Consider the following 57,671-nt stretch of genomic DNA (forward strand, 5'->3'; position numbering starts at 1 on the left):
GAAATGAACCAATTTATGTACCAAGTGGTGGTCAATAACCGAGTGCGGAAACCTAATTTGGCACAAGGGAAGGAATCCATTTGGTTGGGGCATTCTATTTGGGCCTACTTGGTTAAAACCTATGGCAAGCAGCCAGTTAGCAATATTTTGAATTTGACTCGTATTATTCGGAATGAGCAATCCAGTATATCCAGTACCATCAAAAAGCCTTTTAGTAAGTTTTTACGCGAATGGTTTGAGTATTACATGAATCAATCAAAACAGGAAGAGGTCAATACCGTTGCCTTAAATGGATTGAAAAATTTGACTTCTGTAGATATGCTGAACGATCAACTACTTGGTGATTTTAAAGTAAGTCCGGATGGAAAATGGCTAGCCTATGTAATGGGTGAATCAGGAAAATTTCAGGTGAATTTGATGAATTTAGGTAATCAAAAATCACAAAGTATTTTTCAGACAGGTTTAAAAGATTCAGAACGAATTTCTTCGAACCGTGGTCCTCTGCTGTCCTGGGGGAAGTCAAATGTATTATCCATTCTTTATAGTGCGGAGGGAAATTCCTATTTACAAACCTATTCTGCCTTGAATGCGAATAAGTTCAACCTTCGAGTGGAAAGCAAAAAGAAGTTATTGGATTTAAATTGCCTAGATTTTGAGATGGCTTCAAATGGTCAGCGGATGTTGGTTAGGGCATTAAAAAATGGACAAGTTGATGTGGGGATTTATGATTTGAGACGAAATCGATACACCGCTGTGACACAGGATGCCCATGATGAAATAGAAGCGCATTGGTGGAATAATGGGAATGATGTAGCCTATATCACGGAGAAATACGTGGATTCAACTTGGAAAGCTAACATTTCGAAGGATGGTATTTATTCTTTGTACCATTGGAAGGCAGATGATCCATCCAATCCGAACCGCATCTTTGCACATCGAGGATATATTCACAATATTAGACAAGTCTCAGATACTGTTTGGAACTTTTTAAGCGAAGAAACATCCGGGACAAATTTGATTAGTTTGCGCTGGGCTGATACTACTTTTTATCAAAATGGCGCACGTTCAGGTCCATGGAGATCGGCTGAATGGACCAAAGACCAATTAGTAGTTCGGCAAAATGAAATGCTAACTCAAATGATTAGTACCTATCCGCTTAGCTCATTAGCCAGTGCGGGACAAAGCCGGTGGTATCCCCAAGTGAATGAAATTTCTTCGGTAGACCCAGCTACCTTAGCTACGAAAGATAGTCTTGAGAAACCATTGCTTCGTCGGGCAGATCAACGCAGAGCTAGGATAGAATTGAGGCAACAAAGTCAACGATTACGAAAAGATCCAGGTAAATTAATGGGTCCAGTGGATTATCAAAATTCATTTGTGGTCAACAAATCAGAGGGGAATTTCATGGTGGATCCTATCCGAGGTTTGGGGTATTCTTTTGAAGTGAAGATGAATGATCTCTTGGAGAACCATTTAGTTCGGACAGGTATATTTGTGACTTCTAATTTACGAAATGCTGACTTATGGGCTGAATACGGCTATTTGGCGAATAAAGTAGATTGGTTTGTCCGTTTCGACAGAAAGGTTTTGGATCAAGAAAATGAGAATTTTTCTCAAAAAGTTCGATACAACCGCATCGAAGTAAAAGGTGTTTATCCATTTAATTTATTAAGTAAATTAAGTCTTTCCGGATCTTTTAGTTCTAATCGAGCCATTGATCAGTACAGTCTAGCCACACCTGAAAACTTGGCCACCTATGCGGGTGCCAAATTGGAATATACTTTTGATAATACGGTGCATCTGGGCGAAAACCAACGTACAGGTTTCAGGATGAATCTTTCTGCGGAATACCAAACAGGTTTAGCTTTAGCTCAAAATTTCAGTCGTATCCGTTTGGATATGCGTCGTTACTTGAAGCTTTCCAATAGTTTCTTATTGGCGGCTCGTTTATCAGCTTCCAATGCCCTTGGTTCAGCCGCCCCTCAAACCATGTTAGGTGGGGTGGACAATTGGTTGTTTATTCAGCGCGAAGGAAGAAATAAAGAGAATCCAATGGGGACTGGAGGTATAGCACAGCGGGATGTATTCATGAGTGATGTGGCTAGTCCTTTGCGTGGTTTTAATGTCAATAAATTGTCGGGTCAAAGTCATATTTTATTGAATTTAGAATTACGTGTTCCTTTGAAATCTTTGATGGGGCCCGATTTTTCCAAATCTAGGTTCATGAACTCTTTTCAATTTGCGGGCTTTACCGATATAGGAAGTGCTTGGACGGGATCAAATCCATTTGCCAGAACCAATGGATTCAATACCAATACCTACGGAGGAAATACCAACCCATTTTTAGCGACAGTTACGGATTTCAGGAATCCATTCTTGGTTGGATATGGTTTGGGAGCTAGAGCATACTTATTAGGCTATTTCATCAAATTGGATTATGCCTTTGGTATGGATAATAAAGAAATTAAAGCACCAGTAACCTATTTGTCATTCGGTTACGATTTTTAGCCTACATTAATTCATGGAAAATACTAGTGAACTTTTGGCTTCTTTAGCTGCTACCCGACATGCCGCCATCTCGCTGGCCATGGCAAGTAGTGAACAGAAAAATGCCATTTTATCTGATTTGGCATTATTGTTGGAAGAAAATAAATTGGGAGTTATTCAAGCGAATGCCCAAGATTTAGCTCATTATGATGCTAATAATCCCATGCGCGATCGTTTGTTGTTGACAGAAGAGCGCGTCCAGTCCTTGGCTGATAGTTTACGTGATATCATGTTGTTGCCTGATCCTTCTGGACAGGTTATTTTGGAAAAAGAGTTAAAGAACGGTTTACATTTACGGAAGCTGGCCGTGCCTTTGGGTGTGGTGGGAGTTATTTATGAATCTAGGCCCAATGTGACCATTGATGTAGCGGCTTTATGTATTCGCTCAGGAAATGCTGCCGTATTGCGAGGAGGAACGGATGCTTGGAATAGTAATTCTTTTTTGGTTTCCTTGATTCACCAAGCCTTGGAAAAAAATGGGTTTTCGAAGGATTTAGTACGCTTATTGCCTACGGATCGTGCTCATGTGAGTACCTTATTGACCGCAACTAAGTACATTGATGTCATCATACCACGTGGCTCTGATGCTTTAATTCAGCGTGTGCGTAGAGAATCGTTGGTTCCAACGATTGAGACAGGTGCGGGAGTTTGCCATACTTATGTGGCCGAGACAGCAGATTTGGCTAAAGCGGTACCGATAGTGGTTAATGCCAAGGTAACCCGACCATCCGTTTGTAATTCATTGGATACCATTGTCATACATGCGAGTAAATTATCTCGTTTTTTGAGTTTGATTCAGGATGATTTTATTCAATACCATGTCAAGATTCATGCCGATCCTCGTTCTTATGCCTTGTTAAAGGCACAGGCATATCCTTTTTTATTCGAAGCTAGCGAGGAAGATTTCGGTCGTGAGTTTTTAGATTTTGCTTGTTCCATTAAAGTAGTGGATAGCACCGAAGAGGCTATTTTACATATATCCAATTATTCTTCTCGTCATTCGGAAGCTATTATTTCAGAAGATGCAGCAGAGGCCAATTATTTTTTACAGGCCATTGATGCGGCAGCTGTTTATTGGAATGCATCCACCCGATTTACCGATGGGAGTGTATTTGAATTAGGGGCAGAGATTGGTATTTCAACACAGAAATTGCATGCAAGAGGTCCTTTTGCCTTGGAGAAATTAGTGACCGAAAAGTGGGTATTGGTAGGGAATGGGCAGGTGAGGTAGAAGCTTGAAAGTGTCAATTAATTAATTTTTAATTCTATAAAGTTTAGACTACTTTAATTTAGATATAAATGGTAATTCTTCGAAAATACATTCCACTTTTAAACTTCAAGGAAATACGAAATTTGATTTTGGATAATAATCTAACTTCAAGTCATATTATTAGGCTTAGTTATCAAAATTTCGACAATTTGATTATTGAATATAGAGACACATATAACGAAAGTTTTGATCAACCAATCAACATATTAGAAGTAAAGATTTTAGAAGATAAAAATTTACCTTTAAACATATTGTTAGTTGAATTTAATGAATAGCAATAATGGATTTTAGCCAAAATCAAAAGGAGAAAAAAACTATTTATTCACCTCCATACGACAGTCCAATTGAAGATGAACTAATTTGGCATTTAACGAAATATATTAATCCTGTTATAGAAGTAGTACCTCAATTTGAAATAGTTACAACTAGAGCTAATTATCGATTAGATTTTGCATTGGAGATAGAAGGAAAACTTATTGGTATTGAGTGCGATGGAAAAGATTATCATAATTTAAGAAGAGATATTTGGCGAGATGTAGAAATAATAAATAATAGTCAAATTGAAGAAATCTTTAGATTTCGTGGATGTGATATTTATTACCATATCAATGAATGTTTATATGTATTGGGTTGGCTACATAAGGGACTTTTTGATAACAGAGGATTTGATAACTTGAAAAGATTAGTTGAAGGAGAAGTATTTCAGGATTCTTTTTTAGAAGAGATTTATGGGTTGACTTATATAGATTTAGATTTTAAAGGATTTAATGGAGAATTTAATTTAATCAAGGTAGTTAAGTCGAGTAGAAAATTCAGTCAATTTAATTACTATTCAAATGTTTTATTAGACAACCCTTTATCTTCAATTGATTTCATATTTGAAAAATATAATACTTAAATTTCTCATTAAAAGAATTTTAGAATACCTCTATGAAAAGTTTACTTTTAGTATCTATTTGTCTCCTATTTTTTGTGTCATGCCAAAGTGCTTCACCTAGCATGGAGGAAAAGAATAAGGAGCTGATTAATCAATATTTTACTTTGTTTAATCAGCATGATTGGAAAGCATTATCGGAAATGTATGCCGACTCTGCCGAGTTTAAAGATCCAACATCGGGGATGAAGGTGATTAAAAAGTCGAAAGCCCAATTTGTGGAAGAATATTCGGGCTTACAACAGCAGTTTCCTAATGTCCATGATCAGGTGGTGAATGTCTACCCCTCAGGGGATAAGCACGTGACCGTGGAGTTTGTTTCTACAGGTACAGGAGCCGATCAAAAGAAATTTGAATTACCTATAGCTGTTATTTTCCGCATTGAAAATGGGAAGATTGATCAGGATTTTACGTATTATGATAATTTTTAATTTATTCGATTTCCTTAGTAAAGTAATAAAATACGAGTGTCATGAAATAGGTAAAAAGGCCACTAATTACTCCTAATAGAATCGAATTGGTAATATTCCATTTGAATATTATTAAAGGCACATAGGAAGTTATGTAAAAGCTTATTCCTATCAACATACTTGCCACAGCAGATAGTTTTTTGGGAGTAATTTCCTTGTTACAATTGGGGCATTCCCATTTTATTACCTTATGAATGAATAATAAATACTTTAAATTTTGAGGCTTTTGACAATGTGGACAGTTGAATTTGCTTTTCATTTCAATATAGTGGTTGGTTATAGGATAATTAATGGAGAGTCAAATTAGCAATATTATTTATTTTTTTGTGGATATCTAATTCAATTTTAATGGCTACTTATATCTCCTTGCTTCGTGGAATTAATGTGTCTGGTCAGAAGATGATCAAAATGGTGGAGCTAAAAGCCATGTTTGAATCGCTAGGATTTGAAGCTGTTCAGACCTATATACAAAGTGGGAATGTTTTGTTTCAAGACCAATATTTTACGGAACTTGAACTAGTTGAAAAGATTACCTCAGCCATTCTTGAAAGATTTGGTTTTGACGTCCAAGTTCAAGTCTTTAGTGCTCCAATTTGGAATCAAGTGATTGCCAATAATCCCTTTATAGCTTATGACAATCTGGATGAAGCCAAATTGTATGTGAGTTTATTAGCGACCTTACCATTGCCCGAAAACGTGGAAAAACTAGCTAGTTTCGCTTTTCAAGAGGAGACCTATCAACTCATTGATCGAGCAGTTTATTTGTATGTTCCTAAAGGGTATGGTAATGCGAAATTGAGCAATAATTTCTTAGAGAATAAACTTAAGGTCTCCGCTACCACTCGGAATTGGAAGACGATGTTGACTTTGCGTGATATGCTTTAATTAACTTAGAAAACTTTTCTTTTCTTACGTTTTAAAATTATCAGTTTATTGGTAATTATTGTGCTTATTAAATCTTTGCAATGAGTTGACATACTATTTTCTTTCTTTTGTTGAATCGTTCACTTTCAAGTGAGATCAAATAAAATGAAGAATATATGAAGACGAAAAAGAGTGAATTTATTAACTTAAATCAATGTGTAGAATTGAATTTTGGAAAAACTGGCGACAAATTAAGAAATGATTTCGATGTTGGTTTTCAATATTTCAAATTAGAAATTTTGCTTAAGGAAGCAAGAAAGAAAAAAGGCCTAAGCCAAGGAGAACTAGCCATGAAAGTAGGCACGACTAAATCGTATATTTCTAAAATTGAAAATGATGTGAAAGAAGTCCGATTATCTACCTTGAAGAAAATAGTAGAAGTAGGTCTAGGTGGTCAACTTCATATATCCATTGATTTTTAAAATTCATAATCCAAGCCCATCCTTTGTTTCATTTCTACTAGAATGGGATGTTTCTCGGAGAGGTATTCATACTTATCAGATTGGGTATAAAGCACTTTTTTGTCGCTTTTTTCTTGAACAAGGATGTCTAGCTCAATGTCAATATCAAAATTATGCAGCGAAGAGCGCAGTTGGTTTAATACCTCCATCCGAATGGCTTCATTAAACTGCTGAATCTGTAACTCGTTTTCTACTTTTAGATGTAAAACCGTACCTATTAGTTCAATGGGTCGATTCATCATGACAAATTTATTGATGTCCTGATTGGCTTCATAGGCCTTAGCGATTCGAACCCATTCTCGGCTTATATCTGCTAAAGTAAAGGCTTTATTTTCTGCTCCTGTGGCACTTCCTGTCAGTAAAGTAGCTTCTTTTTGCTCGGCTTGTTTGGTTTCAACCAATTTTTTGGCACTTCGCAAACCAGAAGACTGAATGCTTGGTCGGCTAGGAACTGGACTAGGACTAGCTTGGGTATTTTCAGGAACAGCTGTTTTCTCTTCTCTGATGGCTAAGGATGGGGTAGGTGCTTCCTGAACTACAGGTACATTTAATTCTTGTGTAGCACTGTTTTCAACCGGTATATTGGCCGAGGCCTCAAGCTTTTTTCCAGCGCTGTCCTCCACCACAGGTGTTTGCTTAGGCTTGAATACTGAATTTAAGTAGTTGATTTTTAATAAACTTAAATCCAAATGCAATCTTGGATTTTTGGCGCTTTTGTAATTTACTTCACATTGCGCACAAATATTCATGGCTGAGAGTAAAAATGAAGTCGAGGTTAATTCTGCTTGTTTCTTAAACTTGCCTTTGGTCTCTTCACTCATTTCCATTAAAGCTAAGGTCTTAGGATCTTTGGCATACAATAACAAACGCAAATGCTCCATAAGACCTGAAATAAACTGCATGCCATCAAAACCTTTACGCATGATTTCTTCAATGAGTAAAAGAACGGCTGTATGGTTTTGCTCTACTAAGTGATCTGTCAGACTGAAATAATAGTCGCTATCAAGAATATGTAAATTTTCTAAAACTGCTTTATGCCGTAGCGTGTTATCCGTTGAGAAGGTAACATTTAAATCAAACATCGACAAGGCATCACGTAAACCTCCATCGGCTTTGATGGAAATCAATTCCAAAGCAGCTGGTTCGGCAGTTATGTTTTCCTTTTCCGCTATAGATGCCAGGTGCATGGCCATATCCTGCCATTTGATGCGGTTAAAATCAAAGATTTGGCAACGGGATAAAATGGTAGGTAAGATTTTATGCTTTTCCGTGGTAGCCAAGATAAAAATGGCATAGGAGGGAGGTTCTTCCAATGTTTTCAAAAAGGCATTGAAAGCCTGAGCAGAAAGCATGTGAACCTCATCTATGATGTAGACCTTGTAGCGCCCACTTTGTGGAGGATAACGAACTTGGTCTATTAAGCTTCTGATATCATCTACTGAGTTATTTGATGCAGCATCAAGTTCATGAATGGTCAGCGAAGTGTTTTCTTGGAAAGATTGGCAGGAAGAACAAGTACCACAGGCCTCACCCTCAGCACTTTGATTTTCACAATTGATTGTTTTGGCTAAAATACGCGCACAAGTGGTTTTTCCTACCCCTCTAGGACCACAAAATAAGAAAGCCTGAGCCAGGTGATTTGACTTAATGGCATTCTTTAGTGTGGTCGTAATGTGGCTTTGACCTACCACAGAATCAAACTGGGTAGGGCGGTATTTTCGCGCAGAAACAATAAAATTTTCCATACTGCAAGTTACAATTTGAGGTCATAAAACCCAAATCGATTTAAGGGATTTGGAGGGTGGCGCTTACTGGAAAATGGTCTGTTGGATAACGGTTTGACCAGGTCTCCGAATGGGTGGCATGTTGCTCACAACTTACGCCATTTTTCACAAATATATAATCGATTTGACTATTTTCTCTTTCCTCTTTGAAGGCGTTGAAGGTATTCTTAGGACCATAATGGCCTAACTTACTAATGCTTTCTGAATTAGTTAATCGGTCTGAATTCTTAGGGTCTACCAAAATTTGAATCGGTTCGTCATCTGGCTTGGCATTAAAATCTCCTAATAAAATGACTGGACTGTTTTTTGCAATTTCTTTAATTTTAGCTAACACTAATTTGGCACTTTCTCGACGGGCCACCTTACCCAAATGATCAAAGTGTGTATTGAAAACATAGAACTTCTTTTTTGTTTTCAGGTCTTGAAAATGTCCCCAGGTAACGACACGTCTGCAGGCCGCATCCCAGCCAAAACCCACTTTATCACATGAATCGGATAACCAAAATGTCTTTTGTTCCAAGACCTTGAATTTCTTCGTATTGTAAAACAAGGGAGAAAATTCACCTTCTTCTTTTCCATCGTCACGTCCACGGCCAAACCAAGCAAAGCCAGGTAATCTTTCTGCAAAATCTTTGATTTGATGAATAAATGCTTCCTGCATGCCAATAATATCAGCTTGGTGATATTTGACTAATTCAGCACAGTGATCCTTGCGATTGGCCCATTGATTAATGCCATCTGACTTCGTATCCATGCGGATATTAAAGGTCATGGCTTTGATCTGCCCCATACTTGTTTGACTGAAAAGTAGTAGGGTAATTAAAATGATGGAAAGGCGCTTGAAAATGGCCTCTACTTGTGGCCAAACGCGGTCATTTTTACCATTTTGTATAATCAAATTGACACCTTCGGTGTATTGTTCTGAGCTGGGTTGGTTTTGTAACAGTTTCATGTTGTCTTCAAAGGTTAAATGGTTTCGTTTTTGTAATCGTTCCATGCGCTCATTCATGGGGCATTCTATAGCAATTAATTCGCGTATGTATTCAGGTTTGTTTTTATTCGTCAAGAGAGCAGCTTCATACAATTTAAAAGGAGCAGGACTAGGAATTTGAGCCCATTGCTGTAATGCTTCACGTACAGCTGGGTGAATGATGTGGTTTAAAGCCGCCAATAAATCTGGGTTGTCTTTCACTCGACTACGAATATAGCCACGGTTGTAAATACCTTGATTATCAAAGCTTTCTGGACCAAAAATGCCTATGATTTTTTGTTGAATGGCAGGATCGCTATTTACCAATTGGTGGGCAACCTTGTCGGCTTCAAAAATCGGAATGCCTAGACAAGCAAAAATCCGACAAATGATTGATTTGCCGGATCCCATACCGCCTGTGATACCTAAAAGAGGTCGAAGGCTTTTTTCCATCGGTTTACTCTTCTGTTAAGCGAGAAGAAGCATCTTTTGAAATAGCTGATTTTTCGAAAACCACGCGAACACCTTTGCTAGAGTCAATCTCTACTACCAATGTTTTTTCACGAATAGAAACCACTGTTCCGTGTACTCCGCCAATAGTGACTACTTTATCACCAGTTTTTAATTCATCAATGAATTTTTTCGCGTCTTTCGCCTTTTTTTGTTGTGGACGAATCATGAAAAAATAAAACACGACAAAGATTCCACCAAAAAGGAGGATTTGCATAATTTGAGGATTGTTAGCCATAGTTGTTCGTTTATTAATTATTTTTTTCTTCTTTCAATTTCTACTTTGAATGCTACCATATTATCGGATGGCATCGTATTAGCGTAGGCAGTAACGGTTTTTTGTACTTTCCCTTCTTTGCCTTTGGAATCAAAACTTACTTTAATGAAGCCTTTTTTACCAGGCTGTACCAACTCTTTGCTCCATTTTGGGGTAGTGCAACCACAAGATGCATTAACAGTTAAAATTTTCAAAGGCATATTTCCTTCATTTTTGAAATGAAAGGTATAGGATATGCTATCACCTTCGGTAATTTTCCCTAAGTAAACCACGGGTTGGTCAAATTTCATGACAGGATGCTTTTCAACGGAAGGTCTCAGATCCATAGGAATCGATTCTTCGGTTGAGTTTCTGGCTTCTTTCTGTTTGTTCGTGCAGGATAGAAGACATAAAAAGCATAAGGCAATGAAATACTTCATGTTAAGGCTTTGCTTTGATCTGACTCATCATTTTCTCAACATCCTCCAACAATTTTTCAGCTTTAACTTTGGTATCATTGACCACTTTTTTGCCTTCTGATTTCGCCATTGTTTCAGGGATTTCCTTGCCTTCCACAATATCATTGAGTAATTGTTTCAATTGCTCTCTGTATTTGTTCAACTGAAAATACAATTTGTTGCGGGTATTCTCACCTTTATCTGGGGCATATAAAATTCCGATAATTGCACCTGTGGCAGCTCCTACGACAAATGCCCAAAAGGATTTTGATGATCTACTCATATTATTTGCTGGCTATGTCGATTAATCCTCGACCTGATTTAGTAATTATTTTTTCGTGTATCAATCTCAGAGAAATAACATCTAGGATACCGTTGATGAATTGCCCTGATTTTGGTGTAGAGTAATTTTTTGCTAATTCAATGTACTCGTTAATACTTACTTTAACGGGTATGCTGGAAAATTTTATCATTTCAGTCAAAGCCATTTTTAACAAAATAAAATCAGCCATGGCCAAACGGTCAGACTCCCAGTTTTTTGTTTGATCTCCAATCCAAAGAACTAAATCTTTGTCGTTTTGAATCGTACTTTCAAACAACTCTTCGAAGAATAATTGATCATCTTCCCACTGAAGCGCTAAAGGTTGTAGGCTCAAATCTTCTAAGGCATCTACCTTAAATGTTTTGGTCGACAAACTTTTAACTACATCCTTATTAAGGTGCCAATTTAAATCTTTTTCTTCAAAATACTCGGTCATACTCGAGTGTTTTAGAATAAATGTTTTTAAAATATATCGAATCATTTCAATGTCATCTTCAAAGCTTTTTCCAGCCTGAGGAAGGTAGTCGACAAATGTTTGGTCCAATAGGATTACTTCTAAAAACAATTTTTTAATTCGGTTCTCCTCGTCTTCTGACCAGCCAATGTGTTGATCTTCAAAAGCTTGTTGCAAAGCTTTCCATTTGGGCATGATGGCCAATACTTTATTTTTGCTCAGCTGAGAAGTCTTGATGGGATTCTCTAATAAACGGCGATTTTCATCCCAAACGGCAATATTCGATAGATGTTGTAAGTAAAAAAGGATTTTCAGGTATTGCTTGTAGATGGACTCCACTTCCTTCACCATGTCCTTTTTTAACTTCTCTGCAATTTTTTTGGTATTGTTTTGATAAGTGCGATAAACCGACTTAGCTGCAGCCAAAGATTCTGGTGGGATACTCTCTTCAGTTGGGATTTCTTGGAAAAACTCGTTTAATTGAATCTCTGCTAATTTTTTTAAGCCTTCTAGTCGAGGAGCTTGTTCCTCCTTTGCGACCATAAGTGATAAATCAGGCTGAAAAATGACTGCTAATTCGTCAAATGCCAATTGATATTGGGCGCGTTCTTGCGTGTTGTAAGCATACAATTGCTGAAATGCTTTTACGCGAAGTAATCTTCTGTTTACCATCCGAAAATAAAGAGCGTTCTTGTTGTTTGAAACACAAAATTAAGGATTTTAATTGATAAAGATTCTATCTTTGTTGGAAGTAAATTAAGTATGGGCGCACTAAGTCACCTCAATAAATATTTTTGGAAGTATAAATGGCTGCTTTTCTTGGGCATCCTCTTTACCTTTTGTTCCAATTTTTTTGGTGTTGTGCCTGCCCAACTCGTGCGCTATGCCTTAGACTTGGTGACAGAAACCATACACGTTTATTTTTTATTCAAACAGTTTTCTCTTCAAGGCGCATTTTATGAGGTCTTTGCAGCTACTTTATTTTTCTATGGGGGTTTAATTATCTTGATGGCCCTCATCAAAGGGGTCTTTTTGTTTATGGTCCGCCAAACGCTCATTGTGATGTCGCGACATATCGAATACGATATGAAAAATGAGATTTATGAGCATTACCAAACCTTGCCTTTATCATTTTACAGAAAGCAGAATACGGGGGATTTAATGGCCCGCATTTCAGAAGACGTCAGTAAAGTTCGGATGTATGTTGGACCCAGTATGATGTATGGTCTAAACCTAATTTGCGTCTTTGTATTGGTTATTTACTATATGTGGCATGTCAATCAAACCTTGATGTGGTATGTCTTATTGCCGCTGCCCATACTTTCAGTTAGTATTTATTATGTGAATTCCCTCGTTTTGCGGAAGTCGGAAGAGATACAGGCGGGGCTTTCTACCATTTCGACCTTCGCCCAAGAAGCTTTTTCGGGTATTCGTGTGTTAAAATCTTTTGTTCGCGAAAAGGAATCCGTACAGGCTTTTGCAGATGCATCGGCACATTACCGAAAAAAATCACTGGATTTGGTGAAAGTAGATTCTTTGTTCACTCCTTTGATCTCATTGCTAGTTGGTTTCTCCACACTCTCTGTGGTGTATGTTGGATCTCAAGAAGTGATGGCAGGAAGAATCTCCATTGGTAATATTACGGAGTTTATCATGTATGTATTCATGCTTACTTGGCCAGTGACGGCTTTGGGTTGGACTAGTTCTCAGATACAGCGTGCTGCAGCTTCTCAAGGAAGAATCAATGAGTTTTTGCAAGTAAAATCCGAGTTATTGACGGGTAAACAAATCCGCCAAAAGATTCATGGACGTTGGACATTTGAACATGTTGATTTTACTTATCCAGGTACAGATCGCCCCGTTTTGCGTGATATACATATGGAAATTGAGCCAGGAGAATCGGTCGCATTATTAGGAACGACGGGTTCAGGTAAAAGTACGATTGCCGCTTTAATGGCTCGATTTTATGATCCTTCGGCAGGCAAAATCTTATTGGATGGGATAGAATTGAAAGATTGGGACATGGAATTGGTTCGTTCTAATCTGGGTTTTGTACCTCAGGATGTCTTTTTGTTTTCTACCAGCATAGCCGAAAATATTCGCTTTGGTCAAGCTGATTTGAATCAAAAAGATTTAGAGCAAGCTGCCAAATATGCCGACGTGTATGAAAATATCATGGATTTCCCAGATCGTTTTGAAACCATTTTGGGAGAAAGAGGAGTAACCTTATCGGGTGGACAAAAACAACGCGTATCCTTGGCTAGAGCCTTGGCCAAAAATCCGGGAATGTTGGTTTTAGATGATTGTTTATCAGCGGTTGACACGCATACCGAACATAAGATCTTAAATCATTTGAAACATATCATGGAAGGTAAAACCTGTGTGATTATTTCACACCGAGTATCCTCGGCCAAATTAGCGAAGAGGATATTTGTCTTGCATGAAGGACGCGTCGTGGAGCAAGGTACTCATACTACACTCATGAAAAAGAAGGGTAGTTATTATGATTTGTACCAGCAACAATTAAATCAAGAAAAGCAAGATTTAGAGCAGGTTTCCACTCAAACGAATTAACTCGATCTCAGCTGTTTTCGCTGCAAATTTAGCTTCTATCAGTCTAGTCTCAGCGGCTACTGCGTTTCTTTGAACTTCTCTTAATTCATAGGAAGTAGCAATTCCGACTTTAAATCGGTCAAAAGCAATGTCAATGTTTTGCTTGGCTATTCCATAATTTTCCGTTTCCAGATTGATTAAATTTAAGGCGTTTTCGTAATTAACGTAGGCTTTTTCTATGTTAGAAACCAAGGTATTTTTTAGGTCTGCTACCTGTATATCCGCAATTTCAGCATTGATTTTGGCATTTTGAATTCGACGCTTTTGGTTACTTCCATCAAAAATATTGATGGAGGCTCGGATACCATAGTTCATCACATCACTACTACCTTTAGACACACCAAAACCTGCTCCGTTATTAACTGTATTGTAGTTATAACCTGCTACTAGATCGATGACAGGTTGTTGTTGACTCTGTAAATTTTTGATATCTAAATCAGCTACTTTTTTGTTTAATAAAGCGGAAATCAAATTGGGATTCTGCTGCAAAGCTTGGTTTTTTAATTCTTCCAATTTCAATTTGGGCAATAATTCAATGGATGAAACCACATCAAAATCAAGCATGTGATCTCTAACCAGCAGTGTGTTGAAATTGATTTTAGTACTTAAAAAAGATTGTTCTTGAGCTAACAAAAGGGCCTTATCTTCATTATAATCAACCTGAGCGGAATAAAAATCCACTTTTGAACCTTGTCCAACTTCAAAACGATCTTTAGCTAATTTTAAGCGGTCATTAGAAATTTCTAATCCTTTTTTGAAGTTATTGACACGCAAATCTTGACGAATAATATCATAATAGGAAGCGCTGATTAAGGCTATTAAGTTCTCAATGGTAGCTTCTGTTTGCTTAGCTCCTAAATTTTGTAATTCTTTGAATCGATCTCTTAAGACAAACATGCCTTTTCCATCGTACAAAGTCCAAACCATAGCAACTCCCGTATTAGAGGAATTTGAGTTTACACCTGACTGAACTAATGGGGCGCGCAAACCTCCAAAAAACTCCTGATCTAAGCCAGAAATGGTATAGTTTTTGTTGAAATTCCCTGTAATGGTAGGTAGAAATCCAGCATTCCCTAGCGTATTGTCATTCAGAGCTTGTTTTTCTCTTTTCTTCGCAACTTGTATTGAATAGTGGTTTTGTAATCCTTGTTGAATCGCATCTTCTAAATTCAAGCTTTTCTGCGCTTGAGAAGGAAATATACTGACTGATAATGCAACTAGAAGGCTAATGCTTAGGCCTGATATCTTCATAAGGTAATCTATTTGGCATATATAATTAACAAACATAGTGATTTTGATGCATTTTTCGATACTCTTACCACACAAGTACCCATAGCTAATTTGATATGTTTTTAGCTATTTTTGTTTTATGCCTGCTTTAAAAATAACTCAACTCTATATTTATCCCATAAAATCTTTAGGAGCATTGGCTCTACCTGAAGCTCACATGGACATTCAAGGCTTAGCTGGAGATCGCCGGTATATGTTGGTGGATGAGCATGGAAAGTTCATTACGCAGCGTAGCCGTCCAGATTTAACCCGTTTTCAGTTACGAGCACATTCAGATGGTTTTTTGGTGGAAGATAGGAAAACGGGTCAGACCAAATGTTTACATACATCGGTAAAACTGGGGGAATCAATGCCCGTGGAACTATGGGAAGATCATTTGGAGGCCCGCTTAGTTTTAGAAGACTGGTCTCCATGGTTTAGTCAATTGTTGAACGAAAGAGTGTTTTTGGTGCATTTAACAGATGCTTCACCTCGTTTCATTCAGGATAAATATCAAACTCCATTATCGAAAGAAAGTTCATTTGCCGACGCTCTACCTATTTTACTTTGTTCAGAAGCTTCTTATGAAGCTTTGGAAATACAATTGGGAGCTCAGGTAGATCGGTTACGTTTTCGGCCTAACATCATAGTTTCAGGGGCAAATGCATTTGCGGAAGATGGGTGGAAGCAAATTCAAGTGGGGACTGTTCAATTAATGGGAGCTAAGCCCTGTGCTCGTTGTCAATTGATTACGGTACATCCACATCAAGGAACAATCCAAAAAGAAGTGTTACAAGCCCTTTCTCAAATACGGAAAATCGGCAATAAGGTATATTTTGGGCAACAATTTGTGCCACAAATTTTGGGTAAACTGGTTGTTGGAGATCGAATTCGTGTTCAAGTAGAACAAGATGCGGTATATTAGAATTGCCCATTTACTCAGTTTAGATGTTGTTTGGGGCACATTAGCCTTTCAGGCTCTCTTCCATGTAATTTTTTTGCATGAATTACCCAGTTTTCCTGAACAGATATCCATGACCTGTGCTGTTTGGAGTATTTATTTGCTTGACCGAATGATCGATCGTAAAAAGGGATTACATCAAGATGAGCGGCATTTGTATCAATCGAAGCATGTTTTTGTCTTGCAGTTAATCTTATTGGTTTTATTGGTCTTGGGAGGATTAAGTATGCTTTACTTGGCCCCACGCTTGATATTATTCGGTGTTGGATTAAGTGCTATCATGCTGATTTATTGGGCATTATGGTTTGGTGGTTTATTGAGTCGTATTCCCTTCATGAAAGAATTCATGACGGCTATTATTTATACTTTAGGGGTCGGGGCTAGTACTTGGTATCGAATACCTTGGTCATTCTTTGCCTTGCTAATGGCCACGATGATGTTTCTATTGGTTTTACAAAATCTAGGTTTATACACTTTATGGGAAAGAGAAGAGGTAGGATCAATGAAATCAATTCCTAGCTCAAAACGCATTCTACTAGGAGTGGAGGTGCTTTTTTTGGTACTTTATTTAGGTATGTTATTTTACTTTGATGAAAAAATCGCTTTTATGCCATTTGCCATTACATTTGCCATACAAAGTTGGATTCATTACTTTTCAAAAAACAAGTTAGCATCCCGCATTTGGGGAGAACTAGCTTATTGTAGCCCCATTCTGTATTTCGCCTATGAGTTTTTTTCAAAATAAGGACGCTTACAGCGCATTAAAATTTCCTGAGTTCAGGGCCTTTATACTAGGTAATACCTTATTTACTATGGCCCTTTTGATTCAAGAGGTGATTGTATCCTATGAAATTTACAAGATTACCCACAATCCATTGGCCTTGGGTTTAATCGGTTTAGCGGAAGTGATTCCATACATCTCTTTGGCACTTTTTGGTGGACATTATGCCGACAATCGTGATAAGCGCAAGATCATGCAAATTTCTTTGTCGGTCATCATATTTAGCTCTTTTTTATTACTCTATTCTAGCTTACAATTAGATTCACAAAGTCCTGATTTTCATATATATACTATTTATTTTGTCATTTTTCTAATTGGATTGGCCAAAGGTTTTTTTAGTCCAGCCGCTTCTTCCTTAAATCCATTTTTAGTACCTAAAGAGGTTTTTGCCAATGCGGCCACTTGGAACAGCTCTTTTTGGCAATTAGGGGCAATTTTAGGCCCAGGAATGGCCGGTTTTTTATATGCTTACTTGGGTTTATCGGGTTCTTTAGAAACGGTGATTGTGTTTTTATTTGGGGTGATGACATGTTTGTTTTTTATTAAGAAAAGGCCTGTTCCTCCCAAAGCAGTTAGCCATGAATCCATTTGGCAAAGCTTAAAGGAAGGCATCGTTTATGTATTTAAAACCAAGATAATCTTATACGCCATTTCATTGGATTTGTTTTCCGTTTTATTTGGCGGTGTCATCGCCATTTTACCCATTTTTGCGGAAGATATATTGAAAGTTGGTGCCGAAGGATTGGGTATTTTACGTGCAGCACCTTCTATTGGGGCCTTGTTATCCATGGCCTTCATGATTTATTTCCCACCTTTGGATAAGGCTTGGAGAAATTTGTTGATGGCTATTGCTGGATTTGGAATTGCTACTTTAGTATTTGGTATTTCGACCAATTTTTGGATATCCGTAATAGCTTTATTTTTTACTGGGGCTTTTGATTCAGTCAGTGTGGTCATTCGACAAACTGTTTTGCGCTTTTATACTCCTGATGAGATGCGTGGTAGAGTTTCTTCCGTCAATGGGATTTTCGTTAGTTCATCCAATGAACTAGGCGCATTTGAATCGGGAGTGATGGCCAAATTGATGGGAACTGTTCCATCGGTTTTGGTAGGAGCCACTGCCACCTTGGTCATCGTTAGCTTGGTCGCCTTGAATTCGAAAGATTTGCTCAAATTAAAAGTGGCGAAGAAGGTTGAATCGGCTGATTAATCAATGTGGGCCTCTTGGACTAGTCTAGCTTTTTCTTCAGCTTCTTCTTTGTCTTTTCTGGCTTTGATGTGTTCAGGCCAATGTTTCAAGACTTCCGCAATGTTTTTTTTGCTTTCTTGTGCCCACTGAATATCCTCAATTTTACGAATAGGTTCAGCATTTTCGCCCAATAAGGCAGGCATAATTTTAAGAAAATAATCTTTAAGTTTTAAGTCACCCTTTTTGTTTTTGGAAACTACGAGGCTAGCCTCACAATTGAATAAGGAAACGAGCCCATCTGAGGTATTGCCTTCCGAAAAATAGAAGTGATCCAAATTGTGAATATCTATGAATTCAGAAGCAATGAGGCTAGAACCTTTAAAATGAAGTGTTTTTAAGGAGTCTTCATGGACAACCACAAATGAAATTCGTTTGTTACCAGATTTCTCAGCAAAAAAATCACCAATGGATTGGAAGAAATTCCGTTTTGGTAATTGAATTACACCAAGTCCAACCCAATGGGAGGGAAGCTCGGGACGAAGAAAAGATAATGACGCTGGTAGTGAATGATTCATAGGATGGGCAATTTGAAAACGAAATTAAGGAAAGATTGGCTTATGTCAAACCTAATTTAAAGTCGGATTTTAGGCTTCGGCAATTCGAAAAATAAAGTAAAGGGCTGAAACCAAGCATGTATGGATTCGAAGCCCGACTTATTGAGGGTATAGACTAAGAATTGCCCCTTTTTACTGAAGTCGACCAGCTGAGCCTGTTTCAATAAATCCAAGTGATGAGAAATACTTGGCTTGCTCATGTTAAATTGCTGGGCGATAGTTCCGGCATTTTGTGGGCCATGAGTCAAAAAGCGAAGTATTTCTCTCCTTGTTGGATCATTGATAGCTTTGAATACAATATCCATAATATCTTAAATAGTTAAACAAATATTTAAATATAAAGGTGGTATTCCAAATGATCTATGGAATTATCCTTTGTCTTCCTTTCGATAAGCTTCAATTAATTTCACTTCACCTTCTTTTCCTGGATAGAAATTACCATGTTCCATGCCCAATACGCCTGTATATCCTTTCTTTCTTAGGTGTTTGAAAATATTAGCATGATTTACCTCTCCTGTAGTAGGTTCTTTTCTACCTGGATTATCCCCAATTTGCATGTAAGCAATTTCCTCCCAGCATAAATCCATATTCGCTATCATGTTACCTTCATTGCGCTGCATGTGGTACATGTCAAACAAGATTTTACATGCGGAGCTTCCTACGGCCCGACAAATCATATAAGTTTGATCTGAATAGCGAAGGAATAAATCTGGATTATCACTTAAAGGTTCCAACACCATGGTTAAATTATGGGGTTCGAAAATCTCAGCACCACGTTTAAGGTTATCAATTACATGGCCTGTCTGAAGACCTAGAGGCAGTTTACGGTTGAAGTTACCAGGTACTACGGTCATCCATTTGGCATTGCAACGTTTGGCTGTTTCAACGGCTGTTTTGCAAGCCTTAACGAACATGTCCGTAGCTTCTTTTTTACCAGTAGTCATGTGCTGGGTATCAAAAAAACCATCAAATTTCACCACAAAGACTCCCATGGTCATACCTAATTTGGTCAGCGTCTCTCCGATTTTTGCTTGTAGCTCTGGACTTTTCCCCATCATGTCATTGTCTTCCAAAGCACGGAAACCCATCTCATGCATGAATTTCAATTGGTCTATCTCATCTGGACCAGCATGATTTTTAAACATACCAAAATGGGGAGCATATTTTAAGCTAAAAGGAGGCTCCGCAGCAAGGCTATGTACTTGACTTGATGAAGCAGCTAAAGTAGGTTGGCTACTTGTAATACCTGCTCCTAATAAGCTTCCGCCCATCATTTGGGCAAAGGAACGACGATCCATGTTTATTTCTTTTTTAAGGTAGTTAAATATTCGACTAAGTTGACTAAATCCGAGGTGCTCATGGCATCTGCCAATCCTTCAGGCATCATGGAATTAGGTAATTGCTTGACTGATTTTAAAGCGGATGTTTTAAAGTTTTGTATCATCCCTCCCGGTAATTTCAAAATGATATCGGTCTCATTTTTGGAACTTATGATTCCTTGGTACGTTTCTCCAGACTTGGTTAAGATTTCATAGGTTTCAAAACCAAAATTTATCCCGGCATTGGGGTGCATGATGGATACAAACATGCCGTCTTTGGATAATTTAGAGCCAATTTCCGTTAATTTTGGCCCAAAATCGATACCTTCTTGGTACACTTGGTGGCACATAGAACATTGATCGACAAATACCTTGATACCTGCTTGCGCGTTTCCTTTTTGTCCTAAAAGGCTATTCAAATCAGGATGTTTGGTTTTGGTATTTAGATTACTACCACCCAAATAGGAATTGGCTTCCATCCTTACGGCTTTTCTCCAAGTTCTACTGACACCTTCCACTACAGATGGAATGAATTCGGTCATTACTTTTTTGTTTTTCAAGATATCCAACACATAGTTTTCTCCATTGGCAGAGTTACCTAAACTTCTAGCAGCCTCTTTTCTAATGCTCATGGATAGGTTTTTCTGATTCATCGCATCAAATAAGAGCGACAAGGTACTTGGCTGACCAATCCAGCGAATGGATTCAATGATGGCTTTTTGTTGGTCTTCCTTGCCAGCATGGAAGGTTTTGGCAATCAGGTCTGCACCTCCATTCAATTTGTATATGACAGAACCCGCTTTTCTACTTTGTTTGCCCGACAAAATCATCTGTAAAACCTTCTCTTTTTCTTCAGCAAGTTCATATTTTTCCACCAACTCCAGATATTCCATTTCGGAGGTTTTAGGTAACAAACTACGTAATACTTTTTTTGCATCGGCATTGGATGCAATGAAGGTAGGATTGATATGTCTTAATCCAATTAACTGAGCCTCGGTTTGTCCTTGGAAATTGTTAGAAATCAAATCAATTAACATCCCTGATTTTTTTTCACTAGGAATGAAGTCTAGCGCTCTAAAATAACGAAGTTTTTGGGCCAAAGCTTGATTGCTTTTTAATTCAGTAAAGATATAGGGAAGGGCATTTTCTGTTCTGGATCTCCACACCACATCTTGGAATGCTGCAGAAGAGGGATTAATTGAAAGTGCCAAATAAGCATTGAGACGGCTGTTCCAAAGGCCATCTGCCCCTATACCTAGGGCTTCTAAATACCAACGGTCTTGCCCTATATGTTGCTGGGCTAATTGAGCCCAAAGGGCATCCACTTGTGGGTCTTGAATATGTCTCAAAGCAATGGCTAATTCTCTACGCACTTGTGGATTTTCATCCTTTACCCAAGCAGCAGCAAGTTCTTTCCATTGATTGAAAGGAGTTCTTTTTGCCTGCCGAATGGCCATCATGCGAATATCAGCCATTCCATCATTTGCTGCCAAACGTAAGTAATGCTGAGCTTGACTAGTTTTCATCAATGCCCAGAAAGCTCGTGCTTTCATGCGGGGATTTGTATTATTTTGGTAGGATTTTTCTAAGGCAGCTTCTGCTGATTTACCCCAAGTCATTAATTTTTTGAATGCCAAATACCTTTGAGCCAAATTAGCATTCTCCAAAGCCAGAATCGCATTTTCTGGAGTATTGAGTGGCATGGCTTTAACTTGATATGCATGACCTTTAGGTGCAACTCGATAAATTCTACCTTTTGTTTGGTCACCTGCTTGATGTCCTCCCACACCTGGATCATACCAGTCGGCAATAAATAGTGAGCCATCGGGTGCAGCTGTAACGTCAGCCGGCCTAAACCATTGGTCATTGACCCCTTCTACTAAAGGTAAAATACTGGCTTCAAAACCGGCACCTTGGGCTTTAACGGGATAGCTACGAACTACATTCGGACCTGCGTCGCAGTGTATCATTTGGTTTTGGAAAGCCTTAGGTAACAAACTACCCTCATATAAAATCAATCCTGTAGGAGACCCAGAACCCGTTTGCAATAAATTGGGAACAACGCCAGGGTCATTCAAATGCCAATGCCTTCTTGGAATTTCTGGTTCAATATTTGTACGATTGGCAGACCAACCGGCATCACTCATTTCATCACGGTAACCATAATTTCCATGTTCCATCACAAAATTGATGCGCACCCCCTTATTACCATCATCATCATTGTCTGATTGCCATAAACCGCCATATGAATCAACGGCTACTTCGTAATTATTTCTGAAATTATGACCTAACACTTCCACTTGAGATCCGTCAATGTTACATCGGAAAGCCATGCCTTGCTTGTATTTTTTCGGGCCAATCGGGTCCCCATCTTGATCTAAAACCGCTTTTCCTTGAGCATCCAATAATTGTCCCCCTTCATTACCAAAGTTGAAATACAATTTGCCATCTGGACCAAAAGTAAAGGCGTGAGCGCCATGATCATGTTGCTCACCTCCAATTCCTTGAAACATCACTTCCTTACGATCTGCTTTTCCATCCCGGTTGTCGTCAAACATTTTCCAGATATAAGGACTTTGAGAAACGATGACCATGGAATCAAGTACGGCAATGCCCAGCGGGGCATTTAATTCGGGAGATTGGTAAAATATTTTTCTTGAATCCGCTTTTCCATCCCCATTCGTATCCTCTAGAATCAAGACTTTGTCGCCTTGTGGGTTAGTTGGATTTCCATTGATATTGGGACGGTAGTTATAAGCCTCTACGACCCAAACGCGACCTTGGGCATCTACATCAATGTTGGTAGGATTTTGGAGCATCGGCTCCGATGCAAAGAGGGTAATTTCTAATTCAGGATGTATTTTTAATCCTTTTAAGGCATTTTCAGTTTGTCTTTTTTGTGATTCAGTTAAGGAATCCAATAAAACTTGACCCCATCGGGACGACTGATTTTTATAAAACGAGGATGCGAATAATAAGGCAAAGAGAGACAATGCCGACAATAAAAAAGGCTTTTTAGAAGATGTCCAATTCATAAGTAGTTTTTTTCAACGTAGAATACTTATAAATTTCAATTAAAACCCTGTAAAATCCTAATGGGTTTACCCTGATTTATGACCTAATTCCAAAAAAACGATTCATTTTTTTCCGAAAGGTTAAATAGGCTAAAAAGGATTCAGCCGTAAATACATATTCTTTAAACAGTCTTTTCCAATCTTCCAGCTGGAGTTTTTGAGGGGAATGTGCTGATGCTTTCCATAAATAAAAGCATCTTTTTAGAAATGAATTTTCATTTTCAGTGATCCTTGTTAAAAGTAAATGGTATTCAAAAAGGATGGGCTTGATTAAATCTTGGTATTTGGTACGGGTATACTCATTGATTTTGGAATACATGAATATACGATTTTGAATGAATGCAGCAGATTTGTTACTATCCGTATAACTCATGCCACCTTCGTTTTTTCGATAAACAGACATGGTTTCTGGTAAGTAGGCGATAGGTCCCTCTTCGGCTAGAATAACGTAGAGAGGAATATCTCCGCTTTTGGAATGAAAAAACCAATCGGGTAAGGTCTTCACTAGCTTTTTTCGCATCATGACACTGGCAGTTGCCATAAACCACGCTTCTCGTTCTTTTAATAGATCTGTTGATTGAACCCAAGGTGCTTGATCCAAGGGATTAATGAGGGATGGTTCTCTTCCTGTGCCATCTTCATAAATGATTTGGGCATTATGAAAACAGGCAGATGCCTCTGGGTGGCTATCTAAAAAATCCACTTGTTTTTGAAGTTTATCAGGGGAAGTCCAATAGTCATCTCCTTCAATATGCACAATATATTCCCCTTGGCAATCAAAAAAACAATGTAGGAAATTTACTTTTGCCCCTACGTTTTCTGGTCGGATATAAGCTTTTATTTTATCAGGATATCGGTCTGCATAGGTTTGGATGATGGAAGCCGTTTGATCAGGGGAGTGATCTTCTCCGATGATGATTTCAAATTCAAAATCTGTTTTTTGGTGCAGAATATTGTCTAAACAAGTTTGGATATAATTTTCATGTTTATAGGTAATCAGGCAAACGGATACCTTGGGTAGTTTGGCCGTTTGAGGATTACCATAAAGCTGATGATTCAGGTAGCTAAAATCCATTATTTTTCTTCTAAAATAGCATAACCTACACCGCTTTGACCGAAATGATTACCATTGTAAAACAGGATGGTTTTATCTTGATGGCGGATAACCAAGGGATATTCAATCATTTCATAATCCCAATCTTGCTCATTGCCACTCACATCGATACCAGCTAATCCATCTTGTCTATTCCAATGGATACCATCCTTTGATTCAGCATAATAGATACGGTAAGAACGAGAGCGATTCGTGCGATAATCCGTACATGCTCTTGCTGAAAACCACATTTTATAGATGCCATTTTCAATTAAAACGGTAGGTCTTGATATTCCTCCTTCTATTTCATCTCGGTAATCGATGGCTACTTGTCCTTTTCTGTCCCAGTTGATGCCATCCACAGATTCTGCGTATTTAATGTGGTAGCATGGCTCCATTAAATTGCCATCTGGAAGCCAGTGGGTACAATTTAAATACCACACTTTATAAATTCCTTGGTCAAAAAGAAAGCAAGCCGAGCCATTGAAAAATGGTTCAGTGGCCGTGGTGCTGATGATGGGTCCTTGGAATTTTTTAGTAAAATTTATCCCATCCTTAGAGGTGGCTAGACCTAGTGCATTGTGGTAAGGAATGGTATTTCTAACGGTCCAACCAATGTAGTAAAGCCATTTTTCTTCACCGTTTTGTAAGAACCAAGTGGGCATGATACCACAATCATCAAAGGTTCCAGGAGCCCCTAAGCTTAAAATAGGCTCAGGATGAACGTATAATATGGTGGATAAATTATTGGAATCTAATTCAATGAAGGAGGCTTGACAGCGCCCTTTAGAATCGCGAGCGGAATAATATAAACGGATTCGATCCGTGTAATGGGTGTCAGCACAGACAACGTGTGCATATTTTTTTTGATTCCATTCAGATTGACCGTCTGGACAAAAGAGTAATCCTTGCTTATTCCAACGCATAATTTTTCTTTGTTGTCCCGAAATTTCGGGACAACAAAGATACAAAGCTTTATCGGATAGTTGAAAATGTCGTAGGATGCATGTAGATAGATTCTACTTTGTCGACAATTTTTCCATTCTTTTCTGATTCGTCGCGTGCTTTAATCCAATTGGGATCTTTTCTGAATTCGTCGAAAGAAGCTTTTCCGGCAGCTTCACTGTTGTGAGCTAGAAGATATACTAAACGAGGTTGTACAGAAGGATCTTTTTCAATCGTCTTAAAATAGGCAATGTTCGTCATACCATGTTTTTTGAACAATTTGGTGGTATGATTTCTGAAACGAGCCAAGATGTTGTCGATATTATTAGGAGTTGCCGTATAGGTTCTTAATTCGATGGCACGGTCAACACTTTTAGATGAAGGCTTGATTTTTGGACTAAAATCGGTGGCCATCATGAATGTGCTTTCTACTTTCGCAACAATTTTACCTGATTCTTCAGATTTTCTAGCAACTTCTCGCCATTCTGGATCGCGACCAAAACGCTTCCAAGAACTATCACGTTCTACTTGATTTGGGTAGGATAAAATGTAGTAAAGAGCATTTTTTTCATTGTTATTAGGAATCCAATAACCCACATTGGTCATACCATGTTTTTCAAAAATTTTGGTGGTATGGTTGGTGAATCGTTGGATTAAAGCGTCTAATCGGCCAGGGTGGCAATAGTAAACGCGTAATTCGTAATAACGGCTGTCTGGTTTTTTTGCTATCATCTGAATGGAGATGAATAAAAGTAGGAGTGTAAATAATTTTTTCATAGGTTAATTTGGGGGTAAATGGTTGTCATGTGATGGTAATATGCTTAATCGGCTTTGTGATTGAGCTAAGATTTGTCAATTGTGCTAAGATTTGTCAATTGTGCTAAGATTTGTAACCTGTGCTAAGATTTGTCAACTCTTCAAGAGTTGACAAATCTAATCTTCAAGAGTTGACAAATCTAATCTTCAAGAGTTGACAAATCTAATCTTCAAGAGTTGACAAATCTAATCTTCAAGAGTTGACAAATCTAAGACAAAAGTATGAGTTGAGATAAGATTCTTGTCCTGCTTTCTGATTATTTTAATCAACTCTTTGATTTTTAGTTACCTAGGCGATTTGAAAGGATCTTATGAACTACCATAAAAAGCATTTCAGGTTTGGCTGTACGCCAATTGGGGATTTGTAAGGTCCCTCCAAAATTGATGTAATAATCGATTTTATATTTATTCCATTCTTTTTCAATGAATTCGGGGAAACAAAGTCCCGCTATCCAGCCATCTTCTACTTCTTCAAACCACTCAGCATAATAGTCATCTTCCCAAGAACCATGAAAATTAAAGACATTTTCACCTACAAGTATGAAGTATTTGATCCCCGCAGCTAATAAATGATCGATCACCCCACGTTTAAATAACATGATATCATTGTGTAGGGTATCGTTCCATTCTCCCATCAATTCAATGATTGAAAATTGTAAGGGATAATCCGTAAAAAGTATTTTGCAATAGAGTGTTTCTGAGTCGATTTCGTCCCAAAGCGGGTGAATGTAATAGCTGTAAATTGTGTGTATATATTCCGTGTTGGAATATGTTCTCCCGTAAAATGGAGATTTGGGGTCATGGGAAGCATTGTAGATAGATTCCCATTGATAGGAAGGTTCAATTTCTTGCATATCACTCGAAATAACAAAAAAAGGCTTGCGAGAGCAAGCCTTTTTAAACAATCAACCTAATAATTAAAGTTTATGGGCACTCTTGAAATTTCCAGAGAGGTCAAATTCAACTTTATACTTTTTATCCGCAACCGTAATGATTACTTCAATTTCATAAGCGGCACCATCTTTGCTGACAGAAACAGCCTTGCTTAATGTCCAGCCAGCATAAGTTTTATCTAAATAAGATATAGCTGCAGCAGGGATTTGATCTTTTGTGATGGCCGTTAACGTGAAGTTGGCGGGGTTCGGATTGTCTTTAGGACCTTTTCCAGGATTGGCAACAACATTGAAATCTTTATCAAACATATAGGCTTGTGAATTTGCTCCAACGGTTACCACTACATGGTAGTGAATGGCTACATTATCTTTTTGAACTGAAAAGGCATTTTTCAATGTCCAGCCAACGGCGTTTTTATTTAAATAATCAATAATGGCTTGGGGAAGGGTTGTAATTTCAGTTTTTGTGATCTTGATGTCATCTTTGCTTTCTTCTTTGCTAGAAAGAATTTTTCCAGTGGCATCGATCTTAAAATCCCAGACTTTACCATCCTTTTCAGCGTGAATATGGTAGGTAGCAACCCCATTCCCATCTAAACGAAGTACCGCATTTTTGAAAGTATATCCAGTAATAGCCGCTTGAACTGCAGCGGGAAGCTCCGTTAAAGCTAAATGACTTACTGCCGCTCCCATGCCTTTTCCTCCTTTTTCACCTTTTTTGCCTTCTATCGTGGAAATCATGGCACCCGTTTCATCAAACAAGATCGAATAGACGGTGGTATCTACTTTGATCTCAACTCGATACGTCACTGGAGTACCTGAAGTCTTTTTACCTGCATGAATGAAGGTATAACCAGTATGTTTTTCCTTTAAGTAGGTCGTTATAGCCGCAGGTAATTCAGCTTCAGTAATTCGGGTAAATGCTTCTTTGATTTCCCCAGTTTTGTTTAATACCACTTGTGATTCCGTGTTATTTACCACAATGTTAGCTCCATACAAGGAATTACTTTGTAATACATAATAATCTACTTGGGCAGATGGATAAGTAGTTGATACAGTTGTTTTAACAGCAGTTGGAATGAAATTCTGGCTAACAAATCCAGTGGCATCCGTTGTCGGATTCAATGCGTCTTCTTTAGAGCAACTTGCTAAGCCAATGGAGGCTACTATGGCGAATGTAAGCAATGGTTTTTTCATGAGTATAAATTTTAATTTGACTGTTAAACGGTAAATGATTTCATTTTCGTATCAAAAATATACGATGTGTCGTTACACTCATGCAACCAATCGACCAATTGACGCATCTTGACTACCAATCATCACAATAAAACAAACAATTATAGTACCTTGTATTGCAAAGTACTATATGTTTACTACATTTGTCTATCAATAAATTAAACATTATGAAAAAGAAGTTTGTTGTTCTACTACTTGTTGGAGTGCTTTTTGCCTCAGATTCTTTCGCTTTAGGATTTCCTCATCGATTATTTCCTGCTAAAGTGTTAAAGAAGGCAGTAAGTCTAGTGATTCCAAAGGTTCAAAAATAGTTGGTAGCATCTTAGACGTTTGGCAATTATCCTAAATTTTGTCTTAAATTTGGATTGCTATATTTAACGTCAATCCCCATGATTTTATCGTTTATTGATTGGAATCCCGATCCAACTATCTTTGAACTTTTCGGTTTTCCTGTTCGTTGGTACGGACTTTGTTTTGCCATGGCTTTTCTAGCAGGCTTTCAGGTATTAAGTTTTATTTTTAAGAAGGAGGGTAGACCTATTGAACAAGCGGATCATTTATTGATTTATGCTATGATGGCTACCGTGATTGGGGCTCGTGTTGGTCATTATTTCTTTTATGAATTCCCTTTATTACAAGCGGATCCCATTCGGTTTTTCACACAAATGATTATTCCACCCTATTCAGGTTTGGCATCCCATGGAGCAGGAATTGGGCTTTTTACCGCATTTTATTTATATACCAAAAAATACCCAGGTCAATCCTATTTGTACGTAACTGACCGTGTGGTTCCTACCGTCGCTTTAGGCGGATTTTTTATACGGATGGGTAATTTAATGAATTCAGAAATTGTAGGAAAACCTACGGATTTACCTTGGGGATTCAAGTTTTATCGAGACACGGAGTTTAATTCCATGGGAAATGCTGAGGTATTAGCTAGGCATCCATCGCAACTATATGAGGCTTTATCTTGTTTGCTTCTATTTTTCATCGTCATGTGGTTTTGGTCCAAGAAAAAAGAGAAAACGCAAGAAGGCTTAATCACAGGTTGGTTTATGATTGCCTTATTTGCGCTTCGCTTTTTCTATGAGTTTTTTAAAGAAAATCAAAGCGAGTTTGAAAATTACATGACCCTAAACATGGGGCAAATCTTGTCGATACCAGCGATGCTTTTTGGAGTAGCCGTTTTACTTTACGCCAAAAAAAATCCGGCACCTTGAAAATTATAACTTTATTCATGAAGAAGCTGACTTAATTCCAAAAGGTCAGCTTTTTTTAATGTCGCATGAATGGAGGCTCTAGCAATGGCTGGATCATTCCATTTAGGATAAGAAAATTGATTCATTTTAAATCCATGCGCTTCTAATCGTTGGATGATATTTTCATTATCCGTGCAAAACGAAGGATGACCCACGGCCCAGTTGATGGACGTATCATCCAGCTTGGATTGAAAAAAGTTTATGTGTTCTACCAATTTCTCCCTTTGTTCTACATATGCTTCTTGAGCATTCAAACAAGCAAAACAAAATGCCAAATTGGGAGGGGAGCTTCCAATCCACATGGGATCTTTTTTAATTTCTTCAATCTGATCTTTTGGACCAAGAATAATACCTGCCGGAATTCCGTAAGCTTTTGATAAAGAGGCGGTTTGTATTATGGTTGCCGAACTATTTATTTGAATATCTTGAACGCCTATTCGATGAGATTCGTCAACTAAGAGATACTGATCTGGATGTAGTTCTTTGGCCCATTCAAAATCAAACAATTCAGCCAAGGGAGTTCTGATTCCATCCGTTCCTAAGATCTTAACTTGCTCCACTATCCCATTCTGAATCCATGTCTCCCGACTACCTTCCCAAGGAGCATGTTGAAACGTGGTGATAGCAGGGTGGCTATGCGGGGCAAGAGAGTAAGTAGCTTGAGGGAATTGTTTGAGTAAAAACTGAAGGGCGATTTGTCCTGCAGCAAAACCCGAAGAGCAAAGTGCCGCCGCTTCATGACCCAATTTTTCCGCCAATACATGTTCTAAATCATCCCATACCGAAAACTGAATATTGTTTTTTCGGGAACTTCCCCAGTTTTGAGGGAATAGGTCAATTCCTTTTTTTAGTTGTTCATTAAATAAGGGATGCTCGCCAATTCCTAAATAATTGGTTCCACCTAACCAGCGAAAGTCTTTTCCATGGATATGAATCATCCGACCAGGAATGGAATTCGCAAAATGCATAAAATTAGCCATGCTGAATTAATTTTGCTCCGGTTCCTCCTTCTTTGGCATAGATAACGTGGCCAAAATCGATACGTATTCCTTGTGAAATGTTATCTTCCACCAATAAGCATCCATCCATATCCACAAAATCCAAAAGTGGCAATAATTGGGCAATGGCCGAGCAACCAATTGTAGATTCGGTCATGCAACCTACCATGATTTTTAAACCTAAATTTCTGCCTTGATGAATCATACGTAAAGCGGGCGTAATGCCACCACATTTCATTAATTTGATGTTAATGCCATGAAAATATTCGGCACATAGGGCAACATCTGATTCGGTTATGCAACTTTCATCGGCGATGATCGGTAATGCAGATTCCTTTTTCAAACGTTTCATTCCTTCCCAATGATCTGCCTTGAGTGGCTGTTCTATGAACTCCACTCCTAAAGCTTTTAATTTAGGGGCATATTCTAAGGTTTGTTCGACCGTCCAAGCGGTATTGGCATCTACCCGAAAAACAGCATCCGTTTCTTTTCGGAGTGCTTCAATAATTTCAATATCCTGATTTGTACCTAGTTTGATTTTATATAAAGGAAAAGGCATTTCCTTCATTTTTGCCACCATAACGTCGATCGTATCCATACCAATCGTATAATCCGTCATGGGATTATGTGAAATGTCCAAACCCCATAATTGGTACAAGGCCTTGTCATGTGTTTTCCCCCATAAATCCCAATATGCCACATCCAAAGCACACAAGGCGAAGGGATGGTCATCTAATAGGGTTTTGGACATCATTTTCCAGAAATCATTGGGATGTGGAAGTATGTCGCTAGGTAAAAAAGAACGAATACTTTCTAGCTGCGATACCATTTTTTCCATGGTAACTCCATAATAGGGCGTTTCCGTAGCCTCTCCATAGCCACTTTTTCCATGCCAAGTTAACTCCACAATGAGCGTTGGTTGCACATCCCTAGATTCATGCGTGATGGTGAAGGTATGCTTCAGTGGCAAATCAAAGGTATGTATGTGCAATTCCATAGCTACAAAGGAAAATAGATTAATTCTTCACTCGTATCATTCGCTTTTTGCCAAGCTAAAGCATCAGCATGCTGCCAATGGACTAAGTCGCCTGAACCATTATGTTTCAAGACTTGCGCTTGTTGCTCACTTGTCCATTGAATAGGAATCCAATGATCTAAATTAGCTAATGGGGCGGGCAGGCCTGTTATGTTAACTTGTGGAAAAGGAGTTTTTTGATCTTGTAACCAAGATAAAAAATAAATAGAAAAACACACCAAAGTAGAGATGGGATTTCCGGGAAATGCGAAAATTACTTTTCCATCTGCTCGACATCCTACCCACAAAGGTTTACCCGGTTTTTGAGCAATCTTATGGAATTTGGCTTCAAAACCTAAGTCCTTTAAGATACCAGTAATATAATCTTTCTTCCCAGCAGAAACTCCACCTGATAACAATAAAACATCACTTCTTTCTAAGCTTAATTTTAGGGCTTGGTGGATGATCGTGGGATCATCGGGCAAATGATGGTGTTGGGAAGCGATTCCTACATGCTTCAATGCAGATTGCATCATAATGGAATTGGAACTTCTGATTTGATAATCTAATGGTGTAGCTTCTATAGGAACCAATTCATCTCCTGTTGAAAAAACATGAATTTCACCCAATCTTTCAATCCACAATTTGGAATATCCGACACTGGCTGCAATGGCAATATGGTTGGCTTTTAATCGCGTTCCTTTTTTTAAAATGACTTGTCCTTGACGAATATCGCTTCCTCTTTGGTGAATGAAATTTCCTTTTTCTATGATCTCATTTTTGCATGTAACCCACCTTTCTCCCTCTTTTTCAACAAATTCCAGGTCTTCTACTTTAATAACCGCCACCGCATTTATAGGAAGTGGAGAACCTGTCATGATTTCCCAAGCACCATTTGGGGCTACTAAGGTTTTTTGAACTTCTCCAGCATAGGCTATCCCTTCCCATTTCCATTCTCGCATAGTTACATTAGCAATAGCTATACCATCCATCATCACCCGGTCGAAAGGAGGGAAGTCGCGATCTGCTACTAAATCTTCCATCAAAATACCTCCCAAACAATCAATCAGCGGAACTTGTACTTTTTGTCTCGGAACGGGTATATCTTGTAATATTTGAAAAGCTTCTAGGGGTTTTAACATATCTTTTTTGTGAGCTGAATCTATAAATTTCTAAAAAAATCGATGAAATGACTCAATAGATGTATTTTTGTTTTTAATAAGTATCAATATGGCAGCAGAATTTTCACATTTGGACGCTCAAAATCAACCCGGTATGGTGGATGTAGGCGCTAAAAATACGACCACGAGAGAAGCAAAAGCTCAATCCATCGTCTATTTGGGGGCGGATATCATCCAGCATTTCGAAGCAGCGGGTTGGCAAAATAAGAAGGGGAGTATCTTACAAACAGCCATCATTGCCGGAACTATGGCGGCTAAAAGAACTGGGGATTTGATTCCACTTTGTCACCCTTTGGGCTTAGATGCTTGTTCTTTTGATATGGATGTTCAAGCTGAAGAAATCATCATCACCTGTACTTGTCGACTGCATGCCAAAACGGGTGTTGAAATGGAAGCATTGGTGGGAGCTAGTGTTGCCGCATTAACCATTTATGACATGTGCAAATCTGTTTCCAAAGGTTTGGTTATTCGAGAAACAAAATTATTGTCTAAATCGGGCGGTAAATCAGACTTTCAAGCTTAATATGTCTTCTCACCACATCATCCGAGATAAGCAAGAACCCGCCTTAATCATTGCGAATGGAGAGGCTTGTTCTATCGATCTTTTAGAGCAATTGCTGGAATGGTCTCCTACGGTCATCGTCTTGGATGGTGCATTGGAACGAGTGGTGGAATTGGGTATTAAAGTGGATGTTTGGTTAGGAGATTTTGATCGATCGTTTAGTTCAGGAAATAATTACGATGATTATCCCTTGAAGAAAATTCATACGCCGGATCAAAACAAGACCGATTTAGAAAAGGCTTTTGACTATTTAATCGAGGAGGGCTACCCTAGCGTGAATGTGGTTTGGGCTACAGGAAAACGCATGGATCATACGCTCAATAATTTTCATTCCATGGCCAAATATGGTCGAGATTTGAAAATAGTGATGATTGATGACTATTCAGTCAGTTATTTATTGCCTCCCGTTTTTGAAAAGTGGTATCCGGAAGGTACATCCATTTCATTGATGCCTTTGGCGGAGGCAAAACAAATATCTAGTTCTGGATTGTTGTATGAATTAGATCAATTGGATCTGTGTATAGGCCAAAGAACGGGCTCAAGCAATGTGACGAAAGCGGATGGGATGGTGAAAATCTCCTATGAAAGTGGACAATTACTCTTGATGGAGTGTCACGATTAATCTTCCTTATTTGTATTTTTTGAGCGCATTTTATCTTCTGCAGGATTATTGGCAGGCTGATAAAAAGTCGGGATTACGTCCCATTCGGGCATATAGTTTTGCGCTACCCAATGGCCCGGGTAATTGTGAGGGTATTTATAATCAGCTCCATAATTCAACTCTTTCATGAGTTTGGTAGGAGCATTTCTTAAATGTAAAGGAATAGGTAAATTCCCTGTTTTTTCGACAAAAGCTAAGGCTTCATCAATAGCCAAATAGGCAGAATTACTTTTTGGGGAATTGGCTAAATAAATAACGGTTTGTGAAAGGATAATGCGGGATTCTGGATTTCCGATAACACGGATAGAATCAAAACAAGCTTGGGCTAATAATAATGCATTGGGATTTGCTAAACCAATATCTTCGGAGGCTAAAATAAGTAATCGTCGACCAATAAATTCCAAGGATTCTCCGCCTTGAAGCATTCTGGCTAACCAATAAACAGCGGCATTGGCATCTGAACCTCGAATGGATTTAATGAAAGCCGAAATGATATCGTAATGCTGTTCTCCATCTTTATCGTACAAAGCCAGGTTTTTTTGTAACCTTTCTGTTACTAAAGCATTGGTGATGGTCAATGCATTGGAATTAGCTGAACTCACCAATAATTCAAACAAATTGTATAATTTCCTACCATCTCCGCCTGAAAAATGATAAAGAGCATCGGTTTCTTGAAGCGTGATTTCTTTGCCTTTAAAAAGTGGATCCACTTGTATGGCTTTTTGTAGCATGTGAACCATGTGGCTTTCAAGCAACGGTTGTAATACATACACTTGGCAACGAGAGAGCAAAGCGGAAATCACTTCAAAAGAAGGGTTTTCTGTGGTAGCTCCTATTAAAGTCACGATTCCTTTTTCTACTGCACCTAATAAAGAATCTTGTTGGGATTTTGAAAAGCGGTGAATCTCATCGATAAACAGGATGGGAGAATTGGCTTCAAACATCCTGTTTTTCTTGGCAAGTTCCAAGGTTTCACGTACCTCTTTTACACCTGAAGATACCGCAGAAAGGGTGTAGATCGTCCTTTTTAAGGCAGTGGCTAATAATACAGCTAAGGTGGTTTTACCAACGCCCGGAGGCCCCCACAAGATACATGAAGGTAAATGTCCGGCATCAATAGCCCTTCGAAGGGGACCTTGGGGCCCCATTAAATGTTCTTGTCCAATATAGTCCTCCAATAAGGAAGGACGCATTCGTTCGGCGAGCGGTTGCATAGAATTCGAAGTTACGCTTTTTAACTAAAACCCGAGATGGAGTTTTGATGAATCAGGATAAATAATCTCAGAAAAGGATAAATAATTCATTTAGAATTCTAATTTTGGAAGATAAATAAATCTAAAAATTATGAATTCATCGCGTAGATCATTTTTACAGAAAGGAGCTATTGCTTTAGGAGCAGCAGCCTTTACTTCATCGACATGGGAGGCCTTAGCCAATGCCAAAGCCAAAAAAATAGTAGGTGTTCAATTGTATTCCATTCGGGAGGACATGAAAGCAGACCCTATGGGTACTTTAACGAAATTGGCAGAAATGGGCTACAAATACGTAGAGCATGCTAATTATGTGAACCGTAAATTTTATGGCTGGTCGGCCCAAGAATTTAGAAAAAGATTGGACGGATTAGGTATGAAAATGCCGAGTGGTCATACCGTGATGGGTAAACAACATTGGGATGAGTCTAAAAAGGAATTTACCGATTTGTGGAAATATACCGTTGAAGACGCCGCAGTTTGTGGTCAAGAAATTGTGATCAGTCCATCTTTGGATAAGTCGATCCGTACTTCGTCTAGCTTATTCAAAACTTACATGGATGTATTTAATAAGTCGGGGGAATTATGCCAAAAGTCGGGCATGCGTTTTGGATATCACAACCATGATTTTGAATTTTCTGAGAAATTGGATGGCGTAACTTTGTTTGATTTAATCATGGAAAATACGGATTCGAAATTGGTTGCTCAACAATTAGACATAGGTAATATGATTAATGGAGGAGGAGTTCCTGCTGATATATTGAAGAAATATCCGGGTCGTTTTGTTTCCATGCACGTAAAGGATGAGATTGCAGCGGCTCCAGGACATGGAGAGAAATATGAAAGTACTATTCTAGGAACAGGAATTATATCTGTGTTGGATATGGTGAAATTGGGAGAAAAGAAAGGTGGAACTAAGCATTTCATCATTGAGCAAGAATCATATCAAGGTAAAAAGCCGATTGATTGCGTGAAAGAGGATTTAGAAATCATGAAGAAGTGGGGTTACGTTTCTTAAAAATGCTCAGCTCGATGGATTAGGAATCTTGAAGCTGTCATAGGATTTGATTTTTTGTATATTGCATGAATGAATTGTCAAGGAAAGAGCTCCGCTCTTTCCTTTTGTTTGCTATAAAATAAGCCCGAATATGAAAGCATTTATTTATTTACCTGCCTTATTACTCCTTGGCCCCTTGGCTTTTTCTCAAGCCTCACTTAAGCCAATCATCAATCAAAAAGCGAAAGCCATGGAATCGAAAACGATTTCTTGGAGAAGGGATTTTCATGAACATCCCGAATTGGGAAATAATGAAGTCCGAACAGCTGGTATTATAGCGGCGCACTTGAGGTCTTTGGGTATTGAAGTACAAGAAAAAGTAGCTAAAACAGGCGTGGTGGGTATACTGAAAGGAGCCAAACCTGGACCTGTGGTAGCTTTACGAGCCGACATGGATGGATTACCTGTGACAGAACGAGGAGATTTACCCTTTAAGTCGACAGTCACAACGGAATATAACGGCCAAAAAACAGGGATTATGCATGCCTGTGGTCATGATAGTCACATGGCTATTTTGATGTCGGTGGCCGAAATTTTGGCCTCTGAAAAAGCCAATTTAGCAGGTACTGTGAAATTTATTTTTCAGCCAGCAGAGGAAGGAGTATATGGAGCTAGAGGAGAGAAAATTGTTTCAGGGGCTGAATTAATGGTTCAGGAAGGTGTATTAGAAAACCCTAAAGTGGATGCTATTTTTGGCTTACATATCATGGCGGAGGCTGCAACAGGAACGATACAGTATCGTCCAGGAGCTACCATGGCCGCGGTAGATGAATTGGATATTCAAGTCAAAGGAAAGCAAGCTCATGGAGCCTACCCTTGGCAAGGGATTGATCCAATAGTCATTTCTTCTCAAATCATTTTGGGGCTTCAAACTATTGTTAGTAGAAACGTTAATTTACCTGAAGATCCAGCGATTGTAACGGTAGGAGCTATACATAGTGGTATTCGATATAACATTATTCCTGAAAGTGCGAGTATGATTGGAACGATTCGAACTTTTGGAACTGAGCAAAGAAAATTAGTACATCAACGTATTATGGATATTGCGACCAACATAGCCAAAAGTGGAGGGGCAGTGGCAGACGTACACATAGGTACGGGTTATCCTGCGACCATCAATGATGTGAACTTAGTAGATAAAATGCTTCCTTCGCTTATAGAGTTGAATGGGCGAGATAAAGTGCTTTTAAAGCCAGCGCACACGGGTGCAGAAGATTTTAGTTTTTTTCAAGAAAAAATCCCTGGATTCTTTTTCTTTTTGGGAGGAAGACCTTTGGATAAGTTGAACGTACCGGTGGCGAGTCACCATACACCTGATTTTCAGATAGATGAGTCTGGATTTCAGCTTGGAGTGAAAGCATTGAGCCATTTAGTGGTCGATTATTTTGAACAAGCCATGCCGGTGGCAAAAAAGAGTAAGAAATAAAAATAGGACTGTCCTTATAAAGACTAGGACGGTTTTAACTTGACAAGATTTAATTTTACTGAAAAAAAAGGAGATATGTCCCAAAATTATCAGCATGTATCCTACCTGTGGGAGGATTCAAAAGCAGCGTCTTTATCTGGAAACGAGGTAGATTTATTTATTTACAGATCCAATATTCTTGGAGCAGATTTAAGAATTACAAACTATGGAGGTGGAAATACCTCTGTCAAAATAAAAGATAAAGATCCTTTAACTGGACAAGAAACAGAAGTGATGTGGATTAAGGGTTCTGGTGGAGACATTGGTACTTTGAAAAAATCAGGATGTGCTGCCTTGTATTTGGATCGTTTATTGAGTTTAGAGAATGTTTATCGTGGTTTAGAGCATGAAGATGAAATGGTGGAATTGTTTAACCATTGCATCTTTGATTTAGCTTCTAAAGCACCGTCCATTGATACACCTTTACATGGTTTCTTGCCATTTAAACACATTGATCACTTGCACCCTGATGCTGCAATTGCGATCGCAGCAGCTAAGGACGGGAAGAAAATCACCGAAGAATTATTTGGAGGACAGATAGGTTGGGTTGGCTGGCAGCGTCCGGGATTTGATTTAGGTTTACAGTTGCGTGCTTGCTTGCAAGAGGCAGCAGCGAAAGGGATTCAATTGCGTGGTATCATGTTAGGTTCACATGGTTTGTTTACTTGGGCTGATACATCCTATGATTGTTATTTAAACACACTTGACGTAATTGAGAAGTGTGCAGAATATATTAAGCAAAATGAGGGCAAGACAAGACCTGTTTTTGGAGGTTCTAAAATTGCTTCCTTAGAAACGGACAAACGTATTTCTCAAGCGAAAGCAATTGCACCAGTGTTGAGAGGTTTCTGTTCTTCATATGTGCAGATGATTGGCCATTTCTCCGATGATGAGCGTGTGCTTCAATTCATTAATTCGAATGATTTGGATGTATTGGCTCCATTGGGAACTTCTTGTCCAGATCACTTTTTACGCACCAAAATTTCCCCTTTGGTATTGAATTTGAAGCCAGATCAAGATTTGTCGGACGTAGACGGAATCAAGGCACAAATTCAACCTTTGTTTGAGGCTTATCGTGTGATGTATGCAGAATACCACGCTACTTGTGCTCGCTCAAACAGCCCTGCGATGCGTGATCCAAACCCAGTGGTTATTTTATATCCAGGTGTTGGTATGTTTACTTTTGCGAAAGATAAGCAAACGGCACGTGTGGCGGCAGAATTCTATACCAATGCCATCAATGTGATGCGTGGTGCGGAGGCAATTTCTAAATACACGTCATTACCTCGCCAAGAGGCATTTGATATTGAGTATTGGTTATTGGAAGAAGCGAAATTACAGCGTATGCCAAAACCTAAAAGCATGTCAGGCCGCGTGGCATTTGTGACAGGTTCAGCGGGAGGAATAGGTAAGGCTATTGCTAAGAAAATGGCTCAAGAAGGTGCTTGCGTGGTGATTAACGACGTGAATGCAGAGCGTATGGAGGAGGCAAAGAAGGAATTTACCGCTTTATTTGGTAAAGATTCAGTATCTACTGTCTTAGCCGATGTTACTAGTCAAGAATCCATTGAAAATGCGATGGGTGAAGCATGTTTAGCCTTTGGTGGGGTGGATGTGATTGTGAACAATGCAGGAATTAGTATTTCAAAAGGTATTTTAGAGCATACTCAACAAGATTGGGATCGCTTATTTGATATTTTAGTGAAGGGCCAGTTCTTAGTTAGTCAAGCGGCTGTGGCCATTATGCGCAAGCAAAACTTAGGTGGAGATATCGTCAATATTGTTTCTAAAAATGCTTTTGTGGCGGGTCCAAATAACGCAGGTTATGGTTCGGCTAAAGCTGCACAGGCACATATGACGCGTTTATTGGCAGCTGAATTAGGGCCAGATCGCATTCGTGTGAATACGGTGAATCCAGATGCGGTGATTGCAGATTCCAATATTTGGGCCGGTGGTTGGGCTGAAGGACGTGCTAAAGCATACGGAATTAAGGTAGAAGAATTGCCTGCTTTCTATGCGAAGCGTACTTTATTGAATCAATCTATTTTACCAGAAGATATTGCCAACGCATGTTATGCATTTGTTGGTGGATTATTGCATAAATCTACCGGAAATGCATTGAATGTAGACGGAGGAGTAGCAGCAGGATTTTTACGTTAAATCGCAGAGAATTACATGTTTGTTGGAGAGAAATTACACGACCACAATGCGCTTCGTTTAGCTGCGCACGAAAGAAGATATGCTTTTATTCAATCGGAGGTAGCCATTCCATCTGATTTAATTACCAAATTGAAAGATTTTCAGATCGCGATTCCATCTTGGGCCTTGGGCACAGGTGGGACGCGATTTGGTCGTTTTTCAGGAGGTGGTGAGCCCCGGAATTTGGAAGAAAAAATTGCAGATGTGGGTTTATTGCATGCATTAAACCAAACTTCTGGAGCCATTTCTTTGCATATTCCATGGGATAGTACCACGAATCCTTCAGCCATAAAAGCATTAGCTGCTCAACATGGTTTAGCCTTTGATGCAGTGAATTCAAATACGTTTCAGGATCAAGCGAATCAAGCTTTGAGCTATAAATTTGGTTCATTGCAACATGTGGATGCAGCGGTAAGAAAACAGGCCGTTCAGCATAATATTGAGGTAATCCAGCAAGGTATTGAATTAGGTTCTAAGTCATTAACTGTATGGTTGTCTGATGGATCTTGCTTTCCTGGTCAATTGAACTTTAGAAAAGCATACGAACGCACTGTTGAAAGTTTGAAAGAAATATATGCCGCTTTACCGGGCGACTGGAAGTTGTTTTTAGAATATAAAGCTTACGAACCTAATTTCTACTCAACTACCGTAGGAGATTGGGGTCAATCGTATTCCATGGTGAATAAATTGGGCGAAAAAGCATTTACCTTGGTGGATTTAGGTCATCATTTACCCAATGCCAATATAGAGCAAATTGTTTCTTTATTATTGATGGAAGGTAAATTAGGAGGATTCCATTTCAATGATTCCAAATATGGTGACGATGATTTGACTGCTGGTTCCATCAAACCCTACCAATTATTCTTGATTTTCAATGAATTAGTGGATGGAATGGATACCAAAGGTATGAATCATGCTAAAGATTTGGGTTGGATGATTGATGCTTCTCACAATGTAAAAGATCCTTTAGAAGATTTATTACAATCGGTGGAGGCCATTCAAATGGCCTATGCCCAAGCCTTATTAGTTGATCGTACTGCATTGGAAGCAGCCAGAAATGCCAATGATGTGGTAGCTTGTCAGGAAATCTTGCAAACAGCGTTCCGCACGGATGTCCGTTCACTGGTAGCACAGGCAAGATTGGAATTAGGAGGAGCCTTTGATCCTTTGGCTTTGTTCCGTGACTTAGGTATTAGAAATCAGTTGATTCAACAAAGAGGAGCCAAAACCCAAGCTACGGGATTATAAGATGTCAGTGGTGGAGAAACTTCCCGTTATTGCAATTTTTGATATTGGCAAAACCAATAAGAAGTTATTCCTTTGGGATAGAAACTACCAAATTGTATTGGAGAAAAGTCAAAATTTCGCCGAGATTCCAGATGAAGATGGATTCATGGGTGAAGATTTGGCAGCAGTACAATCGTGGGTATTAGCTTCTTTTGATGAAGTGCAGCAAGACTCTCGATTCGAGGTATTAGCCTTAAATTTTTCAGGTTATGGAGCTACCGTCGTATTTGTCAATGAGAAGGGAAACTCAGTTTTACCTTTATATAATTATTTAAAGCCATTTCCTGCCGATCTAGCTACCGAATTTTATGCGCGTTATGGGGGAGAATCTGAAGTTGCTAGAGCCACCGCATCGCCTATTTTAGGGAGTTTGAATTCGGGCATGATGGCTTATTGGATGGCTAAAGCTGCCAAAAATCAAGAGAAGGGTATTCGCTGGGTATTGCATTGGCCCAATTATTTGTCCAGTTTATTTACTCATCAGTTTTATACGGAATTGACCTCGGTGGGTTGTCATACCCATTTGTGGGACTTTGATCATCAACGTTATCATGATTGGGTAGAGAATGAAGGATTGAAACCTTTATTGCCAGATACGGTATTAGCCAATCAAACATTTCCTATGAGTTCATCAAATTTACCTGTTGGGGTAGGTTTACATGATTCCTCATCTGCATTGATACCCTATTTGATGCAGTTTAAAGAACCTTTTTTGTTGCTTTCCACTGGGACATGGTGTATTTCCATGCATCCATTCAATGCCCAACCTTTGACGCCCGTTGAATTGAAAAACGATGTCTTGTCGTTTTTACAATACAATGGAAAGCCTGTCAAAGCAGCTCGATTATTTGCAGGCAATGAACATGAAATTCAATTGAAACGATTACAGGCTCATTTTGGTGTAGATAAAAAAGCCCATTTAATGGTACCTTATTCCACACATTTAAATGCGCTGTTGAGCGATCAAATAGCAAACCATATGCCTTCCTTGAAAGAGGCTAATGCTGCTTTTTTAGCTAATTCAGGTTTTGAATTTAGAGATTTGAATCATTTTGAAAACTTTGAACAAGCATACCAACAGTTTATGGTAGATTTGGTTGTTCAGCAGATATATTCCTTACGTCTATTGTTAGATTCTTCGCCTGTAGATCGCATTTTGGTCGATGGAGGATTTAGTAAAAATGATATTTATATGCAGCTTTTGGCCTTTGCTTTTCCCCAATTAGCAATTTATGGTGCTGAAGTAGCACAGGCTAGTTCTTTAGGGGCAGCCTTAGCCATACATTCCACTTGGAATGATCAAGAGATACCCATTAATTTGGTGAGCCTAAAAAGACATGAAGCATGCGAGTAGCCTTATTTATCCCTTGTTACATTGATCAATTTTATCCGCAAGTAGCCATTGCTAGTTTAGAATTATTGGAGAAATTGGGATGTGAAGTAAGTGTTCCTGCGAATCAAACTTGCTGTGGACAACCTATGGCCAATTCGGGATTTGCCCATATTACTTCAGGTTGTGATACCAATTTTTCAGATAATTTTTCGGGCTATGATTATATCGTAGGACCATCTGGTTCATGTGTTTTACATTTAAAAGAACATCATCCAGATGCCAAAATTAGAGCTTCCGTTTTTGAAATTTGTGAATTTTTAGTGGATGTATTGAAAGTGAAATCTTTGCCTTCTTATTTTCCACACAAGGTAGGTTTGCATCAAAGTTGCCATGGTCAACGCGGTTTGCGTATTTCTTCCATGACGGAATTGAATGAAAAACCCTTTTCTAAGTTGACTTATCTATTGGATTTAGTGGAAGGTTGTGAGTGGAAATATCCAGAGCGACAAGATGAATGTTGTGGTTTTGGGGGTACATTTTGTGTGACCGAAGAGGCAGTTTCGGTAAAAATGGGACAAGATCGGATACAGGAACACCAAGTCAATGAGGTGGAATTCATTGTCGGTGCGGATACTTCATGTTTAATGCATATGGAAGGGATACTGAAACGTTCAGCATCAAATGTAGGAGTAAAACACATTGTAGAAATATTGAATGCACATGCTTAGTCACGCGGAAGCTTCTGAAAAATTCATTGCCAATCAAGAAAGAACGGATTGGCATGATGATACCTTGTGGTTTGTCAGGTCTAAACGAGATAAGGCCAGCAAATTACTTCCAGAGTGGGAAGCATTGCGCGAGCAGGCATCTCAGATTAAAGAGCACATGCTCAGTAATTTACCTCAATATTTGTTGGAGTTTGAAGCAAAGGCACAAGCCAATGGCGTTCAGGTTCATTGGGCAAAAGATGCGCATGAACATAATGAAATAGTTTATTCCATTATTCAAAAACATGGCGACAAGGCTTTGGTGAAAAGTAAGTCAATGTTGACCGAGGAATGTCATTTGAATGCTTATTTGGAACAAAAAGGAATCGATGTAGTTGATACAGACCTGGGTGAGCGCATTGTTCAGTTTAGAAAAGAAGTACCTAGCCATATTGTTTTACCTGCGATTCACTTAAAAAAAGAAGATGTCGGTGAAACTTTTCACCAACACTTAGGAACGCCCAAGGGCAATAAGGATCCACAATTTTTGACGGAAGCTGCCAGAATTCACTTGAGAGAGAAGTTTTTGGGAGCCAAAGTTGCCATTACGGGTGTCAATTTTGCCGTTGCAGAAACAGGGGAATTTGTGGTGTGTACCAATGAAGGTAATGCCGACATGGGCGCGCATTTGTCTGATGTACACATTGCTTGTATGGGTATAGAAAAGATTATTCCCAAGCGACAAGATTTAGGTGTTTTTCTTCGTTTGTTGGCACGAAGTGCAACCGGACAATTGATTACTACCTATTCCAGTCATTTTGCTAAACCTCGGTTAGGCCAAGAAATGCACATCGTTTTGGTGGATAATGGTCGATCTAGACAATTAGCCCGCGACGAGTTTAGAAATTCGTTAAAGTGCATTCGTTGTGCTGCTTGTTTCAATACCTGTCCCGTTTATCGCAGAAGCGGTGGGCACAGTTATCATCAGCCAGTGGCAGGTCCTATTGGTTCCATTTTAGCGCCTAATTTTGATAAAAAGGCCAATGTCGATTTGCCTTTTGCGAGTACTTTGTGTGGTAGTTGCTCCAATGTTTGTCCAGTTAAGATCAATATTCACGAGCAATTGTGGTTTTGGCGACAAGATTTAATGAAGGAAGGGTTGGCTCCAGCTGGTAAGGTACTAGGGATGAAATTGATGGCTTGGATGATGTCTAATCCGGCCGTTTTTAGATTGGCAGGTGGTGTTGGAAGAAAAGTCATGAGCTGGTTTCCGTTTCTTGTGAATAATGGGATGAATCCATGGTATAAGCAAAGAGAAATGCCTACACCGCCCAAACAGAGTTTTCAGGAATGGTATAAATCGAATCGATCATGAGCAGTCGGGAAGAAATAATCAAGGCTTTGCAAGAAGTAAAAGTGCCTGCTAAGGCTTATCCAGGGGCATTTACTGCTCAGGTAGTTGGAGAAAACACCCTAGCGGACTTTCTCCATTCGATGGTGGTGGTTAGTACAACTGTCATTCAAGTGAAAGATGCGGCAGATGCAAGCCCAGCATTGGATACGCATTTTCCCAACATGCAACGAGTTCGTTTAAATCCACTTACCGATGGATTGAGTTTAGCGGATATTGATGTATTGGAAATAGATGGGGATTTTGCTGTGGCTGAAAACGGAGCAATTTGGTTGGACGATTCTAATTTACCCCATCGCGTGGCGCCCTTTATTTGCCAACATTTAGTGATTTATGTATCTCAAAAGAATCTTTTGCCCACCTTACAAGAAGCATATATCCGCTTGGGCGACAAACAAACTGGTTTTGGTGTCTTTTTATCTGGCCCTTCCAAAACAGCAGATATTGAGCAATCCTTAGTGATTGGCGCTCATGGTGCTAGAAGTTTAGTCGTGGTGTTGACCGAATGCTAAACGCTGGCAAGGTTCCGAACCTTGACAGCGTTGGGTGGTGATCGCCTTTCGAGGGTCCTTCGGTCAACGATTTTTTTCTTCAATTATTTCATCAGATTGTTGATATTCAATTGGCTATGAAATTATTTTAAATCGTATTTTTTAATAATTTCTAATCGTTTGGCAGCAGCATTTGGGGCTGCCATGAGACCAAATTTTTGTTGTAAAGCTCTTACTTCCTTGCTTTTAGCTTCAGAGCCGTTTGGATAGCCATTTTCTGGTGTTAACTGATGAAAGACTTTTTCTAAATATTCTTCAAATGGCTGATTAAAATACATATCAATAAATAACAACGGCTTTTCGCTCGCATTCCAAAAAGTATGTTCAATCATGCGGGGTCTAAAATGCCAGCCTCCTGCTTGAACTTGAACAATTTCTTCACCCACGATTACACTAGCTGTGCCTTCTAAAACGAACATTAATTCATCTAATTCTTTATGGATATGCGGAGCGGGCCCCATGGTTTTGGGTGCAACGGCACATTCTACATTGGAATAGATTCCATTCGTCATGGATGATTTAACACGAACTCGAATGTCCATAGACCCTTTATGGTCCAAGGGAGAAAGTGGAGGTAAGAGAAAGGGTTTTGTTTGATCAAATGAATTAGATTGAATGTAAGAATTTGGGATACCAGTCAAAGCTGTTAGCATTCCTGATTGAAGTAGGAAATCATGTCTGTTCATAATATAGGGCTTATAATCAAGGGTTTATAGAACGCTTTTTCCAAAAATAGACATTTTTTTCATAGTAGTGTAGGGAATTGGTAATTCACTAATATAGAGAAATGTTGACCGAATGCTAAACGCTGGCAAGGTTTCGAACCTTGACAGCGTTATGTGAAGAACGACATGCGAAGCAAAGGGCCTTCGGTCAACGATTTTATTTCTAATTTATTTGACCAGTTTATCGATATTTCTGGGTTTCATGGCTATTGAATCAACATGCGCCTATTCAAGAAATTGATAATTTTAAAAGAGCTTATTCATTCAATTAGTACTTATGAAAATTGAGCCCAATAGATAAATCCATGACAGTAAAGTCCAACAAAAAGCTTTTTTTTTTCTATCTTGTCCCAATAAGCTTATTTATCATATGAAAGTCTCTCGGAGAAAATTTATTGGGCAGTCCGCACTAGGATTTGCCGCATTTAGTATTGTTCCTCGCCATGTATTAGGCAAGGGCTATTTAGCCCCAAGTGATCAATTAACCAAGGCCATTGTTGGTACTGGTGGAATGGGTCGTGGACATATTCCTTATGCTGGTACACGGGTTGTAGCCCTTTGTGATGTGGACAAAAAGAACCTACAATTAGGTTTAAATGAGGTAGAGAAAGGAGTGAAATCCTTTAGTGATTACCGCGAATTAATTCAACTACCAGAAGTGGACATTGTTCACGTAGCTACACCTCCTCATTGGCATGGAATTATTGCTGCAGATGCTGTTAAAGCTGGTAAAGATGTTTGGTGTGAAAAACCGATGACACGCACCATTGGTGAAGGTAAAAGATTGACAGAGGCAGTTCAGCAGCACGGTCGAATCTTTCGCTTGAATACGTGGTTCCGTTTTGAAGGTAATTTTTATGGCATGAATACTACCATCAAACCGATCAAGAAATTAGTTGATTCAGGTTTATTGGGATGGCCTTTAAAAGTAACCATTTCTAGACATACTGGTTTTGATTGGAAATTCTATTGGGTAGGTAAAACGGATTTGACCCCGCAACCCGTTCCCGCAGAATTAGACTATGACATGTGGTTAGGACCAGCTCCTTACAAGCCATATAACGTACATCGTACGCATCAGACTTTCCGTGGGTATTGGGATTATGATGGAGGAGCATTGGGAGATATGGGTCAGCACTACATAGACCCTGTTCAATATTTATTGGGCAAAGATGATACTAGCCCTATTTACGTCGAAGTGGATGCGCCTGTTCAAGATGCTGATGCCGTGGGTATATTCCGCCGTATTACTTACACTTTTGCCGATGGTTGCCAAATTGTTTTGGACGGCGAAGGTAGAGATGAAAATGTAGCCTACATTGAAGGGCCAAAAGGAAAGGTATTCCGTGGATTTAAAACGGACATCCCTGATGTAGAGCGCAAATTGGCAGAATTCCCTGAGCCTCCTGCTCAGCAGACAGATTTTGTGGATGCCGTAAAAGGTAGAAAAACATTTGCTTTAAATGATCAAAATGGTCACCGTTCTTGTACCATTGTCAACATGGGTTTAATCGCGATGCGTTTGAACAGAAACCTGAAATTTGATCCGGTTAAACAAGAGTTTGTCGGGGATGAAGAGGCTAATCGTTTGATTGACCAACCAATGCGTGCACCATTTACTATGTAATAACAATGAAAAAATATACTACTTCAATACTTAATTTATTGCTTTTGGCTGCCCTTTCGCAAGGGACGGTCCTAGCACAAAAGCAGTCGGCATCTATTTCCGTCAAAACAGGAACCAATGAAGCAGATCGTGCGGCACGTGTACAAGCGAATTTGAAAATCATTCAAGCCTCTAATGATGTCAATACCCAAGCTATCGCCATGTTGGCTTTACAGCCAATTGCTCGTGGGGAATCCATTTCAGTGATTATTCCTTTTTTACAAAAGAATCATTTGGCAGGTCCTGCGGCTCGTTTATTAGTTAAATTGGCCCCTTATGGTCAAGATCAAGTGGGGAAAGCGGTGTTAGGTGCTTTGCAAAATGGCAATGCTGCTTATCAAAAGGATATGATACAAGCTTTGACAGATATGAACTATAAAGCCGCTGGTACAGCGATAGAGGCTTTATATCCTTCGACTGATCAGCGTACGAATCAATTGATTTTAAAAGCCATTGCTACTTTAGGCTCACCTAATGCTAGTAAAATTTTAAAAGAACAAGCGGCTAAAGCCAATGGTGCTTATGAGCCTACACAAGCTTTAGAATCCTATTTGGCATTCATTAAATCTTCCAAAGATGTGAATGGTCTGAATTCATTAAATGTAACATCTTGGCCTGCTGGTTCTCAGATTAAGGTGAGCGAGGTGCTTTTATCTAAGTCGAAAACTCCCGTTGCTTATTTATTAGGGGCCTTTGCGAAAACTTCCAATCATGAAGTGGAAGCCTATTTGGTCAAACATCATATGAAGCATGCCAAAGCGAGTGATGCTGGTCAGGTAGCAGCAGCTTTCTCCAAGTGGTCCGATGCGAAGAAAACATCTTTTGTGCAGGCTGCTGGCAATGCTAAAGTTGCTTGGGCTTTACCTCAAGTGACTGTCGCTGAAACTTCTAAAAATACAGGATTAAGAACGGCTGCTTCCATCGCTCGTTTGAAAATTCAAGCTAATGCAGGCTTAGCTAAAGTTTGGGCTACAGCTGCCAATGGCGATGTAGATGGTATTGCGGTAGGAGAAGTTGCTAGCAATTTAGCTGCCAATAGCTTTTTTGAGAAAAATGTAGCATCCTATTCTCAGTTGAGTGCATCTCAACAAACCATTTTGTTGATTTATGCTTCTTACCGTCAATGGCCGGCGATCAAATCACAAGTTTGGAACGCTGTACAATCCAATGACGCAACACGTGCTGCGGCTTATCAAGTATTATTCAGATGGGTTAGTCCTGCTGATTTTGATATCATTGCTCAAAAACTTTCTAATGCGAGTTCGGAAAGTGAAGTGAAGCACTTACAAAGCTGCGTAACTCAAATTCAAAAAATGGATCCAAGTGTTGCTAGCAAAGTGAATGGCTATGCGGTGAAAGCAAAAAATCAGTTGAACTGGATTCCCTTTGTTTCTGAAGCAGAATCATTGTCTTGGTTGGGTGATTTAGTGAAAAAATCCAAGAATTTGGAAGCTATTAAAGCCTATGTGAAAAGTAATGGTAAGGCCACTCAAAATGTCACTCAACAAATCTTGCGTTACCGCAATGCCTTGGATTTAACCCAAGACATGGATACACGCGCTTTGGTGTTTAGAGGCTTGGGTCGTTGCCCAAGTTTATCAGCGATGAGAACCTTGCAAATAGGTTTACAAGAAGCCAATGCTCGTTCTGTTGCAGCCGATGGATTAGCTACTTTATTTGTAGGAAATCCTGCATTACAAAGTCAAATGACCAAGGCATGGGTTTTGGAAGCGATGCCATTTGTATCATCAGCTGATTTACGTGCGTCTGCTCAAAAGGCCATCGATGCATTAGGCAATAAACAAGGATTTTATTCGATGTTTAATGGCAAGGATTTATCGGGTTGGAAAGGATTGGTAGAAAATCCAGTTAAACGTCGTGCCATGTCTGCTGACAGCTTAGCCATTAAGCAAGTTAAAGCCGATGAAAACATGCGTAAAGGATGGTATGCCAAAGACGATGAATTGCATTTCACGGGCCATGGTGACAATTTATGTTCGGTAAAAGATTACCAAGATTTTGAAATGTATGTCGATTGGAAAATCGAAAAAGATGGAGATGCTGGTATTTATTTACGTGGTGCTCCACAAGTTCAAATCTGGGATATTTCCCGTGTTAATGTAGGAGCCAACGTAGGTTCAGGAGGACTATACAACAATCAAATCAATGCGAAGAATCCATTGAAATTGGCGGATAACCCAGTAGAAGAATGGAATACATTTTACATTAAAATGGTAGGCGAACGTGTAACTGTGTATTTGAATGGCGAATTAGTGGTAGACAACACCATTTTAGAAAACTATTGGGATCGTAAAATTCCCATTTTTGTGAAAGATGCTATTGAATTACAAGCTCATGGTAACCACATTGTATACCGTAATATCTATGTCAAAGAATTAGAACCACAGCCTTTGCAGACTCTTTCAGAGGATGAGAAAGCACAAGGATTTGAGCTGTTGTTTGATGGTTCTTCTTTATTCAAATGGACAGGAAATGCGACGGATTATGTACCTGAGAACGGTAATTTGGTGATTTATCCTAAGCGTGGAGGAAAAGGTAATTTGTTCACTAAAAATGAATATGCCAACTTCCACTTCAAATTTGATTTCCAATTAACTCCTGGTGCCAATAATGGTTTGGGGATTCGTGCTCCATTAACGGGTGATGCTGCTTATGTGGGTATGGAATTGCAAATTTTGGATAATACAGCTCCTGTTTATGCCAATTTACAAGCCTACCAATACCATGGTTCTGTGTATGGAATTATTCCAGCAAAGAAAGGTTTCTTGAAGCCAGTAGGCGAGTGGAATCAACAAGAGGTTATCGCAGAAGGAAATCACATCAAAGTGATTTTAAATGGAGAAGTAATTTTGGATGGAGATATAGCAGAAGCGACCAAAGCGGGTACTCCTGATCATAAAGAACATCCAGGATTGTTTAATCCCAAAGGACATATTGGATTTTTAGGTCATGGAAATGAATTGAAATTCCGAAACATTCGAGTAAAAGAGCTTGTTCCTGTAGAAACAAAATCAAAAAAACGTAAGTAAATTTTCGTTTATCTATTTAAACCAATCAACAATGGAGTCGATCGAATTACTGGTTAATCGTAAAAAGGTGAAAGTGGAAGTGGATTCCAATACGCCTTTGCTATGGGTTCTGAGAGATCATTTATCTCTGGTAGGAACCAAGTATGGTTGTGGTATTGCCCAATGTGGCGCTTGTACTGTCTGGATAGATGGAGAACCGATGCGTTCTTGTGTTTTACCAGTTTCTGCGGTGGGTAAATCATCGGTAACGACCATTGAAGGTTTACATGAAAAAGCGGAACACCCAGTTCAAGTAGCTTGGGATGAATTAGATGTACCTCAATGCGGCTATTGCCAAGCGGGTCAAATTATGACGGCGGCAGCCTTATTGAAGAAAAACCCGAAACCTAGCCATGATGAAATCGTGTCTGGTATGTCAGGAAATATTTGTCGCTGTGGAACCTACCACCGTATTCACAATGCAGTGAAACGTGCATCTGAAATAGCTTCGGCGTCCAACTCTTCTAAAAAGAAATAAAGATGAAAACGACAAGAAGATCATTTATTCAGAAAACAGCTCTTTTGAGTGGCGTTTTTTCCTTGGGATTTGATTGGTTTGAATCCAAGGCCAATTCCGGCATCATGCAACAAATGAATCCAGCTTTGGATGCCAATCGTTTCAATGCTTTTTTATCCATTGAAAATACTGGTAAAGTAATTTTGTATTCACCTAATCCAGAAATTGGTCAAGGTATCAAAACGGCATTTCCTATAGTTGTCGCAGAAGAACTAGATGTAGATTGGAAACAAGTAGAAGTTCGTCAAGCGAATTTAGATACCCAATTATTCGAACGTCAATTGACGGGAGGAAGCGGGGCCTTGAAACATTCTTGGGAGCGTTTGCGTAAAGCAGGAGCTACGGCCAGACATATGTTAATTCAGGCTGCAGCTCAGCAATGGGGTGTAGATGCGAGTACTTGTAAAACTTCCAAAGGTTTTGTTCTTGGTCCAAACAAAGGTCAAAAATTAGCCTATGGTGCTTTGGTTGATGCAGCTTCAAGACTATCGGTTCCAACGGAAGTGACCTATAAGAGTCGGGCTGATTATCAGTTGATTGGTAGTTTTGTTAAAGGAGTAGATAATTATAAAGTTCTTACAGGAAAACCACAATATGGTTTAGATACCCAAAAGTCGGGTATGCTTATTGCCCAAATCGTTCGCCCACCTGCCTTTGGTTCTACTTTAGTGTCTTTTGATGCTGCTGAGGTAAAAAAGATGCCAGGCATTATTGATGTGGTTTCTTTTAAAAACAAAGTGGCCGTGGTAGGTAAATCTACTTGGGAAGTCATGCAAGCCAGAAAAAAACTTGTTTGTACCTATTCTGATACCAGCAATTTAGAAAGTGATAGTACTCACCAGAAATGGTTTGATGAGGGAATGAAGACCGACAAAGCGAAGGTCGAGCGTAAGGACGGAGATTTTCATGCTGCTATTGCTAAAGCAGCTAAGGTGGTTGAGGCCACTTACGAATGTCCATTCTTATCACATACTCCCATGGAGCCCATGAACTTCTTTGCGGATGTTCGTCCAGGTTCAGTCTTATTAGCGGGTCCAACTCAAGTTCCTCAATCGGCCCAAAAAGCTGTAGCTACTTTATTAGGCGTACCTGAAAATACAGTTCAGGTGGAATTGACTAAAATGGGAGGTGGTTTTGGCCGTCGATTAAACAACGACTATGCCTTAGAAGCGGCAGAGCTGTCAAGTATGATTAAAATGCCTGTTAAAGTCATGTGGACGCGCGAAGATGATATGACTGGCGGTATTTATCGTCCTGCGGTAAGATATCACTTTAAAGCGGGTTTAAATGAGAAGGGCGAGATGATAGCCTTCTACTTACGTGGAGTAGGTTTGAATGCAGGAAACAGTACTCGACAAGATAATTTCCCTGTGGGAGCTATTGACAACGTATTAATTGAATCATTCAATTACAATTCTGCCATTACTACGGGACCTTGGCGTGCACCAATTACCAACTTTTTAGCCTCTGCAGAGCAGTCGTTCTTAGATGAAGTGGCTGTAGCAGCAGGAAAAGATCCTATCCAAATGCGTTTGGATTGGTTACAAAAAGTGAAAACTAATCCTGTCGGCAAGATTACTTATGAGCCAGATCGTTTCATTGAGGTGATTAAGCAAGTGGCTGAAAAGGCTAAGTGGGGTAAAAAAGGGGCGAATGTTCACCAAGGATTTAGTGTTTATTTCTCTCATTTATCTTATGTAGCTCAAATAGCGGAAGCCAAAATGGTGGATGGAGAGCCTAAGGTGACCCATGTAACTGCGGTGACAGATTGCGGTGAGGTGATTAATCGCTCAGGTGCTGAAAATCAAGTGATTGGAGGTATTATTGATGGTTATGGTCATGCCATGTTTAGCAAATTGAGTTTTGATAAAGGTGTCCCTCAGCAAAAGAATTTCGATACATATAAATTGATTCGTGGAAATGAAATTCCTACTGTGGAGGCTCATTTTGTGAATAATGGAATAGCACCTACTGGTTTGGGTGAACCTGCTTTACCTCCTACCGGTGGCGCAGTGGCCAATGCCTTATTTGCTGCTACTAAGAAACGTTTGTATCGTCAACCTTTTGCAGGCCCTGATAATGCAAATCTCTAAGGCCAATGGCCCCATTATTTGGTTAACTAATTTACGTGTCATTGCGACTCTCGCAGTGATTTTGATACACTCAGCAGCTAATTTGCTGCTGAGTGTTCATCGTGTTCCTGATGCTTTATGGTGGAATGCCAATGTCTATAATGGCTGCATGCGCTTTGCTGTACCCATTTTTGTTATGTTAACAGGTGCCTTAGTTGTTGGGAAAGAAGAACCTTATGGGGCATTTGTTTCTAAATCATTTCAAAGAATCGTTGTACCCTTCTTATTTTGGAATATCTTTTTTGTGTATTTCAATTGGGCTGTTCGGTTGCGAGGTAAATCCTTCCATTCTTTGGAGGAATTGATTCGTTGGATAGGTCAACAATATTTTACGGGTGGGTCTTACCATTTTTGGTATGTGTACATGGTTATGGGACTTTATTTGTTCATACCTATCATAAGCACTTGGATTCGGATGGCCTCAGAAAAACAGATTCAGTACTTCTTAGGTATTTGGTTACTGACCATTCTTTTCAATAATCCTCATTTTCCTGTTCTAGATTCACCTGTGCCTTTGCCTTATTTTACGGGCTATTTGGGTTATTTGGTGTTGGGATATTATTTGCGACATAAAGACTTCAGTAATTTGAGTCAAATACGTTTTTGGGCAATGGCATTATTTGTTATCGGAACGGCCTGGACATTGATTGGAACTTATCAATTATCCCTACGCGATGGAAAATTTTATGGATTGCTATATGCTAACTTTTCTCCTTCTGTAGTGCTTTCTACCGCCGGATTGTTCTTGCTTTGTAAATACTTTCCTTTTGAAATTCGTGTCTTAATTCCTTTGAGAGAATGGATTAGCTCCCATAGTTATGGGATATATTTAGTACATATTTTGGTCTTATTTTACATCGCAAAATTGGGGATACACTATAAATTGGTACATCCAAGTTTAGGAATACCTGTGACAGCATTTAGCTGTTTGTTGATTTCTGGGGCTATCGTATGGCTTCTTAGGAAAATTCCTGGTGGAGCTAAGGTTTCGGGTTAATTACATTCGTATGATGGAGCCATCTTGCATTTCTATGATGCGCTGCGTGCGTGATGCAAATTCATTGTCGTGGGTAACAATGAGCAAAGATTGACCATATACATCTGCCAATTCTTTGAAAATATCAAAAACGATTTCACTGTTTTTTTTGTCCAAATTACCCGTTGGTTCATCACCCATGATAATCAATGGGTCATTGATTAAAGCCCTGGCAATGGCCACCCGTTGTTTTTGACCTCCTGATAATTGATTGGGCTTTTTCAAAGCTTCATTCTCAATGCCTAAAATTTTCAATTTTTGATAGGCTCGTTCTTTAATTTCTTTGGGGGAATATTGGCCTAGTTTTTGACCTGGCAACATCACATTTTCAAGAACAGAAAACTCATTCAGCAAATAGTGGAATTGAAATACAAAGCCAATTTTTTCATTTCGAACGATGGCTAATTCTCCTTCATTTTTCCCTTGCATGGACACTTCATCAATGATGAGATTTCCTTCATAATCGGTATCCATGGTGGAAAGAATGTACAATAAGGTGGATTTACCACAACCTGATTTACCTATCACGGATACAAATTCACCTTTATTCAGTGTAAATGAAATATCCTTTAGCACAGGTATGGTCACTGGATCGTGAAAGCTTTTACTGATACCCTGTGCTTCTAAAATGATTTGGCTCATGCTACTTTCCTCTAATGATGATGACAGGGTCTATTTTACTAGCTTTTCGAGAAGGGAAATAACCAGCCAAATAGGTTGTAATGATGGCAAAAATGGTCCCAATCAGGTAATATCTAGGATTGTAATTAATGGGATAGGTTTTTACGGTGGGTAGGGAATTGGTATTGAATGGAATTTGATCGATGATGGCAGAAAGTCCAAAGCCGCCTAAAAGACCTAAAAACCCTCCAAAAACCCCAATGCTCAAAGCAATTAAAATAAAAATCCGATTTACATCTTTGCCTGAAAACCCGATGGCTTTTAAAATGGCAATGGAATCCATTTTTTCATAAATCATCATGTTCAGGATGTTGTATATTCCAAAGCCCGCCACAATTAATAAGGTAATCCCTACCGCGTAGGAAATCAAACTTCTGACTGAGCTTCCTGTTTCAAATTGAGAATTGGCTGTTTGTATATCAATAGCCTCAATTTCATAAATCCTTTGGTATTCTTTGGCCACATCAGGGGCTAGGATAATATCATTTAATTTTACCTGTAAGTCAGTGATGTAATTATTGGATTCTCCCAGTAGTTTCTGGGTGGTGGATATGGAAGCGTAACTCTGTACATTATCTATATCTTGAAGTCCTGATTGAAAAAAACCAACGACTTTCAAGGAGAGACGCTCGCCTTTACTCGAAGTTATTTGAACGACATCTCCAATTTGAGCAAGCATTTTTTCGGCTGCACCCTTGCCTAAAATGATGCTATTCGGTATGTTTTTCAGGTCCATGAAATTCCCTTCAGTTACATAATCATTGAAAAAGAAGAGTTTGTTTTCTGCTTCTGGATCAATGCCATTAATTACGCCTGTAATTTCAATGACCCCAACATGGTAGAAAACTTGAGCCGTAACTTTGGGAGCAACCCCTAAAACTCGCGGATCTGTCTTTAAATTTTTAATGATGGCCGCACTGTTTTGAATCTCTAATCTTTCTGATTTAGGCTTAATGGATCGAATAAAATTGTATTGCTTGGTCTTTTTTGAATGTATATCTACGGGTTGGAAATCAGATGATTTTATTTCTTTGTACAGCCTTACATGAGGCGTTCGATTCAAGATAAGTCCATCTAATAAATCATTCAAGCCAGACATAAAGCTTAATAAGGTGATGAACATGGTGATACTGAATGTCACGCCAATAGCGGCCACCAAGGTTTGTCTCCAACGTGCTAAAAGTAAAGAAACGGCAATATTTTGAATTAGTTTAAAATTCATTTGCCAGGCATTTTTATTTCATCTTTTGCACTTAATCCTTGGATGATTTCAATTTTTTTGAAATCCTTTAAACCCGTTTTTACAGCGACCGTATCTCCAGAAGCTTTAATTACTAAACTATCTTTTACGAGGTAATTTCTAGGAATTAATAGGGCTTTTTCTTTCTTGAAAAGAATGATATTGGCTTCAAAAGTGACATTGGGGAACAAATTAGGAGGTTTTTGAGTGAATATGGCTTCCACTAAAAATGTCTTGCTCCTTTCATTCATGATGGGATAAATCTTGCTTACGGAAGCTTCAAATACCTGCCCTTTATAAGCGTCAAGCGTCAATAATACGGGCAAACCTACCTTTACTTTGAATATATCATCTTCATCCACTTGCATCTCCAAAATGAATTGGGAAGGATTGCCAACAATGGCCAAAGGTGTTTGAGGGCTCACAATTTCTCCTTTCAATTTTAGTAAATCATACACGATACCATTCACTTTACTTCTCAAGGTGAAGTCGGCACTTAGCTGTTTTGAAATGGAGAGATTTTTGATGGATTGTTTGGCATTGAATTGAATTTGACGTTTCAAATCCTTCAATTTCAACATGGACGACAAATAGGCTGCTTTGGAATTTTCAAGGGCTAGTTCTCTTTGTTCTAATTCTACTTGTGTCCCAATTTGTTGTTTCCATAAGTTTCTTTGTCGAACCAATTGGGTAGAGTCTGTTCTCCATTTATTCTTGGCTAAATCAACGAATAATTGAGCATCATTAATTTTACTTTGATTATTAGCCGCATCTGCAAAATTAGCGGCTAATGCTGCATTTTCTTGATTCAATTGTTGAGCTACATGAGAAATAGTGAGGATAGGATCCCCGATTTTAATACGGTCGCCCTCCTGAACCAATATTTGATCTACAATGCCACTTACTGGTGCAAAAGCCTGGTATTGATCTTGGCTTTTTACGATTCCCGAAGCGTATACCGACTCAGAAATCGGTCCTTCAGTCGGATATGTTGTTTCGCTTTTATCCTTACAAGCACTGAGGCCTATTATAAAAACTGATAGATAAATCCATTTCATCCTACAATTTACTAAATAGTTGTTGGCTAATATATGAGAATCATCATAAAAAAAGAGCTTAGGTGACTAAGCTCTTTTTCTGATTTCAGAATCAAATCGTCTTCATATCAATCACAAACCGATATTTGACGTCGGACTTAATGATTCGCTCATAAGCTACATTAATTTCATTCATGGGAATCAATTCTATGTCGGATAGAATATTGTGTTCAGCACAGTAATTCAACATTTCTTGTGTTTCAGCAATACCCCCAATGTTGGAACCGATGATGCTTCTTCTTTTCGAAATTAAACTGGCAGCGGCTATGCGGTGGTCTTCTGGAGGGATTCCTACAATCAGCATTTTCCCCTCTAATTTCAAAAGATGTAAAAATGCATTCATGTCATGGTGAGCAGCTACCGTGTTTAGAATGAAATCAAAATGATTG

General features: G+C 39.0%; 52 protein-coding genes (2 of these 52 running past the window's edge). 27 read left to right on the plus strand and 25 right to left on the minus strand.

Features of this window, described 5'->3' with window-relative positions; translation table 11 throughout:
- The 6 genes from U0R11_RS04100 to U0R11_RS04125 form a co-directional block, all read left to right on the plus strand.
- Positions 1–2,508, plus strand: partial view of a BamA/TamA family outer membrane protein gene (locus tag U0R11_RS04100; RefSeq protein WP_406749933.1) — the 3' portion only. It extends 555 nt beyond the left edge of the window; only the last 2,508 of its 3,063 coding nucleotides appear in the window; the start codon falls outside the window, past its left edge; it ends in the stop codon at positions 2,506–2,508.
- A gap of 13 nt (positions 2,509–2,521) precedes the next feature.
- Positions 2,522–3,778 carry a glutamate-5-semialdehyde dehydrogenase gene (locus U0R11_RS04105; protein ID WP_406749935.1) on the plus strand — a complete coding sequence of 419 codons (1,257 nt, stop codon included), beginning with the start codon at positions 2,522–2,524 and terminating at the stop codon, positions 3,776–3,778.
- A 319-nt stretch (positions 3,779–4,097) separates the two neighbouring features.
- A complete protein-coding gene (locus U0R11_RS04110; protein WP_406749936.1) occupies positions 4,098–4,715 on the plus strand; it encodes a hypothetical protein in 618 nt (205 codons plus the stop codon).
- Positions 4,716–4,747: 32 nt separating this feature from the next.
- Positions 4,748–5,182, plus strand: coding sequence for a nuclear transport factor 2 family protein (locus tag U0R11_RS04115; RefSeq protein WP_406749938.1), 435 nt, complete (start codon positions 4,748–4,750; stop codon positions 5,180–5,182).
- A 387-nt stretch (positions 5,183–5,569) separates the two neighbouring features.
- Positions 5,570–6,106: a DUF1697 domain-containing protein gene (locus tag U0R11_RS04120; RefSeq protein WP_406749939.1), complete on the plus strand. Its 537-nt coding sequence runs from the start codon at positions 5,570–5,572 to the stop codon at positions 6,104–6,106.
- Positions 6,107–6,261: 155 nt separating this feature from the next.
- Positions 6,262–6,567: a helix-turn-helix domain-containing protein gene (locus tag U0R11_RS04125; protein WP_406749941.1), complete on the plus strand. Its 306-nt coding sequence runs from the start codon at positions 6,262–6,264 to the stop codon at positions 6,565–6,567.
- On the opposite strand, the gene U0R11_RS04130 is transcribed toward U0R11_RS04125, so the two are convergent.
- Genes U0R11_RS04130 through nusB form a run of 6 tightly spaced genes read right to left on the minus strand, consistent with a single transcriptional unit; the run spans position 6,564 to position 12,032 of the window.
- Positions 6,564–8,351: a DNA polymerase III subunit gamma/tau gene (locus U0R11_RS04130; protein ID WP_406749943.1), complete on the minus strand. Its 1,788-nt coding sequence runs from the start codon at positions 8,349–8,351 to the stop codon at positions 6,564–6,566. The genes U0R11_RS04125 and U0R11_RS04130 overlap by 4 nt on opposite strands.
- Before the next feature lie 40 nt (positions 8,352–8,391).
- Complete coding sequence (coaE, locus tag U0R11_RS04135) at positions 8,392–9,813, minus strand: dephospho-CoA kinase (RefSeq protein WP_406749945.1); 1,422 nt, start codon at positions 9,811–9,813, stop codon at positions 8,392–8,394.
- Positions 9,814–9,817: 4 nt separating this feature from the next.
- On the minus strand, positions 9,818–10,108 hold the full coding sequence (gene yajC / locus U0R11_RS04140) for a preprotein translocase subunit YajC (protein ID WP_406749947.1): 291 nt from the start codon (positions 10,106–10,108) through the stop codon (positions 9,818–9,820).
- A gap of 17 nt (positions 10,109–10,125) precedes the next feature.
- Positions 10,126–10,566 (minus strand): DUF1573 domain-containing protein, encoded by a 441-nt coding sequence (locus U0R11_RS04145; RefSeq protein ID WP_406749949.1) that lies wholly within the window; start codon positions 10,564–10,566, stop codon positions 10,126–10,128.
- Position 10,567: 1 nt separating this feature from the next.
- Positions 10,568–10,867, minus strand: a complete 300-nt coding sequence (locus U0R11_RS04150) for a YtxH domain-containing protein (protein ID WP_166375257.1) — start codon at positions 10,865–10,867, stop codon at positions 10,568–10,570.
- Between the two features lies 1 nt (position 10,868).
- The gene (gene nusB / locus U0R11_RS04155) at positions 10,869–12,032 is read right to left on the minus strand and encodes a transcription antitermination factor NusB (protein WP_406749951.1); all 1,164 of its coding nucleotides are present in this window, start codon (positions 12,030–12,032) and stop codon (positions 10,869–10,871) included.
- A 90-nt stretch (positions 12,033–12,122) separates the two neighbouring features.
- Here nusB and U0R11_RS04160 point away from each other — a divergent pair, with 90 nt between their 5' ends.
- On the plus strand, positions 12,123–13,934 hold the full coding sequence (locus U0R11_RS04160; RefSeq protein ID WP_406749953.1) for an ABC transporter ATP-binding protein: 1,812 nt from the start codon (positions 12,123–12,125) through the stop codon (positions 13,932–13,934).
- Here the strand turns inward: U0R11_RS04160 and U0R11_RS04165 are convergent.
- The gene (locus U0R11_RS04165; RefSeq protein ID WP_406749954.1) at positions 13,905–15,224 is read right to left on the minus strand and encodes a TolC family protein; all 1,320 of its coding nucleotides are present in this window, start codon (positions 15,222–15,224) and stop codon (positions 13,905–13,907) included. The two genes, U0R11_RS04160 and U0R11_RS04165, sit on opposite strands and share 30 nt — an antisense overlap.
- A 118-nt stretch (positions 15,225–15,342) precedes the next feature.
- On the opposite strand from U0R11_RS04165, the gene U0R11_RS04170 reads away from it, so the two are divergent.
- From U0R11_RS04170 to U0R11_RS04180, 3 genes are read left to right on the plus strand one after another with little or no spacing between them, the layout of a single operon-like run.
- Positions 15,343–16,167, plus strand: coding sequence for an MOSC domain-containing protein (locus tag U0R11_RS04170; protein WP_406749956.1), 825 nt, complete (start codon positions 15,343–15,345; stop codon positions 16,165–16,167).
- Positions 16,154–16,948, plus strand: coding sequence for a hypothetical protein (locus U0R11_RS04175; protein ID WP_406749958.1), 795 nt, complete (start codon positions 16,154–16,156; stop codon positions 16,946–16,948). Before U0R11_RS04170 ends, U0R11_RS04175 begins: the two co-directional genes overlap by 14 nt.
- Positions 16,929–18,194, plus strand: coding sequence for an MFS transporter (locus tag U0R11_RS04180; RefSeq protein ID WP_406749960.1), 1,266 nt, complete (start codon positions 16,929–16,931; stop codon positions 18,192–18,194). Before U0R11_RS04175 ends, U0R11_RS04180 begins: the two co-directional genes overlap by 20 nt.
- Here the strand turns inward: U0R11_RS04180 and U0R11_RS04185 are convergent.
- From U0R11_RS04185 to U0R11_RS04225, 9 genes are all read right to left on the minus strand, one after another.
- Complete coding sequence (locus U0R11_RS04185) at positions 18,191–18,748, minus strand: hypothetical protein (RefSeq protein WP_406749962.1); 558 nt, start codon at positions 18,746–18,748, stop codon at positions 18,191–18,193. The genes U0R11_RS04180 and U0R11_RS04185 overlap by 4 nt on opposite strands.
- A gap of 56 nt (positions 18,749–18,804) precedes the next feature.
- Entirely contained in the window at positions 18,805–19,092 is a 288-nt protein-coding gene (locus U0R11_RS04190; protein WP_406749964.1) for an autorepressor SdpR family transcription factor, read from the minus strand.
- Positions 19,093–19,155: 63 nt separating this feature from the next.
- A complete protein-coding gene (locus tag U0R11_RS04195) occupies positions 19,156–20,085 on the minus strand; it encodes a hydroxypyruvate isomerase family protein (protein ID WP_406749966.1) in 930 nt (309 codons plus the stop codon).
- Positions 20,086–20,087: 2 nt separating this feature from the next.
- A complete protein-coding gene (locus tag U0R11_RS04200; protein WP_406749968.1) occupies positions 20,088–23,141 on the minus strand; it encodes a PVC-type heme-binding CxxCH protein in 3,054 nt (1,017 codons plus the stop codon).
- 76 nt (positions 23,142–23,217) lie between these two features.
- Positions 23,218–24,255 carry a glycosyltransferase family 2 protein gene (locus U0R11_RS04205; protein WP_406749970.1) on the minus strand — a complete coding sequence of 346 codons (1,038 nt, stop codon included), beginning with the start codon at positions 24,253–24,255 and terminating at the stop codon, positions 23,218–23,220.
- Positions 24,255–25,199, minus strand: a complete 945-nt coding sequence (locus tag U0R11_RS04210; protein WP_406749972.1) for a glycoside hydrolase family protein — start codon at positions 25,197–25,199, stop codon at positions 24,255–24,257. Before U0R11_RS04210 ends, U0R11_RS04205 begins: the two co-directional genes overlap by 1 nt.
- Before the next feature lie 49 nt (positions 25,200–25,248).
- A complete protein-coding gene (locus U0R11_RS04215; protein WP_406749974.1) occupies positions 25,249–25,995 on the minus strand; it encodes an NIPSNAP family protein in 747 nt (248 codons plus the stop codon).
- A gap of 320 nt (positions 25,996–26,315) precedes the next feature.
- Positions 26,316–26,888 carry a hypothetical protein gene (locus tag U0R11_RS04220; RefSeq protein ID WP_406749976.1) on the minus strand — a complete coding sequence of 191 codons (573 nt, stop codon included), beginning with the start codon at positions 26,886–26,888 and terminating at the stop codon, positions 26,316–26,318.
- Between the two features lie 63 nt (positions 26,889–26,951).
- Positions 26,952–28,124: a PepSY domain-containing protein gene (locus tag U0R11_RS04225; RefSeq protein WP_406749978.1), complete on the minus strand. Its 1,173-nt coding sequence runs from the start codon at positions 28,122–28,124 to the stop codon at positions 26,952–26,954.
- A 206-nt stretch (positions 28,125–28,330) separates the two neighbouring features.
- Here U0R11_RS04225 and U0R11_RS04230 point away from each other — a divergent pair, with 206 nt between their 5' ends.
- Together U0R11_RS04230 and lgt are read left to right on the plus strand one after the other, a co-directional pair.
- The gene (locus U0R11_RS04230; RefSeq protein WP_406749980.1) at positions 28,331–28,474 is read left to right on the plus strand and encodes a hypothetical protein; all 144 of its coding nucleotides are present in this window, start codon (positions 28,331–28,333) and stop codon (positions 28,472–28,474) included.
- A gap of 78 nt (positions 28,475–28,552) precedes the next feature.
- A complete protein-coding gene (lgt, locus tag U0R11_RS04235) occupies positions 28,553–29,383 on the plus strand; it encodes a prolipoprotein diacylglyceryl transferase (RefSeq protein ID WP_406749982.1) in 831 nt (276 codons plus the stop codon).
- Between the two features lie 11 nt (positions 29,384–29,394).
- Here lgt and U0R11_RS04240 read toward each other — a convergent pair whose 3' ends face one another.
- The 3 genes from U0R11_RS04240 to U0R11_RS04250 are packed head-to-tail and all read right to left on the minus strand — an operon-like array spanning position 29,395 to position 32,577.
- Positions 29,395–30,402 carry an aminotransferase class I/II-fold pyridoxal phosphate-dependent enzyme gene (locus tag U0R11_RS04240; RefSeq protein ID WP_406749984.1) on the minus strand — a complete coding sequence of 336 codons (1,008 nt, stop codon included), beginning with the start codon at positions 30,400–30,402 and terminating at the stop codon, positions 29,395–29,397.
- On the minus strand, positions 30,395–31,417 hold the full coding sequence (locus U0R11_RS04245; protein WP_406749986.1) for a dipeptide epimerase: 1,023 nt from the start codon (positions 31,415–31,417) through the stop codon (positions 30,395–30,397). Before U0R11_RS04245 ends, U0R11_RS04240 begins: the two co-directional genes overlap by 8 nt.
- Before the next feature lie 2 nt (positions 31,418–31,419).
- On the minus strand, positions 31,420–32,577 hold the full coding sequence (locus U0R11_RS04250; RefSeq protein WP_406749987.1) for a molybdopterin molybdotransferase MoeA: 1,158 nt from the start codon (positions 32,575–32,577) through the stop codon (positions 31,420–31,422).
- 88 nt (positions 32,578–32,665) lie between these two features.
- Here U0R11_RS04250 and moaC point away from each other — a divergent pair, with 88 nt between their 5' ends.
- The gene (moaC, locus tag U0R11_RS04255) at positions 32,666–33,139 is read left to right on the plus strand and encodes a cyclic pyranopterin monophosphate synthase MoaC (RefSeq protein ID WP_406749989.1); all 474 of its coding nucleotides are present in this window, start codon (positions 32,666–32,668) and stop codon (positions 33,137–33,139) included.
- A gap of 1 nt (position 33,140) precedes the next feature.
- Complete coding sequence (locus U0R11_RS04260; protein ID WP_406749991.1) at positions 33,141–33,800, plus strand: thiamine diphosphokinase; 660 nt, start codon at positions 33,141–33,143, stop codon at positions 33,798–33,800.
- Here the strand turns inward: U0R11_RS04260 and U0R11_RS04265 are convergent.
- Complete coding sequence (locus U0R11_RS04265) at positions 33,797–35,053, minus strand: replication-associated recombination protein A (RefSeq protein ID WP_406749993.1); 1,257 nt, start codon at positions 35,051–35,053, stop codon at positions 33,797–33,799. The genes U0R11_RS04260 and U0R11_RS04265 overlap by 4 nt on opposite strands.
- Positions 35,054–35,183: 130 nt before the next feature.
- On the opposite strand from U0R11_RS04265, the gene U0R11_RS04270 reads away from it, so the two are divergent.
- From U0R11_RS04270 to U0R11_RS04305, 8 genes are all read left to right on the plus strand, one after another.
- Positions 35,184–36,107 (plus strand): sugar phosphate isomerase/epimerase family protein, encoded by a 924-nt coding sequence (locus tag U0R11_RS04270; RefSeq protein ID WP_406749995.1) that lies wholly within the window; start codon positions 35,184–35,186, stop codon positions 36,105–36,107.
- 130 nt (positions 36,108–36,237) lie between these two features.
- Positions 36,238–37,572, plus strand: a complete 1,335-nt coding sequence (locus U0R11_RS04275; RefSeq protein ID WP_406749997.1) for an amidohydrolase — start codon at positions 36,238–36,240, stop codon at positions 37,570–37,572.
- Positions 37,573–37,647: 75 nt separating this feature from the next.
- Positions 37,648–39,771 carry a bifunctional aldolase/short-chain dehydrogenase gene (locus U0R11_RS04280; protein ID WP_406749999.1) on the plus strand — a complete coding sequence of 708 codons (2,124 nt, stop codon included), beginning with the start codon at positions 37,648–37,650 and terminating at the stop codon, positions 39,769–39,771.
- Between the two features lie 15 nt (positions 39,772–39,786).
- The gene (locus U0R11_RS04285) at positions 39,787–41,058 is read left to right on the plus strand and encodes a TIM barrel protein (protein ID WP_406750000.1); all 1,272 of its coding nucleotides are present in this window, start codon (positions 39,787–39,789) and stop codon (positions 41,056–41,058) included.
- Position 41,059: 1 nt separating this feature from the next.
- Entirely contained in the window at positions 41,060–42,451 is a 1,392-nt protein-coding gene (locus tag U0R11_RS04290; RefSeq protein ID WP_406750002.1) for an FGGY-family carbohydrate kinase, read from the plus strand.
- Complete coding sequence (locus U0R11_RS04295) at positions 42,442–43,158, plus strand: (Fe-S)-binding protein (RefSeq protein ID WP_406750003.1); 717 nt, start codon at positions 42,442–42,444, stop codon at positions 43,156–43,158. Before U0R11_RS04290 ends, U0R11_RS04295 begins: the two co-directional genes overlap by 10 nt.
- Positions 43,145–44,512 carry a lactate utilization protein B gene (locus U0R11_RS04300; protein ID WP_406750005.1) on the plus strand — a complete coding sequence of 456 codons (1,368 nt, stop codon included), beginning with the start codon at positions 43,145–43,147 and terminating at the stop codon, positions 44,510–44,512. Before U0R11_RS04295 ends, U0R11_RS04300 begins: the two co-directional genes overlap by 14 nt.
- Positions 44,509–45,060: a LutC/YkgG family protein gene (locus U0R11_RS04305; RefSeq protein ID WP_406750007.1), complete on the plus strand. Its 552-nt coding sequence runs from the start codon at positions 44,509–44,511 to the stop codon at positions 45,058–45,060. The genes U0R11_RS04300 and U0R11_RS04305 overlap by 4 nt, the downstream gene beginning before the upstream one ends.
- Before the next feature lie 122 nt (positions 45,061–45,182).
- Here U0R11_RS04305 and U0R11_RS04310 read toward each other — a convergent pair whose 3' ends face one another.
- The gene (locus U0R11_RS04310) at positions 45,183–45,785 is read right to left on the minus strand and encodes a cupin domain-containing protein (RefSeq protein WP_406750009.1); all 603 of its coding nucleotides are present in this window, start codon (positions 45,783–45,785) and stop codon (positions 45,183–45,185) included.
- A 409-nt stretch (positions 45,786–46,194) separates the two neighbouring features.
- Here U0R11_RS04310 and U0R11_RS04315 point away from each other — a divergent pair, with 409 nt between their 5' ends.
- Genes U0R11_RS04315 through U0R11_RS04335 form a run of 5 tightly spaced genes read left to right on the plus strand, consistent with a single transcriptional unit; the run spans position 46,195 to position 54,225 of the window.
- Entirely contained in the window at positions 46,195–47,451 is a 1,257-nt protein-coding gene (locus U0R11_RS04315) for a Gfo/Idh/MocA family oxidoreductase (RefSeq protein WP_166375225.1), read from the plus strand.
- Positions 47,452–47,456: 5 nt separating this feature from the next.
- Positions 47,457–50,540, plus strand: a complete 3,084-nt coding sequence (locus tag U0R11_RS04320) for a 3-keto-disaccharide hydrolase (RefSeq protein ID WP_406750011.1) — start codon at positions 47,457–47,459, stop codon at positions 50,538–50,540.
- A 31-nt stretch (positions 50,541–50,571) separates the two neighbouring features.
- Positions 50,572–51,057 carry a (2Fe-2S)-binding protein gene (locus U0R11_RS04325; RefSeq protein WP_406750013.1) on the plus strand — a complete coding sequence of 162 codons (486 nt, stop codon included), beginning with the start codon at positions 50,572–50,574 and terminating at the stop codon, positions 51,055–51,057.
- Positions 51,058–51,059: 2 nt separating this feature from the next.
- Positions 51,060–53,189, plus strand: a complete 2,130-nt coding sequence (locus U0R11_RS04330) for a xanthine dehydrogenase family protein molybdopterin-binding subunit (RefSeq protein ID WP_406750015.1) — start codon at positions 51,060–51,062, stop codon at positions 53,187–53,189.
- Positions 53,176–54,225 (plus strand): acyltransferase, encoded by a 1,050-nt coding sequence (locus U0R11_RS04335; RefSeq protein ID WP_406750016.1) that lies wholly within the window; start codon positions 53,176–53,178, stop codon positions 54,223–54,225. The genes U0R11_RS04330 and U0R11_RS04335 overlap by 14 nt, the downstream gene beginning before the upstream one ends.
- Here U0R11_RS04335 and U0R11_RS04340 read toward each other — a convergent pair whose 3' ends face one another.
- The 4 genes from U0R11_RS04340 to U0R11_RS04355 all read right to left on the minus strand — a co-directional run.
- The gene (locus U0R11_RS04340) at positions 54,226–54,906 is read right to left on the minus strand and encodes an ABC transporter ATP-binding protein (protein WP_406750018.1); all 681 of its coding nucleotides are present in this window, start codon (positions 54,904–54,906) and stop codon (positions 54,226–54,228) included.
- A 1-nt stretch (position 54,907) separates the two neighbouring features.
- Positions 54,908–56,167 (minus strand): ABC transporter permease, encoded by a 1,260-nt coding sequence (locus U0R11_RS04345; protein WP_406750020.1) that lies wholly within the window; start codon positions 56,165–56,167, stop codon positions 54,908–54,910.
- Positions 56,164–57,243, minus strand: a complete 1,080-nt coding sequence (locus U0R11_RS04350) for an efflux RND transporter periplasmic adaptor subunit (protein WP_406750022.1) — start codon at positions 57,241–57,243, stop codon at positions 56,164–56,166. The genes U0R11_RS04345 and U0R11_RS04350 overlap by 4 nt, the downstream gene beginning before the upstream one ends.
- Positions 57,244–57,334: 91 nt before the next feature.
- A protein-coding gene (locus U0R11_RS04355; protein ID WP_406750024.1) for an NAD(P)-dependent alcohol dehydrogenase crosses the window boundary here: on the minus strand, positions 57,335–57,671 show its final stretch. It continues 707 nt past the right edge of the window; the window shows 337 of its 1,044 coding nt (coding positions 708–1,044); its start codon lies beyond the right edge, outside the window; the stop codon is at positions 57,335–57,337.

It is taken from the genome of Aquirufa salirivi (assembly GCF_045310485.1).
Taxonomy (GTDB): Bacteria; Bacteroidota; Bacteroidia; order Cytophagales; family Spirosomataceae; genus Aquirufa; species Aquirufa salirivi.

Excerpts from the sequence above, each read along its gene's own strand:
- U0R11_RS04105 (WP_406749935.1), top strand. The coding sequence starts at position 2,522 with ATGGAAAATACTAGTGAACTTTTGGCTTCTTTAGCTGCTACCCGACAT.
- U0R11_RS04110 (WP_406749936.1), top strand. The coding sequence starts at position 4,098 with ATGGATTTTAGCCAAAATCAAAAGGAGAAAAAAACTATTTATTCACCT.
- U0R11_RS04115 (WP_406749938.1), top strand. The coding sequence starts at position 4,748 with ATGAAAAGTTTACTTTTAGTATCTATTTGTCTCCTATTTTTTGTGTCA.
- U0R11_RS04120 (WP_406749939.1), top strand. The coding sequence starts at position 5,570 with ATGGCTACTTATATCTCCTTGCTTCGTGGAATTAATGTGTCTGGTCAG.
- U0R11_RS04125 (WP_406749941.1), top strand. The coding sequence starts at position 6,262 with ATGAAGACGAAAAAGAGTGAATTTATTAACTTAAATCAATGTGTAGAA.
- U0R11_RS04130 (WP_406749943.1), bottom strand. The coding sequence starts at position 8,351 with ATGGAAAATTTTATTGTTTCTGCGCGAAAATACCGCCCTACCCAGTTT.
- coaE (WP_406749945.1), bottom strand. The coding sequence starts at position 9,813 with ATGGAAAAAAGCCTTCGACCTCTTTTAGGTATCACAGGCGGTATGGGA.
- yajC (WP_406749947.1), bottom strand. The coding sequence starts at position 10,108 with ATGGCTAACAATCCTCAAATTATGCAAATCCTCCTTTTTGGTGGAATC.
- U0R11_RS04145 (WP_406749949.1), bottom strand. The coding sequence starts at position 10,566 with ATGAAGTATTTCATTGCCTTATGCTTTTTATGTCTTCTATCCTGCACG.
- U0R11_RS04150 (WP_166375257.1), bottom strand. The coding sequence starts at position 10,867 with ATGAGTAGATCATCAAAATCCTTTTGGGCATTTGTCGTAGGAGCTGCC.
- nusB (WP_406749951.1), bottom strand. The coding sequence starts at position 12,032 with ATGGTAAACAGAAGATTACTTCGCGTAAAAGCATTTCAGCAATTGTAT.
- U0R11_RS04160 (WP_406749953.1), top strand. The coding sequence starts at position 12,123 with ATGGGCGCACTAAGTCACCTCAATAAATATTTTTGGAAGTATAAATGG.
- U0R11_RS04165 (WP_406749954.1), bottom strand. The coding sequence starts at position 15,224 with ATGAAGATATCAGGCCTAAGCATTAGCCTTCTAGTTGCATTATCAGTC.
- U0R11_RS04170 (WP_406749956.1), top strand. The coding sequence starts at position 15,343 with ATGCCTGCTTTAAAAATAACTCAACTCTATATTTATCCCATAAAATCT.
- U0R11_RS04175 (WP_406749958.1), top strand. The coding sequence starts at position 16,154 with ATGCGGTATATTAGAATTGCCCATTTACTCAGTTTAGATGTTGTTTGG.
- U0R11_RS04180 (WP_406749960.1), top strand. The coding sequence starts at position 16,929 with ATGAGTTTTTTTCAAAATAAGGACGCTTACAGCGCATTAAAATTTCCT.
- U0R11_RS04185 (WP_406749962.1), bottom strand. The coding sequence starts at position 18,748 with ATGAATCATTCACTACCAGCGTCATTATCTTTTCTTCGTCCCGAGCTT.
- U0R11_RS04190 (WP_406749964.1), bottom strand. The coding sequence starts at position 19,092 with ATGGATATTGTATTCAAAGCTATCAATGATCCAACAAGGAGAGAAATA.
- U0R11_RS04195 (WP_406749966.1), bottom strand. The coding sequence starts at position 20,085 with ATGGATCGTCGTTCCTTTGCCCAAATGATGGGCGGAAGCTTATTAGGA.
- U0R11_RS04200 (WP_406749968.1), bottom strand. The coding sequence starts at position 23,141 with ATGAATTGGACATCTTCTAAAAAGCCTTTTTTATTGTCGGCATTGTCT.
- U0R11_RS04205 (WP_406749970.1), bottom strand. The coding sequence starts at position 24,255 with ATGGATTTTAGCTACCTGAATCATCAGCTTTATGGTAATCCTCAAACG.
- U0R11_RS04210 (WP_406749972.1), bottom strand. The coding sequence starts at position 25,199 with ATGCGTTGGAATAAGCAAGGATTACTCTTTTGTCCAGACGGTCAATCT.
- U0R11_RS04215 (WP_406749974.1), bottom strand. The coding sequence starts at position 25,995 with ATGAAAAAATTATTTACACTCCTACTTTTATTCATCTCCATTCAGATG.
- U0R11_RS04220 (WP_406749976.1), bottom strand. The coding sequence starts at position 26,888 with ATGCAAGAAATTGAACCTTCCTATCAATGGGAATCTATCTACAATGCT.
- U0R11_RS04225 (WP_406749978.1), bottom strand. The coding sequence starts at position 28,124 with ATGAAAAAACCATTGCTTACATTCGCCATAGTAGCCTCCATTGGCTTA.
- U0R11_RS04230 (WP_406749980.1), top strand. The coding sequence starts at position 28,331 with ATGAAAAAGAAGTTTGTTGTTCTACTACTTGTTGGAGTGCTTTTTGCC.
- lgt (WP_406749982.1), top strand. The coding sequence starts at position 28,553 with ATGATTTTATCGTTTATTGATTGGAATCCCGATCCAACTATCTTTGAA.
- U0R11_RS04240 (WP_406749984.1), bottom strand. The coding sequence starts at position 30,402 with ATGGCTAATTTTATGCATTTTGCGAATTCCATTCCTGGTCGGATGATT.
- U0R11_RS04245 (WP_406749986.1), bottom strand. The coding sequence starts at position 31,417 with ATGGAATTGCACATACATACCTTTGATTTGCCACTGAAGCATACCTTC.
- U0R11_RS04250 (WP_406749987.1), bottom strand. The coding sequence starts at position 32,577 with ATGTTAAAACCCCTAGAAGCTTTTCAAATATTACAAGATATACCCGTT.
- moaC (WP_406749989.1), top strand. The coding sequence starts at position 32,666 with ATGGCAGCAGAATTTTCACATTTGGACGCTCAAAATCAACCCGGTATG.
- U0R11_RS04260 (WP_406749991.1), top strand. The coding sequence starts at position 33,141 with ATGTCTTCTCACCACATCATCCGAGATAAGCAAGAACCCGCCTTAATC.
- U0R11_RS04265 (WP_406749993.1), bottom strand. The coding sequence starts at position 35,053 with ATGCAACCGCTCGCCGAACGAATGCGTCCTTCCTTATTGGAGGACTAT.
- U0R11_RS04270 (WP_406749995.1), top strand. The coding sequence starts at position 35,184 with ATGAATTCATCGCGTAGATCATTTTTACAGAAAGGAGCTATTGCTTTA.
- U0R11_RS04275 (WP_406749997.1), top strand. The coding sequence starts at position 36,238 with ATGAAAGCATTTATTTATTTACCTGCCTTATTACTCCTTGGCCCCTTG.
- U0R11_RS04280 (WP_406749999.1), top strand. The coding sequence starts at position 37,648 with ATGTCCCAAAATTATCAGCATGTATCCTACCTGTGGGAGGATTCAAAA.
- U0R11_RS04285 (WP_406750000.1), top strand. The coding sequence starts at position 39,787 with ATGTTTGTTGGAGAGAAATTACACGACCACAATGCGCTTCGTTTAGCT.
- U0R11_RS04290 (WP_406750002.1), top strand. The coding sequence starts at position 41,060 with ATGTCAGTGGTGGAGAAACTTCCCGTTATTGCAATTTTTGATATTGGC.
- U0R11_RS04295 (WP_406750003.1), top strand. The coding sequence starts at position 42,442 with ATGCGAGTAGCCTTATTTATCCCTTGTTACATTGATCAATTTTATCCG.
- U0R11_RS04300 (WP_406750005.1), top strand. The coding sequence starts at position 43,145 with ATGCACATGCTTAGTCACGCGGAAGCTTCTGAAAAATTCATTGCCAAT.
- U0R11_RS04305 (WP_406750007.1), top strand. The coding sequence starts at position 44,509 with ATGAGCAGTCGGGAAGAAATAATCAAGGCTTTGCAAGAAGTAAAAGTG.
- U0R11_RS04310 (WP_406750009.1), bottom strand. The coding sequence starts at position 45,785 with ATGAACAGACATGATTTCCTACTTCAATCAGGAATGCTAACAGCTTTG.
- U0R11_RS04315 (WP_166375225.1), top strand. The coding sequence starts at position 46,195 with ATGAAAGTCTCTCGGAGAAAATTTATTGGGCAGTCCGCACTAGGATTT.
- U0R11_RS04320 (WP_406750011.1), top strand. The coding sequence starts at position 47,457 with ATGAAAAAATATACTACTTCAATACTTAATTTATTGCTTTTGGCTGCC.
- U0R11_RS04325 (WP_406750013.1), top strand. The coding sequence starts at position 50,572 with ATGGAGTCGATCGAATTACTGGTTAATCGTAAAAAGGTGAAAGTGGAA.
- U0R11_RS04330 (WP_406750015.1), top strand. The coding sequence starts at position 51,060 with ATGAAAACGACAAGAAGATCATTTATTCAGAAAACAGCTCTTTTGAGT.
- U0R11_RS04335 (WP_406750016.1), top strand. The coding sequence starts at position 53,176 with ATGCAAATCTCTAAGGCCAATGGCCCCATTATTTGGTTAACTAATTTA.
- U0R11_RS04340 (WP_406750018.1), bottom strand. The coding sequence starts at position 54,906 with ATGAGCCAAATCATTTTAGAAGCACAGGGTATCAGTAAAAGCTTTCAC.
- U0R11_RS04345 (WP_406750020.1), bottom strand. The coding sequence starts at position 56,167 with ATGAATTTTAAACTAATTCAAAATATTGCCGTTTCTTTACTTTTAGCA.
- U0R11_RS04350 (WP_406750022.1), bottom strand. The coding sequence starts at position 57,243 with ATGAAATGGATTTATCTATCAGTTTTTATAATAGGCCTCAGTGCTTGT.